Origin of the sequence: Nonomuraea corallina, from assembly GCF_027620315.1 — a bacterium.
In the GTDB taxonomy this organism is placed as follows: Bacteria; Actinomycetota; Actinomycetes; order Streptosporangiales; family Streptosporangiaceae; genus Nonomuraea; species Nonomuraea corallina.
Genome location: NZ_JAPNNL010000009.1, coordinates 1 through 54689, shown reverse-complemented (window position 1 = coordinate 54689; position 54689 = coordinate 1). Strand labels below are relative to the sequence as shown.

The 54689-nt window shown below is 71.4% G+C and carries 57 protein-coding genes (1 of these 57 running past the window's edge); 25 read left to right on the top strand and 32 right to left on the bottom strand.

The window, feature by feature from the left end; genetic code table 11:
* The 6 genes from OUY22_RS04175 to OUY22_RS04150 all read right to left on the bottom strand — a co-directional run.
* A protein-coding gene (locus tag OUY22_RS04175) for an ABC transporter ATP-binding protein (RefSeq protein ID WP_270153378.1) crosses the window boundary here: on the bottom strand, positions 1 to 213 show its beginning. It extends 774 nt beyond the left edge of the window; only the first 213 of its 987 coding nucleotides appear in the window; its start codon is at positions 211 to 213; its stop codon lies off the left edge, out of view.
* 2 nt (positions 214 to 215) lie between these two features.
* Complete coding sequence (locus OUY22_RS04170) at positions 216 to 1118, bottom strand: ABC transporter permease (RefSeq protein ID WP_270153377.1); 903 nt, start codon at positions 1116 to 1118, stop codon at positions 216 to 218.
* Positions 1115 to 2125: an ABC transporter permease gene (locus OUY22_RS04165; protein WP_270153376.1), complete on the bottom strand. Its 1011-nt coding sequence runs from the start codon at positions 2123 to 2125 to the stop codon at positions 1115 to 1117. Before OUY22_RS04165 ends, OUY22_RS04170 begins: the two co-directional genes overlap by 4 nt.
* Before the next feature lie 2 nt (positions 2126 to 2127).
* Entirely contained in the window at positions 2128 to 3951 is a 1824-nt protein-coding gene (locus OUY22_RS04160; RefSeq protein ID WP_270153375.1) for an ABC transporter substrate-binding protein, read from the bottom strand.
* A gap of 161 nt (positions 3952 to 4112) precedes the next feature.
* Positions 4113 to 5057, bottom strand: a complete 945-nt coding sequence (locus OUY22_RS04155) for a zinc-binding alcohol dehydrogenase family protein (protein ID WP_408638107.1) — start codon at positions 5055 to 5057, stop codon at positions 4113 to 4115.
* A 13-nt stretch (positions 5058 to 5070) separates the two neighbouring features.
* A complete protein-coding gene (locus tag OUY22_RS04150; protein ID WP_270153373.1) occupies positions 5071 to 6282 on the bottom strand; it encodes a M20 metallopeptidase family protein in 1212 nt (403 codons plus the stop codon).
* Positions 6283 to 6343: 61 nt separating this feature from the next.
* On the opposite strand from OUY22_RS04150, the gene OUY22_RS04145 reads away from it, so the two are divergent.
* Positions 6344 to 7138 carry an HAD-IIA family hydrolase gene (locus tag OUY22_RS04145; protein WP_270153372.1) on the top strand — a complete coding sequence of 265 codons (795 nt, stop codon included), beginning with the start codon at positions 6344 to 6346 and terminating at the stop codon, positions 7136 to 7138.
* Positions 7139 to 7164: 26 nt separating this feature from the next.
* A complete protein-coding gene (locus tag OUY22_RS04140; RefSeq protein WP_270153371.1) occupies positions 7165 to 7788 on the top strand; it encodes a hypothetical protein in 624 nt (207 codons plus the stop codon).
* On the opposite strand, the gene OUY22_RS04135 is transcribed toward OUY22_RS04140, so the two are convergent.
* On the bottom strand, positions 7751 to 8215 hold the full coding sequence (locus OUY22_RS04135; protein ID WP_270153370.1) for an NUDIX domain-containing protein: 465 nt from the start codon (positions 8213 to 8215) through the stop codon (positions 7751 to 7753). The two genes, OUY22_RS04140 and OUY22_RS04135, sit on opposite strands and share 38 nt — an antisense overlap.
* Positions 8216 to 8294: 79 nt before the next feature.
* Between OUY22_RS04135 and OUY22_RS04130 the strand changes: the two genes are divergently transcribed.
* Both OUY22_RS04130 and OUY22_RS04125 read left to right on the top strand, forming a co-directional pair.
* Positions 8295 to 9218: an acyl-ACP desaturase gene (locus OUY22_RS04130; protein ID WP_270153369.1), complete on the top strand. Its 924-nt coding sequence runs from the start codon at positions 8295 to 8297 to the stop codon at positions 9216 to 9218.
* 241 nt (positions 9219 to 9459) lie between these two features.
* Positions 9460 to 9993, top strand: a complete 534-nt coding sequence (locus tag OUY22_RS04125) for an NADPH-dependent FMN reductase (protein WP_270153368.1) — start codon at positions 9460 to 9462, stop codon at positions 9991 to 9993.
* 52 nt (positions 9994 to 10045) lie between these two features.
* On the opposite strand, the gene arfB is transcribed toward OUY22_RS04125, so the two are convergent.
* Entirely contained in the window at positions 10046 to 10453 is a 408-nt protein-coding gene (arfB, locus tag OUY22_RS04120) for an alternative ribosome rescue aminoacyl-tRNA hydrolase ArfB (RefSeq protein ID WP_270153367.1), read from the bottom strand.
* A gap of 181 nt (positions 10454 to 10634) precedes the next feature.
* Here arfB and OUY22_RS04115 point away from each other — a divergent pair, with 181 nt between their 5' ends.
* The 3 genes from OUY22_RS04115 (at position 10635) to OUY22_RS04105 (ending at position 13414) form a co-directional block, all read left to right on the top strand.
* Positions 10635 to 11447: a hypothetical protein gene (locus tag OUY22_RS04115; protein WP_270153366.1), complete on the top strand. Its 813-nt coding sequence runs from the start codon at positions 10635 to 10637 to the stop codon at positions 11445 to 11447.
* Positions 11444 to 12034, top strand: coding sequence for an HAD family hydrolase (locus tag OUY22_RS04110; RefSeq protein ID WP_270153365.1), 591 nt, complete (start codon positions 11444 to 11446; stop codon positions 12032 to 12034). Before OUY22_RS04115 ends, OUY22_RS04110 begins: the two co-directional genes overlap by 4 nt.
* A gap of 150 nt (positions 12035 to 12184) precedes the next feature.
* Positions 12185 to 13414 carry a cytochrome P450 gene (locus tag OUY22_RS04105; protein WP_270153364.1) on the top strand — a complete coding sequence of 410 codons (1230 nt, stop codon included), beginning with the start codon at positions 12185 to 12187 and terminating at the stop codon, positions 13412 to 13414.
* Here OUY22_RS04105 and OUY22_RS04100 read toward each other — a convergent pair.
* Together OUY22_RS04100 and OUY22_RS04095 are read right to left on the bottom strand one after the other, a co-directional pair.
* Positions 13396 to 14817 carry an MFS transporter gene (locus tag OUY22_RS04100; RefSeq protein ID WP_270153363.1) on the bottom strand — a complete coding sequence of 474 codons (1422 nt, stop codon included), beginning with the start codon at positions 14815 to 14817 and terminating at the stop codon, positions 13396 to 13398. The genes OUY22_RS04105 and OUY22_RS04100 overlap by 19 nt on opposite strands.
* Positions 14818 to 14940: 123 nt before the next feature.
* Entirely contained in the window at positions 14941 to 15633 is a 693-nt protein-coding gene (locus tag OUY22_RS04095) for an MBL fold metallo-hydrolase (protein ID WP_270153362.1), read from the bottom strand.
* Between the two features lie 101 nt (positions 15634 to 15734).
* Here OUY22_RS04095 and OUY22_RS04090 point away from each other — a divergent pair, with 101 nt between their 5' ends.
* Together OUY22_RS04090 and OUY22_RS04085 are read left to right on the top strand one after the other, a co-directional pair.
* Positions 15735 to 16136 (top strand): helix-turn-helix domain-containing protein, encoded by a 402-nt coding sequence (locus tag OUY22_RS04090; RefSeq protein WP_270153361.1) that lies wholly within the window; start codon positions 15735 to 15737, stop codon positions 16134 to 16136.
* Between the two features lie 150 nt (positions 16137 to 16286).
* Positions 16287 to 16703, top strand: a complete 417-nt coding sequence (locus tag OUY22_RS04085) for a DUF4180 domain-containing protein (RefSeq protein ID WP_270153360.1) — start codon at positions 16287 to 16289, stop codon at positions 16701 to 16703.
* 273 nt (positions 16704 to 16976) lie between these two features.
* Here the strand turns inward: OUY22_RS04085 and OUY22_RS04080 are convergent, their stop codons facing one another.
* The 4 genes from OUY22_RS04080 to OUY22_RS04065 all read right to left on the bottom strand — a co-directional run bounded on the left by OUY22_RS04080 (position 16977) and on the right by OUY22_RS04065 (position 21212).
* Positions 16977 to 17729 (bottom strand): alpha/beta hydrolase, encoded by a 753-nt coding sequence (locus tag OUY22_RS04080; RefSeq protein WP_270153359.1) that lies wholly within the window; start codon positions 17727 to 17729, stop codon positions 16977 to 16979.
* 166 nt (positions 17730 to 17895) lie between these two features.
* Positions 17896 to 19254, bottom strand: a complete 1359-nt coding sequence (locus OUY22_RS04075; protein WP_270153358.1) for a phenylacetate--CoA ligase family protein — start codon at positions 19252 to 19254, stop codon at positions 17896 to 17898.
* A gap of 54 nt (positions 19255 to 19308) precedes the next feature.
* A complete protein-coding gene (locus OUY22_RS04070) occupies positions 19309 to 19965 on the bottom strand; it encodes a response regulator (RefSeq protein WP_270153357.1) in 657 nt (218 codons plus the stop codon).
* Entirely contained in the window at positions 19962 to 21212 is a 1251-nt protein-coding gene (locus OUY22_RS04065; RefSeq protein ID WP_270153356.1) for a sensor histidine kinase, read from the bottom strand. The genes OUY22_RS04070 and OUY22_RS04065 overlap by 4 nt, the downstream gene beginning before the upstream one ends.
* A 174-nt stretch (positions 21213 to 21386) precedes the next feature.
* Here OUY22_RS04065 and lon point away from each other — a divergent pair, with 174 nt between their 5' ends.
* A complete protein-coding gene (lon, locus tag OUY22_RS04060) occupies positions 21387 to 23747 on the top strand; it encodes an endopeptidase La (protein WP_270153355.1) in 2361 nt (786 codons plus the stop codon).
* A 64-nt stretch (positions 23748 to 23811) separates the two neighbouring features.
* Here the strand turns inward: lon and OUY22_RS04055 are convergent, their stop codons facing one another.
* Positions 23812 to 24693 carry an alpha/beta fold hydrolase gene (locus OUY22_RS04055; protein ID WP_270153354.1) on the bottom strand — a complete coding sequence of 294 codons (882 nt, stop codon included), beginning with the start codon at positions 24691 to 24693 and terminating at the stop codon, positions 23812 to 23814.
* A gap of 51 nt (positions 24694 to 24744) precedes the next feature.
* On the opposite strand from OUY22_RS04055, the gene OUY22_RS04050 reads away from it, so the two are divergent.
* The 8 genes from OUY22_RS04050 to OUY22_RS04015 all read left to right on the top strand — a co-directional run bounded on the left by OUY22_RS04050 (position 24745) and on the right by OUY22_RS04015 (position 32866).
* On the top strand, positions 24745 to 25335 hold the full coding sequence (locus tag OUY22_RS04050; protein WP_270153353.1) for a TetR/AcrR family transcriptional regulator: 591 nt from the start codon (positions 24745 to 24747) through the stop codon (positions 25333 to 25335).
* Positions 25332 to 26504: a Fic family protein gene (locus tag OUY22_RS04045; protein WP_270153352.1), complete on the top strand. Its 1173-nt coding sequence runs from the start codon at positions 25332 to 25334 to the stop codon at positions 26502 to 26504. Before OUY22_RS04050 ends, OUY22_RS04045 begins: the two co-directional genes overlap by 4 nt.
* A gap of 287 nt (positions 26505 to 26791) precedes the next feature.
* Positions 26792 to 27742: a methionine ABC transporter ATP-binding protein gene (locus tag OUY22_RS04040; protein WP_270153351.1), complete on the top strand. Its 951-nt coding sequence runs from the start codon at positions 26792 to 26794 to the stop codon at positions 27740 to 27742.
* Positions 27739 to 28395 (top strand): methionine ABC transporter permease, encoded by a 657-nt coding sequence (locus OUY22_RS04035; RefSeq protein ID WP_270153350.1) that lies wholly within the window; start codon positions 27739 to 27741, stop codon positions 28393 to 28395. The genes OUY22_RS04040 and OUY22_RS04035 overlap by 4 nt, the downstream gene beginning before the upstream one ends.
* A gap of 9 nt (positions 28396 to 28404) precedes the next feature.
* On the top strand, positions 28405 to 29217 hold the full coding sequence (locus OUY22_RS04030; protein WP_270153349.1) for a MetQ/NlpA family ABC transporter substrate-binding protein: 813 nt from the start codon (positions 28405 to 28407) through the stop codon (positions 29215 to 29217).
* 103 nt (positions 29218 to 29320) lie between these two features.
* Positions 29321 to 29899: a hypothetical protein gene (locus tag OUY22_RS04025; protein WP_270153348.1), complete on the top strand. Its 579-nt coding sequence runs from the start codon at positions 29321 to 29323 to the stop codon at positions 29897 to 29899.
* Between the two features lie 93 nt (positions 29900 to 29992).
* Entirely contained in the window at positions 29993 to 31519 is a 1527-nt protein-coding gene (locus OUY22_RS04020; protein WP_270153347.1) for an AMP-binding protein, read from the top strand.
* Positions 31520 to 31645: 126 nt separating this feature from the next.
* Entirely contained in the window at positions 31646 to 32866 is a 1221-nt protein-coding gene (locus tag OUY22_RS04015; protein WP_270153346.1) for a S1C family serine protease, read from the top strand.
* A gap of 73 nt (positions 32867 to 32939) precedes the next feature.
* Here OUY22_RS04015 and OUY22_RS04010 read toward each other — a convergent pair whose 3' ends face one another.
* From OUY22_RS04010 to OUY22_RS03975, 8 genes are all read right to left on the bottom strand, one after another.
* Positions 32940 to 33680: an ABC transporter permease gene (locus OUY22_RS04010; RefSeq protein WP_270153345.1), complete on the bottom strand. Its 741-nt coding sequence runs from the start codon at positions 33678 to 33680 to the stop codon at positions 32940 to 32942.
* Positions 33673 to 34566 (bottom strand): ABC transporter ATP-binding protein, encoded by an 894-nt coding sequence (locus OUY22_RS04005; protein ID WP_270153344.1) that lies wholly within the window; start codon positions 34564 to 34566, stop codon positions 33673 to 33675. Before OUY22_RS04005 ends, OUY22_RS04010 begins: the two co-directional genes overlap by 8 nt.
* Positions 34563 to 34886: a winged helix-turn-helix domain-containing protein gene (locus tag OUY22_RS04000; RefSeq protein WP_270153343.1), complete on the bottom strand. Its 324-nt coding sequence runs from the start codon at positions 34884 to 34886 to the stop codon at positions 34563 to 34565. The genes OUY22_RS04005 and OUY22_RS04000 overlap by 4 nt, the downstream gene beginning before the upstream one ends.
* Positions 34883 to 35506, bottom strand: coding sequence for a hypothetical protein (locus OUY22_RS03995; RefSeq protein ID WP_270153342.1), 624 nt, complete (start codon positions 35504 to 35506; stop codon positions 34883 to 34885). Before OUY22_RS03995 ends, OUY22_RS04000 begins: the two co-directional genes overlap by 4 nt.
* An 85-nt stretch (positions 35507 to 35591) precedes the next feature.
* Positions 35592 to 37259 (bottom strand): thiol reductant ABC exporter subunit CydC, encoded by a 1668-nt coding sequence (cydC, locus tag OUY22_RS03990; protein ID WP_270153341.1) that lies wholly within the window; start codon positions 37257 to 37259, stop codon positions 35592 to 35594.
* A gap of 8 nt (positions 37260 to 37267) precedes the next feature.
* Complete coding sequence (gene cydD / locus OUY22_RS03985; protein WP_270153340.1) at positions 37268 to 39010, bottom strand: thiol reductant ABC exporter subunit CydD; 1743 nt, start codon at positions 39008 to 39010, stop codon at positions 37268 to 37270.
* A 7-nt stretch (positions 39011 to 39017) separates the two neighbouring features.
* Positions 39018 to 39782, bottom strand: a complete 765-nt coding sequence (locus OUY22_RS03980) for a cytochrome d ubiquinol oxidase subunit II (RefSeq protein ID WP_270153339.1) — start codon at positions 39780 to 39782, stop codon at positions 39018 to 39020.
* 10 nt (positions 39783 to 39792) lie between these two features.
* Positions 39793 to 40959, bottom strand: a complete 1167-nt coding sequence (locus OUY22_RS03975; RefSeq protein WP_270153338.1) for a cytochrome ubiquinol oxidase subunit I — start codon at positions 40957 to 40959, stop codon at positions 39793 to 39795.
* A gap of 76 nt (positions 40960 to 41035) precedes the next feature.
* Here OUY22_RS03975 and OUY22_RS03970 point away from each other — a divergent pair, with 76 nt between their 5' ends.
* On the top strand, positions 41036 to 41377 hold the full coding sequence (locus tag OUY22_RS03970; RefSeq protein WP_270153337.1) for a PadR family transcriptional regulator: 342 nt from the start codon (positions 41036 to 41038) through the stop codon (positions 41375 to 41377).
* Here OUY22_RS03970 and OUY22_RS03965 read toward each other — a convergent pair.
* On the bottom strand, positions 41328 to 42014 hold the full coding sequence (locus OUY22_RS03965) for a permease prefix domain 1-containing protein (RefSeq protein ID WP_270153336.1): 687 nt from the start codon (positions 42012 to 42014) through the stop codon (positions 41328 to 41330). The genes OUY22_RS03970 and OUY22_RS03965 overlap by 50 nt on opposite strands.
* A 93-nt stretch (positions 42015 to 42107) precedes the next feature.
* Here OUY22_RS03965 and OUY22_RS03960 point away from each other — a divergent pair, with 93 nt between their 5' ends.
* The 3 genes from OUY22_RS03960 to OUY22_RS03950 are packed head-to-tail and all read left to right on the top strand — an operon-like array spanning position 42108 to position 43205.
* Entirely contained in the window at positions 42108 to 42461 is a 354-nt protein-coding gene (locus OUY22_RS03960; RefSeq protein WP_270153335.1) for a VOC family protein, read from the top strand.
* A complete protein-coding gene (locus tag OUY22_RS03955) occupies positions 42458 to 42784 on the top strand; it encodes an ArsR/SmtB family transcription factor (protein WP_270153334.1) in 327 nt (108 codons plus the stop codon). The genes OUY22_RS03960 and OUY22_RS03955 overlap by 4 nt, the downstream gene beginning before the upstream one ends.
* Positions 42777 to 43205 (top strand): SRPBCC family protein, encoded by a 429-nt coding sequence (locus tag OUY22_RS03950; protein WP_270153333.1) that lies wholly within the window; start codon positions 42777 to 42779, stop codon positions 43203 to 43205. Before OUY22_RS03955 ends, OUY22_RS03950 begins: the two co-directional genes overlap by 8 nt.
* On the opposite strand, the gene OUY22_RS03945 is transcribed toward OUY22_RS03950, so the two are convergent.
* Entirely contained in the window at positions 43197 to 44339 is a 1143-nt protein-coding gene (locus OUY22_RS03945; RefSeq protein ID WP_270153332.1) for a pentapeptide repeat-containing protein, read from the bottom strand. The genes OUY22_RS03950 and OUY22_RS03945 overlap by 9 nt on opposite strands.
* A 106-nt stretch (positions 44340 to 44445) precedes the next feature.
* Between OUY22_RS03945 and OUY22_RS03940 the strand changes: the two genes are divergently transcribed.
* A complete protein-coding gene (locus tag OUY22_RS03940; RefSeq protein WP_270153331.1) occupies positions 44446 to 46137 on the top strand; it encodes an ExeM/NucH family extracellular endonuclease in 1692 nt (563 codons plus the stop codon).
* 118 nt (positions 46138 to 46255) lie between these two features.
* Positions 46256 to 46630 (top strand): thioredoxin, encoded by a 375-nt coding sequence (gene trxA, locus OUY22_RS03935; protein WP_270153330.1) that lies wholly within the window; start codon positions 46256 to 46258, stop codon positions 46628 to 46630.
* Between the two features lie 70 nt (positions 46631 to 46700).
* Here the strand turns inward: trxA and OUY22_RS03930 are convergent, their stop codons facing one another.
* A complete protein-coding gene (locus OUY22_RS03930; protein ID WP_270153329.1) occupies positions 46701 to 47468 on the bottom strand; it encodes an SAM-dependent methyltransferase in 768 nt (255 codons plus the stop codon).
* 91 nt (positions 47469 to 47559) lie between these two features.
* The gene (locus OUY22_RS03925; RefSeq protein ID WP_456299845.1) at positions 47560 to 48903 is read right to left on the bottom strand and encodes a class II 3-deoxy-7-phosphoheptulonate synthase; all 1344 of its coding nucleotides are present in this window, start codon (positions 48901 to 48903) and stop codon (positions 47560 to 47562) included.
* A gap of 171 nt (positions 48904 to 49074) precedes the next feature.
* On the opposite strand from OUY22_RS03925, the gene OUY22_RS03920 reads away from it, so the two are divergent.
* Entirely contained in the window at positions 49075 to 49446 is a 372-nt protein-coding gene (locus OUY22_RS03920; protein ID WP_333486593.1) for a M64 family metallopeptidase, read from the top strand.
* On the opposite strand, the gene OUY22_RS03915 is transcribed toward OUY22_RS03920, so the two are convergent.
* Genes OUY22_RS03915 through OUY22_RS03895 form a run of 5 tightly spaced genes read right to left on the bottom strand, consistent with a single transcriptional unit; the run spans position 49390 to position 54644 of the window.
* Complete coding sequence (locus tag OUY22_RS03915; protein WP_270153328.1) at positions 49390 to 50418, bottom strand: phosphotransferase family protein; 1029 nt, start codon at positions 50416 to 50418, stop codon at positions 49390 to 49392. The two genes, OUY22_RS03920 and OUY22_RS03915, sit on opposite strands and share 57 nt — an antisense overlap.
* A 39-nt stretch (positions 50419 to 50457) precedes the next feature.
* Positions 50458 to 51456: a LacI family DNA-binding transcriptional regulator gene (locus tag OUY22_RS03910; RefSeq protein ID WP_270153327.1), complete on the bottom strand. Its 999-nt coding sequence runs from the start codon at positions 51454 to 51456 to the stop codon at positions 50458 to 50460.
* A complete protein-coding gene (locus tag OUY22_RS03905; RefSeq protein ID WP_270153326.1) occupies positions 51437 to 52846 on the bottom strand; it encodes a GH1 family beta-glucosidase in 1410 nt (469 codons plus the stop codon). The genes OUY22_RS03910 and OUY22_RS03905 overlap by 20 nt, the downstream gene beginning before the upstream one ends.
* On the bottom strand, positions 52843 to 53691 hold the full coding sequence (locus OUY22_RS03900; RefSeq protein WP_270153325.1) for a carbohydrate ABC transporter permease: 849 nt from the start codon (positions 53689 to 53691) through the stop codon (positions 52843 to 52845). Before OUY22_RS03900 ends, OUY22_RS03905 begins: the two co-directional genes overlap by 4 nt.
* On the bottom strand, positions 53688 to 54644 hold the full coding sequence (locus OUY22_RS03895) for a carbohydrate ABC transporter permease (protein ID WP_270153324.1): 957 nt from the start codon (positions 54642 to 54644) through the stop codon (positions 53688 to 53690). Before OUY22_RS03895 ends, OUY22_RS03900 begins: the two co-directional genes overlap by 4 nt.
* Between the last annotated feature and the right edge of the window lie 45 nt (positions 54645 to 54689).

The window sequence follows — 54689 nt, the reverse complement described above, 5'->3', positions numbered from 1 at the left end:
GCTGCCCGCCGCGATGCGGCCGGGCGGCTGCACCGCGTTGAGCAGCGACAGCGCGAGCGTCGACTTGCCGGAGCCGGACTCGCCGACGATGCCGGTGATCGTGCCGGGCTCCAGCCTCAGGCTGACGTCGCGTACGGCGGGCAGCTCGCCCGCCGGCGTCTTGTAGACGACGGTCAGACCGTCGATGCGCACTCCCGGCGCTTGTCCTGGCACTCCTACTCCTCACGCAGCCGGGGGTTGAAGATCTCGTCCATGGCGTCCACCACGAGCACGATGCCGAGCGTCAGCAGCAGGATCGCCAGCAGCGGCGCCAGCATGTACGGCAGCGCGGCGGTCGTCGTGAGCGCCCCTCCGCCGAACACGGACAGGTTGAGCATGACGCCCCAGTTGTCCGCCTCGTACGGGAGCACGCCCAGGAAGAACAGGCCCACCTGCGCGTACACGGCGCCGGTGACCGCGATGAGCATGTTCATCGCGATGTACGGGGCCATGCTGGGCAGCAGCTCCTTGCCCACGATGTGGGTGGTGGACAGGCCGAGCCCGCGCGCCGCCTCGATGAAGCCGCGCTCGCGCAGCGACAGCGTCTGCGAGCGCACCGCCCGCGCCACGCCGCCCCAGCCGAGCAGCCCCAGCAGCAGCCCCATCTCGATCGCGCTGCCGAACGACCACACGGTGGACAGCACGAGCAGCAGCGGCAGCCCGGGGATGGTCAGCTTCATGTCGGTGAGCCGCATCAGCACGGTGTCCCAGCGGCCCCGCTTGAAGCCGGAGAACAGCCCGATCGCGGTGCCGAGCACCACCGTGATCACGGCGGTGACCAGGGCGCTCAGCAGCACGTACCGGGAGCCGGTGATGACCTGGGCGAGCACGTCGCGGCCCTGCCCGTCGGTGCCGAACCAGTGCTCGGCGCTCATCGGCGCGTACAGCCGGCTCGTGTCGCGCGGCAGCACGTCGGGGTAGAACATCGGCCCGAACACGCCCATGAACGCGAAGCCGAGCACGATGACGGCGCCGACCAGGCGGCTGGGCTTGCGCTTCATCACGCGCCACACGCCGCGCCAGAAGTTGCGGCGCATGGTCGCCGCCGTGCTGGTGGTCTCCAGGATCGCGCTGCTCACGCCGACGCCTCCTCACCGGAGCGGACCCGGGGGTCGATGACCGTGTAGAACAGGTCGGCCAGGATGTTGGCCACGATGATCGCCGCCGTGATGAGCAGGAACGCGCCGCCCATCAGCGCGTAGTCGCGGTTGACGACGCTGTCGATGAGCAGGAACCCGAGCCCGGGATAGTTGAAGATCTTCTCGATGAAGATCGCGCCGCCGAACAGCAGGCCCAGCGAGAGCGCCAGGATCGTGAACAGCGGCAGGATCGCGTTGCGCGCGACGTACCTGAAGATGATCGTCCGCTTCATCCCGCGCAGCTCGGCCGCGAGGATGAAGTCGTCGCCGAGCACGGTGACGACGCTCGACTTCATGGCCAGGATCCAGCCGCCGTAGCTGGCCAGCGCGTACGTGACGACCGGCAGCGTGGCGTGCTCGATCAGCGAGCCGATGTAGCCGGCGTTGAACCCCGGCTCGAACAGGATGTCGGCGGTGCCGCCCTGCGGCAGGACCGGGATGAGCGTGGTGAAGATCGCGCCCATCAGCAGCGCCAGCACGTACTGCGGCACGCCGTGCAGCAGCGAGCCGGAGATGGCCAGGAAGTCGCCGAGCTTGCCGGAGCGCTTGATGGCCGCGTACACGCCCATGATCACGCCCACCAGGAAGCTCAGCAGCGTCCCTGCCAGCACCGGTAGAACGGTCCACTTGGCCGCCTCGCCCAGCACCGACGTCACGGGGGAGCCGGGGTGGGTGACGGAGACGCCGAGGTCGAACCGGAACAGGCCCGTCATGTAGTCGGCGTACTGCTCCCACAGCGTGCCCTTGGGCAGGAACCCGTACATCACCGCTGTGGCCCGCTCGGCGGCCTCGGGCGACATGCCCTGCTCCAGCAGCTTCTGGTACCGCGCCGCGACGGGGTCGCCGGGGATGTTGCGGACGATGAAGAAGCTGATCGTGGCGACGACGAGAACCATGACGATCCCGCGGGCCAGGTGGCCCGCGAGACGCCGTGCGATGACCGTCATGCTTACGAGGACTTCTTGACCATGCCGAGCTGGATCCAGACTCCCGCGGGCAGGCGCAGCAGGTCGGAGTCCTGCTCGGGGAAGCCGGTGAACCGGCTGGTGTTGGTGAACTGGGTGTTCACGTAGTCCCAGAGCTGGATGACCGGCAGGTCCTGGTTGGCGGCCTTGGCCAGCTGGAGCATGATCGGCTTGGCCTCCTCGGCGCTGACCGAGTTCAGCTTGCCGGTGAGCTCACCCGGGTTGATCTCGGTGCCGTCGACCTCGACCTTCTCGGCGCCGCCCATCCAGTTGCCGCTCTTGCCGGGCGCGGCGTGCTTGATCTTGCCGGCCACGTTGGTCCAGCCGTTGGAGGCGCCGTAGAGCCGCTGGTAGATGTCGTACGGCGCGGGGCCGAGGGCGATCAGCCAGAAGCCGACGTCGTACTTGCCGGCCGCGATCTCCTCCAGGTACAGCGGGTAGTCGGCGACCGTGACGACCTCGGCGTCCACGCCGGCCTCGACGAGCTGGCCCTTGATGTTCTCCTGCGCGGAGATCCAGTCGGAGAAGCCGGACGGGGCGGTCATGGTGACCTTCCACGGGCTGCCGTCGGCCAGCGCCCACTTGCCGTCCTTCTTCTGCAGCCCGGCAGCCTTGAACTCCTCCTCGGCCTTGGCCGGGTCGGCGTTGTACGGCTCCAGGTTGTTCAGCTCGGCGCCGAGCCACTCCTGGGCGGCCTTCTGGTGGATGCCGGAGGTGGTCACCGCGGGGGTGCCGCCCTCGGGCGAGGCGACCTTGGTGACCTCGGCGCGGTCGATCAGGTAGGCCAGGCCGCGGCGCACGTGCACGTTGTCGTACGGCTTCTTGGTCTGGTTGAACGCCATGCCGACGGCGACCGGCGAGTAGCCCTTGATGATGTTGGTGCCGGGAGCCTGCTTGATCCGGTTCATCACGTCGGCCGGGGCGGCGGTGAAGCCCGCGTGGTCCAGCTTGCCGGAGATCAGGTAGTTCCAGATCTGCTCGTTGCCGGTGTAGTTGAGGAACTTCACCTGGTCCGGGGCGACGCTGGCGGCGTTGTAGAAGTTCTTGTTCTTGACCAGCAGCGCCTCGCCGGGGTTGGCCCGCTCGAGGATGAAGGGGCCGGCGGAGACGTCCTTCTCGGGGGCGAAGGTGATGATCTTCTCGCCCAGGGCGGTGATCTCCTCGCGGGCCTTCTCGGCGTCCGCGCCCTCACCGCGCGAGGCCTTCAGCTTGTCCCAGAAGTCGGTCGGCAGCACGCTGCCCCAGATGTGCGCGGGGGCCACGAAGGTGTCGAGCACGCCGCGGGCGAACTTGCTGCTGGGGTTGGTCATGTCCTGCGTGACCTTGACCGTCTTGTCGTCGACGACCTCGACCTCGGCCGCCGCGCCCGCCGCGCCGGGGGTGAGCGCGAAGGCGGTGCTGCCCTGCGTGTAGGCGATGCCGATGGACAGCTTGACGTCCTCGGCCGTCACCGGCTTGCCGTCGGACCACTTGTTGTTCGGCTGCAGCTTGATGGTGATCGCGGAGTTGTCGGGGGCGAGTTCCCAGCTCTCGGCGATGCCCGGGTAGAACTGGTTCGGGTCGGTCAGGTGGTTCTTGACCCAGGCGAGCTTCATCGCGTTGTACCCGAGGAAGGAGTTGCCCTTCGGGTTGTACGGGTTCGCTGGGGCGCTGGCGTCGATGCCCGGCCTGTTCACGTCGATCGTGGTGAAGAGCCCGCCGCCGCCGCCACCGCCGCCCGAAGAAGACTGATTGGTGGTGCCGCCGCCACTGCACGCTGTGACGGCGGTCAGGCCCAGCAACGTCACTACCGCTGCTAGTCGCTTCATGTACCGCTCCGGGGAAAGTTCGGACCTGATGAGGATCTGTGGGATTGACCGGACCCTACGGTCACCCGGAAGGTGCGTCAATAATCTCCAGCGACTGTGAGGCTAATGTAACTTTCCTTCATCGTGGGTCGCCGTGACGCTCGCCTTCACCGGGGCGGCTCTCAGCCTACGAGAATGACGGCGGCGCCCTTGACCTGGTCGCTTTCGATGTCGGCCAGCGCCCTGCCCGCGTCCTCGAACGCGTACGCGACGCTGCTGACCCTCGGCGGGTGCTCGCGCGTCAGCTCCAGGTACGCACGGCCGTCGGCCCGCGTGTTGGCCGTGACGCTGCGCAGCGTCCGCTCCTGGAACAGATGGCGGTCGTAGTTCAGCGACGGGATGTCGCTCAGGTGGATGCCGGCGACGGCGAGCGTGCCGCCCCGGTCCAGCGCCCCCAGGGCGGGCGGCACCAGGTCGCCGACCGGCGCGAACAGGATGGCCGCGTCGAGCGGCTCCGGCGGCAGGTCGCCCGCCGAGGCCGCGCCCAGCTCCAGCGCCAGCTCCCGGTGCCGGGCCGCGCGGGTCACCACGTGCACGGTCGCCCCCATGGCGATCGCCGCCTGCGCGGTCAGGTGGGCCGAGGCGCCGAAACCGTAGACGCCCAGCCGCCCGCCTTCGGGCAGGTCGCAGCGGAGCAGCGCGCGGTAGCCGACGATGCCCGCGCACAGCAGCGGCGCCAGCCGCTCGGCCGGCACGCCCTCGGGCAGCGGGTAGACGTAGTCGTGCCGCGCCGTCAGGTAGTCGGCGAACCCGCCGTTCGCGTCCCAGCCGGTGTACGTGGACCGGGGGCACAGGTTCTCCATGCCGCGCACGCAGTAGCGGCAGCGCCCGCAGGTCGAGCGCAGCCACGCCACCCCGACCCGCTCGCCGTCGCCCCCGTCGGGCAGCACCACCCGGCCGACCACCTGGTGGCCGGGCGTGGTCAGCGGGGCGCGCGGCGGCAGGTCGCCCTCGGCCAGGTGCAGGTCGGTGCGGCAGGCGCCGCACGCCTCCACCCGCACCAGCACCTCGCCGGGGCCGGGCTCGGGCACCGCCCGCTCCACCATGACCAGCGGCCGGGACGCCATCGGCCCCGGCCGGTCAACCGCCCAGGCCCGCATCCGCCGCGGCCAGCCGCTCGTGCGCCAGCGACGCGTACAGCGCGGCCCCGTCGGGCAGCACCGCGTCGTCGAAGACCGCCTCGGGGGAGTGGTTGTAGGGCGCGGTCGCCGGGTCGCGATCGGGCGGGCACGCGCCCAGGAACACGAACGCCCCCGGCACCCGCTCCAGCACGTACGAGAAGTCCTCCGACCCCATGACGGGCCGCGGCGAGACGACGAAACGGCCGGGACCGAACAGGCCGTCGGCCGTGGCGCCGGCGAACGCCGCCTCGGCGGAGTCGTTGACCGTCACCGGATAGCCCATGCCGAACGACGCCTCCACCTTCAGGTCGTGCGCCGCCGCGATGGCCTCCACCACCTCGACCAGGCGCCGCTTCACCAGGGTCCGGTTGGCCACGCTGAACGTCCGGACCGTCGCCTCGAATTGTGCCTCGCCGGGGATGACGTTGTCCGTCGACCCGCCGTGGAAGCTGCCGACGGTCACCACCACCGGGTCGAAGACGTCGAACGTCCGGGTGACCATGGTCTGCATCGCGGTCACCATCTCGCACCCGGCCTGGATCGGGTCGCGGGACAGGTGCGGGGTGGAGCCGTGCCCGCCGCGCCCCTTCACCTTCACCGCGAACACGTCCGCCGCCGCCATGATGGGCCCGGGCCGCGAGGCGAACAGGCCCGGCGGCAGGACCGACGACACCACGTGCATCCCGTACGCGGCCACCGGCGGGTCGCCGGCCGCGTCCAGCACGCCCTCGTCGATCATGTACCGGGCGCCCTCGCAGCCCTCCTCGCCCGGCTGGAACATGAAGATCACGTCACCGGCCAGCTCCTCGCGCCGGGCGCTGAGCAGGTGCGCCGCGCCCGCCAGCATGGCCGTGTGCAGGTCGTGCCCGCACGCGTGCATCCGGCCCTCGATCCGCGAGGCGTACGGCAGCTCGGTGCGCTCGGTGACGGGCAGCGCGTCCATGTCGCCGCGCAGCAGCACGGCCGGGCCGGGGCGGCCGCCCCGCAGCACCGCCGTCACCGAGCTGAGCGCCGTGCCCAGGGTGATCTCCAGCGGCAGCCCGTCGAGGGCCGTCAGCACCTTCTCCTGCGTCTTCGGCAGGTTCAGCCCGATCTCCGGCGTGGTGTGCAGGGAGTGGCGCAGCCGGACGAGTTCGTCCCGCATGTCCTGAGCGGCTTCGGTGAACGACATGAACGACATTCTTCATGTCCCGGTTGAGAAGTCGATATGACGGGCTCGCTAGGATGATCCGGTGACCGAGCGTAAGCGGATCGACTTCTGGCTGTCCGACATGGACGGGGTCCTCGTCCACGAAGGGCGGCCGGTGCCCGGCGCCGACGCCTTCGTCAAGCGGCTCGGCGAGTCGGGCAAGCCGTTCCGGGTGCTGACCAACAACTCCATCTACACCCAGCGCGACCTGTCGGTCCGGCTGGCCGCGGCCGGCCTCGACGTGCCCGCCGAGTCGATCTACACCTCCGCCCTGGCCACCGCCCAGTTCCTGGAGGACCAGCGGCCCGGCGGCTCGGCGTTCGTCATCGGCGAGGCGGGGCTGACCACCGCCCTGCACGCCGCCGGCTACGTGCTCACCGACCTCGGCCCCGACTACGTCGTGCTGGGCGAGACCCGCACCTACAGCTTCACCCAGATCACCCGGGCCATCCGGCTCATCGAGGGCGGCGCCCGGTTCATCGCCACCAACCCCGACCCGGTCGGCCCGTCCACCGAGGGCTCGCTGCCCGCCTGCGGCGCCGTAGCCGCGATGATCACCCGCGCCACCGGGGTCCACCCCTACTTCGTCGGCAAGCCCAACCCGCGCATGATGCGCAGCGCGCTCAACGAGATCGGCGGCCACAGCGAGACCACCGCCATGATCGGCGACCGGATGGACACCGACATCGTGTGCGGCATGGAGGCCGGCCTGTTCACCATCCTCGTCCTGACCGGCGTCACCCAGCGTCACGAGGTCGACCGTTTCCCCTACCGCCCGTCGCTCATCGTCGACTCCGTGGCCGACCTCGCCGACCTGATCGAACCTGCCGGAGACTGACAGGTATGGGTGGCAGGCTTGCCGCCATGACCCGCATCTACCTGGAGCGAGGCCCGAAGAGAGTCTTCGCCTGCTCGCTCGACTGGCCCGGCTGGTGTCGCGTCGCCAAGGGCGAGGAGGCCGCGATCGACCTGCTGGTGCGGTACGCCCCGCGCTACCGGGTGATCGCCGAGCGGGCCGGGCTCGCGTTCGACCCCGGCGATCCCGAGGTGGTCGCCGTGGTGCCCGGCGGCGCGACGACCGACTTCGGCGCCCCCGGGGCCATCCCCGAACAGGACCTGGAGCCGGTCGGCGAGGACGTCGCCCGGCGCGAGGTGGGCCTCATCAGGGCCGCCTGGCAGCTCTTCGACGAGGTCGCGGGCGAGTCGCCGGAGGAGCTGGCCAAGGGCCCCCGCGGCGGCGGGCGCGACCTGACCAAGATGGTCAACCACGTCCAGGACTCCGAGCGCGGCTACGCCCGGCAGGTCGGGGTCCGGCACAAGCCCTACACCTCACGCGCCGACGTGGACGCGATGCGCGCCGAACTGGCCGAGGTGCTCGCCCGGCCGTGGCGGCCGCCGCCGGAGACCGCCTGGCCGCCCGCCTACGCCCGCCGCCGCGTCGCCTGGCACGTCATCGACCACCTGTGGGAGATCGAGGACCGGCGATGAGCCTCGGCAGCGCGGTGATGTGGCCCGACAGGTAGCCCGCCACCGCCTCCGGCACCACATGGCGCGAGGTGATCTGCTCCCTCTCCAGCGGCACCCGTTCGACCTCGTAGATCCCTCGCGCGGGGTCGTCCACCTCGGGCCCGTGCCGCAGCGCCGGGTCCATCGCCACCAGGCGGCACCCGTACACGTGCTGCGTCTTGACCCCGCCCTCCCACGGGTAGCTGACCGTGGTCAGCGGGGTCACGGCCGAGACCGTCGCGCCCAGTTCCTCCAGCAGTTCGCGGCGGAGGGTGTGTTCGAGCGTGGCGTCGCCGGGCTCGACGTGCCCGCCGGGCACCGACCAGTAGACGGGACGGCCCGGGACCGTACGGCGGAAGATCAGCAGGCGCTCGTCGTCGAGGACGAGACCCCGGACGCTGGGTCGCATCGGCCCAGCCTACGTTGATCCGGGCGCCTCTGGGGTACCCTAACCTACGGTGCCGTAACTTTCAGGAGAGGATCTCTATATGGCGATGACCCAGACGCAGCTGCTCCATGAGCTGGAGCCGGTCGTGGCCGGTGAGCTCGACCGCCACGAGAAGATGGCGAAGGAGTGGTTCCCCCACGAGTACGTCCCGTGGAGCGAAGGGCGCGACTTCGACGGCCCCTACGGCGGGGAGGCCTGGAAGGAGAGCGACTCCAAGCTGCCCGAGCCGGCGCGCGTGTCGCTCATCGTCAACCTGCTGACCGAGGACAACCTGCCCAGTTACCACCACGAGATCGCCACCACCTTCGGCCGCGACGGCGCCTGGGGCACCTGGGTGCACCGCTGGACGGCCGAGGAGGATCGCCACGGCACCGCGATCCGCGACTACCTGACCGTGACCCGCGCGGTCGACCCGGTCAAGCTGGAGCGCGCCCGCATGGCCCACATGCAGAGCGGCTTCATCACCGACTACGGCACGATGCTGCAGCAGCTCGCCTACGTCTCCTTCCAGGAGCTGGCGACCCGCATCGCGCACCGCAACACCGGCACGGCCTCCGGCGACGAGGGCTGCGAGCGGCTGCTCGCCCGCATCGCCGCCGACGAGAACCTGCACATGCTCTTCTACCGCAACCTGCTCAAGTCGGCCTTCGAGCTGGACCCCGACCAGACCATGCGGGCCGTCACCGACGTGGTGACCACCTTCCAGATGCCCGGCTCCAACATCGCGGGCTTCACCCGCATGGCGATGACCATCGCCCACGAGGGGATCTACGACCTGCGCCTCCACCTCGACGACGTGCTCATGCCGGTGCTGCGGCAGTGGTCCGTGTTCGACAAGACGGGCCTCGGGCCCGAGGGCGAGCAGGCCCGGGAGGAGCTGGCGGCGTTCCTGAAGAGGACCGAGGAGACCGCCGCCCGGTTCGTCGCCCGCAGGGAGGAGCGCAGGGCGCGCGCCCGGGGGTGACCGTCAAGGGCCGGGGCGTGGCTCGGGCCGCTGCTGCCGACCCGGCGTGACCTGCTGCCGCCCGAGTTCGTCGAAGGGCTGGGGCGGCGGCAGGACCGGGGGCGAGGTGTCCGCTTCGGCGACCGCGGGACGCCACGCCGAAACGTGCGCCCTCTTGACTGAAGGATGGTCTTGGGCATCCACGGCATCGGGCAGATTTTCTGAGCAGGAGCCGTAGACGACACCTTTCCGGGAGTAGCGGGTGAAAATCATCGGGATCGCCGCCAGCCTCCACGGGGGTTCGTACATCAACCGGCTCCTGGACGCCATCCGGGGCGAACTGCCGCCGGGCGCCGCCTTCGAGACCTGGTCCCGCCTGGGCGAGATCCCGCCGTACGCCCCGGGACCCGCCCCGCAGGTGGTCCGCGAGCTGCTCGCGCTGGTGGACGGGGCCGACGCGCTCGTGCTCACCGCCCCTGAGCACAGCCTGCTGCCGACCGAGCTGGAGTACGCGCTGGACTGGATGGGGCGGGCCGGCACGCTCGACGGCAAGCACGTGGCGGTCATGTGCGCCAGCGCCCGCGCCTGCGGCGCCATGTGGGCGCAGGCCGAACTGTACAAGGAGCTGTTGGGAGCGGGGGCGGTGGCGGTCGGCTCGGAGCTGGTGATCTCGCCGGTCTGCCCCCACTTCGACGACAACGGCCGGCTCTGGGCCCGTGACCTGCGCGGCCAGGTCCGCGAGATGGTCGCGCAGCTGTGCCAGGCCCATCTGCGCGAGCCGATGCTGTCGGCCTGAGACTCGCTCAGAGCTCCCGGCCTCAGAGCTCCCGGCCTCAGAGCTCCCGGCCTCAGAGCTCCCGGCGCAGCCGCTTCACCTCGGAACGCTGCTTCTTGCCCGCCAGCCGCCGCTCCACCGAGCCGCGGCTCGGCTTGGTCGGCCGCCTGCGCTTGGGCGGCGGCGCGATCGCCTCGCGGATCCGCTGGGCCAGCCGCCGCTGCGCGGCCTCCCGGTTGCGGAGCTGGGAGCGGTGCTCGGAGGCGGCGATGGTGATCGTCGGCGAGCCGAGCCGCGCCAGGGCGCGGGCCTTCAGCGCGGGGGAGAGCGCCGTCGAGGCCGCCACGTCGAAGATCAGCTCCACCCGGCTGTCGGTGGTGTTGACCCCCTGCCCGCCCGGGCCTGAGGACCGGGAGAAACGCCAGACGAGCTCGGCGTCGGGGATGACGACCGAGTCGCTGACGACCAGGGCGGCGAGCATGACGGTCCTTCCTCTCGCTACGGCACGGTCAACGTACAGATCGGCGGGCACGCCGGGCAACGACATTTCCCGCCACACCCCTAACACTCCCCGATACGGAGACGATTCCACCTGCGGCCGTTGACGGCGGCCCGCAAGCGGCGTATGCCACTATCGCGTATCCACGGATGGGGGAGTTGTCATGACCGCGGGCATCGTCGGCGTGCACGGCATCGGCAAGTACGACTACTACGTCAAGGCGGGCGGATCGGCTGCCGGGGCCGCCACCGCCATGCGGCTGAAGTGGGACCGCTACCTCAACGCCTCGCTCGGCGGTCCCGCCAGGGCGTACATCAGCGAGGTCGCGTACTTCTCCCACCTGCTGCGCGACCCCGCTCCGGCGGCGAGGGCGGCCGCCCTGGAGGCCGCCCGCCACGAGGTGCTGGCCGGCTGGGCCAGGAACCTCGGCTTCGGCGAGCACCTCACCGGCGCGCTCAGGTCGTTCACCGCCTGGGTGCTGTCGCGGCTCGACAGCCGGTCGGCCGCCTTCGCCGAGCTGTTCGCCCCCGAGGTCGCCGCCTACCTGACCGACCCCGGCAGGCGCGCGCGCGTGCGGGGGGTGGTCGCCGACACCATCCGCCGCAACCGCCCCAAGGTGGTCATCGCCCACTCTCTCGGCAGCGTCATCACGTACGAGACCTTCTGGGCGCATCCCGACCTGGAGGCCGACCTGCTCATCACGCTGGGCAGCCCGCTCGGCATGCGCGACGTCGTCTTCGAACGCCTGCTGCCCGCCCCGATCAACGGCCGCGGCGAGCGGCCCAAGGGCGTGCGGCGCTGGGTGAACATCGCCGACGCGCACGACATCGCCGCCATCCCGCCCGCGCTGGCCGGCTGTTTCACCGGCGTCGACGCCGAAGAGCTGGTCAACCTCGACTGGATCGACTTCCACACCGCCGAGAAGTATCTCGGCTGCCCGGCGCTGGGCTCGCATCTGCGACCATTTGTCCGGTGAGATGGATTCTCTTCGACTACGGCAACGTCCTGTCTCTCGCCCAGCCGGCCGCCGAGGCCGAGGCCATGGCCCGGGCCGTCGGCGCCGACCCGGCCGCCTTCCTGCGCGGCTACTGGGAGCACCGGCTGGAGTTCGACCGGGGCTCGCTCACCCCGGCCGAATACTGGGCCGGGGCCGCCGGACGGCCGGTGTCCGGCGCCGACCTCGACCGGCTGATCGCCATGGACGTGGCGAGCTGGTCGCACCCCGACGAGGGCTCCCTGGCGATCCTGCGCGAGCTGCTGGAGCAGGGCCGTGACGTCGCCCTGCTGTCGAACGCGCCCGCCTGCGTCGCCGACGGCCTGGACAAGCTGCCCTGGGTGGCCGCCATCCCGCGCCGCTACTACAGCGCCCGGCTCGGGCTGGTCAAACCCGACCCGCGGATCTACGCGCACGTCGCCGCGGAGCTGGCCGCCGACCCCGCCGACGTGCTCTTCGTCGACGACCGCGCGGACAACGTGGCGGGCGCCCGGGACGCCGGCATGCGGGCGGTCCAGTACACCGACGCCGCGGCCCTGCGCGCCTTCCTGGAGTCCGGCGGCGGCTGAGCAAGAGGTCGTCCCGCGTACGTCCTGGTCGCCGACGACGCCGAGCCCGGCGGCGCGCCGCGCAGGCCGGGGCGCAACCTTCACCCATCGGTGATGCCCCCGCGATCCGAACCGGGATGCGAGGTCGCGGGGACGTGCCAGGATGGGCGGGTGGACATCGACCTCGCTGATCTTGATTTCTGGCGCAGGCCGCTCAAGGAGCGGCACGAGGCGTTCGCCCGGCTCCGGCAACTGGAGCAGCCGGTGTTCTTCCCCGAGAAGAAGGTGCCGTTCCTGCGCTCCGGCGCCGGTTTCTACGCGCTGGTACGCCACGCCGACGTGGTCGAGGCCAGCCGCAACGCCAAGGTCTTCTCCAGCGAGCCGGCCGTCACCAACCCCGAGCCGCCCGGCTGGGTCAAGCAGGTGTTCGGCGAGTCGATGGTCAACATGGACGACCCGCGGCACGCCCGGCTGCGCCGCATCGTGACCCGTTCGTTCAGTCCCAGGATGCTCGCCGGGCTGCAGTCCGACATCGAGTCCGCCTGCACGCGCATCGTCGACGACCTCGTCGCCGCAGGGCCCCACGACTTCGTCGGACAGGTCGCCGCCCGGCTGCCGATTCACGTCATCTGCGACATGCTCGACATCCCGCAGGAGTGGCGCGAACGGGTTCACAAGCACGTCGACATCTCCACCGCCTACACCGGCGTCCGGCCCAGCCTGGCCCGCACGGTCCAGCTCGCGGGGCAGAACATGCTGGCCCTGCTCGCCCTCCAGCGCATGGTGATCAAGCTGGGTCACGCACGCGCCGCCGACCCCAAGGGCGACCTGGTCTCGCTCCTGGTCACCGCCAACCCCGACGGCGAGAAGCTCACCTACCGCGAGCTCGGCTCGTTCTTCGCGCTGCTGCTGGTCGCCGGCAACGAGACCGCGCGCAACACCATGGCCCACGGGCTCAAGCTGCTCACCGACAACCCCGCCCAGCGCGAGCTGCTCATGAGCGACTTCGACGCCCACATCGGCAACGCCATCGAGGAGATGGTCCGCCTCGCCTCGCCGATCATGCAGTTCCGGCGCACCGTCACGCAGGACTACTCGCTGCGCGGGCTGGAGCTGAAGCCGGGCGACAAGGTCGTGCTCTTCTACGGCTCCGCCAACCGCGACGAGTCCGTCTTCCCCGACCCCGACCGGTTCGACATCACCCGCGACACCAAGCCGCACGTCGGCTTCGGCGGCCCCGGCCCCCACTTCTGCCTCGGCGCCAACCTGGCCAGGCAGGAGCTGCGCGCCATGTACCGCGAGCTGCTGACCCGGCTGCCCGACGTCCGCACCATCGGCGAGCCCGAGCTGCTGGTGTCCAACTTCGACAACAGCGTGCGGCGTCAGGCCTTCACCTTCTGAGGGTCGAGCACGTTCCCCCGGATGGTGGCGGCCGTGACCAGCGCCGACACCGCCATCATCGCCGCGCTCGCCAGCATCGCCACCCTGAACCCCGCGTCGAACACCACAGGATCCCTGAACGCGTCGCCGACCAGCCCCACCAGCGGCGGCACCGCGGCCACCGCCAGCAGCCCGCCCGTGCGCGCCACCGCGTTGTTCACCCCGCTCGCCGTGCCCGCGTAGCGGTCCTCGACGGTCGCCAGCACCGTCGCGGTCAGCGGCGCCACGGCCGCCGACAGCCCCAGCCCGAACACGGTGACCGCCGGCAGCACCTGCAGCCCGTACGACGCATCAGGTCCGATCGAGCTCATGAGCACGAAACCCGCGCCCGCCAGCGCGATCCCGCCCGTCATCGGCCAGCGCGGCCCGTGACGCCTGGCCAGCTCACCGGCGAGCGGCGACAGCAGCAGCATCAGCGCCGTCACCGGCAGCATCGCCGACGCCGCCGCCACCGGCGAGAACCCCGACACCACCTGCAACTGCACCGCCAGCAGGAAGAACACCACGCCCATCGCCCCGTACATCACGAGCGTCACCACGTTCACCGACGTGAACACCCGGTCGGCGAACAGCCCGACCGGCACCAGCGCGCCCGGCGACCGGCGCCGCTCCAGCACCACGAACGCCGCCCCCAGCAGCACGCCCACCACCAGCGGCACCGGAGCGTCCAGCTCGATCAGCCCGTACGTGATCCCGGCCAGCGACAGCGCGGCCAGCACCGACCCCAGCACGTCGAAACGGCCCGCCGCCTGCTCGTCCCGGCTCTCCGGCACGTGCCGGGCCGCCACCAGCAGCACCAGCGCCGCGAACGGCAGGTTGATCAGGAACGCCCACCGCCAGCCGATCGTCTGCACCATCGCCCCGCCCAGCAGCGGCCCCACCGCGCTCGCCACCCCGCCCAGCCCGGACCAGGCGCCGATGGCGCGCGGCCGGTCGGCCTTGGCGAACGACGCCTGGATGATCGCCAGAGAGCCCGGCGTGAGCAGCGCCCCGCCCACCCCCTGCAGCGCGCGGGCCACGACGAGGAACTCGATCGTCGGCGCCGCCGCGCACAGCGCCGACGCCAGCGCGAACCACACCGTGCCGATCAGGAACACCCGCCGCCTGCCGAACCGGTCGCCCAGCGAGCCGCCCAGCAGGATCAGACCCGCGAGGGTGAGCGTGTAGGCGTTCACCGTCCACTGCAGGCCCGACATGCCGGCGTCCAGCTCGGTGCCGAGAAAGGGCAGCGCCACGTTCACGACCGTGCTGTCGAGCAGCGCGAGCCCCGACCCCAGCACGGTCGCCGCCAGCACCCACCGGCCACGCGCCGATCGGAGCTCGATGTGCCCGTCGTCCATGCCCACCTCCCCAGGCAGCAGCACAGCCGGCAGCCTCTGGCATTCCCCGCAGCTCAGCGCCGCCCACCAGGCATCCTGCCCAGCAGCCCTGCCGCAGCTCGCGTCGCGCTCACGCCTGAACGCAGGAGCGGCACTCGCGTTCACCGCTCAGAGCTGGGCCGCCACCTCGCGCAGGCGGGTGGTGGCCTCGCCGGTGACCGGGTCGCCGTGGCCGACGCAGACCAGGCCCAGATCCAGGTCGGCCAGCCTGCGGAAGGACGCGACGGCGCCGGCCCGGTCGGCGTTGAACACGCCCAGGATGACCTGCCCGTTCAGGGTCGCCACGGTGTCGCCGGCGAACAGCAGCCGATGCGCGGGCAGATACAACGCGACGCTCCCGTCGGTGTGTCCCGGGATGGGGATCACCTCGGCCCCGCCCCCGAAGTCGATCACCTCGCCGCCCTCCAGCTCCCGATCCACCCGGGCCGAGGGGACGGGAGGCATCGGCGGCAGGCTGTCGTAGATCTCCCGCTCCCACTCGGGCATGTCCGCCCGGTCCGGCGTCTGCTGCGCGGCCTCCCCGCGCACCACAGGCGCGTCGGCCCGGTGGACCATGACGGTGGCCTCCGTCGTGATCTCCGCCAGCGCCCCGTGATGGTCGTCGTGGCCGTGCGTCACGATCACGTGCCGCAGGTCGGCGAGGGTGAAGCCGAGGGAGCGGACGGCGCCTTCGACGTCCTTCCCCGACCCGGCCACCCCGGTGTCGATCAGGGACGGCGCGTCACGTTCGTGCCACAGGTAGGCGTTGCCGACGGGAAAGCGGAGCAGGTGCAGATGGGGTCTCAGCTCGATCAGGTCCATGCGGGCACGGTACGCCCAGGCCCGGAGCCCCTTGAGCGGACCTTCGCTCACGGCGGGAACTTCCCTGAAACTCCCTTGGTTAGGGTAGTTTAGGGAACGAAATGGAACACTACACCGTCGAGCAGGCGGCGAACCTGCTCGGTCTGCACGTCAAGACCGTCCGCGCGTACGTGCGCGACGGCCGGTTGAAGGCCGCCAGGATCGGCAAGCAGTATCGGATAGCCCGAGCGGACCTGGAGGAGTTCACCGGCCTGTCCCTCACGCCGTCCGCGACGCCTCGCCAGGCCGAGGCGTCGGCCGTCGTCCACGTCGACGGCGTCGACCGGGGCACGATGGACCGGGTCAGCACCATGGTCCTGTCGTCACTGGGCGGCCGGCCCACCGGGGCTCACACGCAGTTCGTCTACGACGAGGAACACGGCCGGCTGAAGGTCGTGATCCTGGGCGACCTGGAAACCACCGCCCGGGTGCTCCGGCTCATCGACGCCCTCATCGACCAGTGACGCGCACAACCCCCGCCGATGCCCGAGCCGCACTGTCCCGAGGGCCGGTCCACGCCCGCCTGCGGGCGTCCGGGCCGCCCTGTCCCGCCATCCGGCCCATGCCCGGCCTGCGGGCGTCCGGGCCGCCTCTTCTCACCCTGGAGACTTCACATGCCTGAGCACCACCCGCCTGACGAGTCCGCGCCTGACACCCCCGCCCCGATGCCCGGCGTCCTGCTGTGCGAGGCGGGCGGACCGCCGGTGCGAACCGAGCGCGATGCCCTCGACCTGATCGGCGACGCCTGGTATCACCGCGCCCACCTGGTGGCCATCCCCGCCGAGAGACTGCATGAGGACTTCTGGCGCCTCAGCACCCGCGTCGCCGGCGAGATCATCCAGAAGTTCGCCAACTACCGGATCAAGGTCGCCGTCATCGGTGACATCTCCCGGCACGTCTCCTCCAGCACGGCGTTGCGGGATTGGGTGCGCGAAGCCAACCGCGGGGACGAGCTCTGGTTTCTCCCCAGCCTGGAAGCCCTCCGCGAACGACTTCCGGACCAGCGTGGCGCTGCGGCCCCACCAGCCTGACCGACCCGCGGAGGAGCAGGACGGCGCCTGGCGGACCGGCCAGGGGTACGAGAGCAGACCGGCCACCAGAGTGCCGGGGCCTTCCGGATACGCAGAATCAGGTATCGACGTCACCGCCTCCGCCGAGTGCTGTATCACGGACCACCCATCTGCGTGCTTGATCGTTCCCAGTACCTTCCCGCAAGCCCCGGCTCGTTGCTCGACGTGACCCTACGCCTCTGATCAGGGACACGAGGAGCGCTTCTTGCTCATCTGACTCCTGCGACGGCAGCGTCAGGCCGCCCGCTGCGGAGCAAGAGGGGTGACCTGGTCAGGGAGGCCTAAGGCGATCCGCGTGAGGTTGCGCAGGGACGTGGAGCCGGGGCGGAAGTAGTCGCTGTGGCCGCCCGCGCCGGCCTCGAACAGCCGGGCGCCGAAGCCGGGGTCCATCGGGTCCCGGCCGAAGCCCAGGGGGCCCAGCCTGGTCTTGGGGACGAACCTCATCCAGTCGTTGGAGCCCAGCCCGGCCCACACCCGGGCGGTGGTGAACGTGGCGGAGCGGAACTCCAGGCCGGGGCTGGCGACGAGGGCGAGGTCGGAGACCGGCAGGCCGCCGGCGGCGGCCTTGGCGCAGACCACCGAGCCGTAGCTGTGGCACAGGAGCGCGATGGGGGCCGCGGTCCGGCGGCGGAGGTCGGTGACCGTGCGGCGGAGGGCTCGCGCTCCTTCGTCGGCCGCGGAGTCGGTCATCACGTCCAGGCTCCAGGTCGGCGGCGACTCGTAGCCCAGCCAGGCCACGACCGCCAGGCGGGTGCCGGGGGACTGGTCGGCCGCCTCGGCCAGGAGGGCGCGGGCCGAGCCGCCTGGGCGGTGGCTGCCGGTGTCGAAGGTGTCCACGGTGACATCGGCGCCCGGCACGATGACCGCCACCCGGTCGGCCGTGGCCACCTCACCGTGGACCCGGACGAGCCGGCCGCTCGACTGGGCGGGTGGGACGAGCAGCGCCCCGAGGGCGAGCATGCCGAGGACTCCGTGCCTGAATCGCATGGCGTCGAAGCTACGGATCCGGCCCCTGGTTCCGCGTCACCGTACGGGCTGATCTCGCACGTAGTACCGGAGTGGGATCACGACGCCGGAAGGATGACCGGCCCACCCCCGGAGCCGCAGTGGGGCAGGCCACCCCCGAGCGCACGCCCGGCATCCCAGGCGCGGCTCAGCGGGTGTAGCGGTGCTTTGCTCCCGGGGGGAAGTACTCCGGGTCGCCTGTCTCGCGGAGCCGGATCACCGGCGCCTGGCGCGCCTGCGGCACGTAGTGCGCGAACTCGCTGTTGAGCCGCCGCAGCTGGGCCAGGATCGACGCGCCGACCGCCTTCGCCGTGCCGTCCGACGGTTTCTCGCCGGGCGCCAGCTCCACCGTCACCGTCAGGTGCCGGTCGCGCCGCTCGTCCTCCGCCGCCTCCATCACGAACTTGCCGGTCACCAGCCCCGCCACCTCGGGCTGCTCCAGCCCCACGGAGATGTTCTCCGGGTACACGTTCGCCCCGTAGTAGGACACGGTGAACCGGCTCCGCCCGAAAACGTACGCGAAGGGCCGTGCGGGGCCGGGCGCCGACGGCTGCAGGCCGTGGTCGCGGGCGAAGGCCAGCATGCGCTCGTACGGGATCAGCCCGCCGTCGTCGGCGATGTGGTAGCGGATCAGCGGGATGCCGTTGTCGCCGGAGAACAGCAGGGTCCCCTCGTGCTCCTCGAAGAAGCGCACCTCGGGGTCGTACTGGACCAGCGTGGGCAGCCGCGACTCGCCGAACAGCTCCCGCGCGGCCGGCGGGCGTTCGGCCAGGAAGCGGCGGATCTCCACCGACAGCGGCGTCTCGTTGCCCAGCACCCCGGCGTCCGCGGTGCCGTACAGGGAGGCGATGCCGCGTACCGGGTCGGCGATGCCCGCGCGGGACGCCACGAGGGTGCGCCACTCCTCGCTGAAGACCTCACCGGCGGTGACCAGCTTGACGTTCCAGCGGGACCAGGGCAGCCCGGCGTCGATCACGTCCTTGAGGAAGGGCGGGTAGCCGAGCAGCACCACCTGGTCGAAGTGCGGCGCCAGTTCCGGCACCACCCGCAGGATCTCCCGCTTGTCGCTGCCGGGCGCCACCACCGTCACCGGGTAGCCGAGCTCGGCCAGTCGGCGGCAGCAGGCCAGTGTGAACAGCCCGCCCACCCAGGTGCCCAGAGCGAAGCAGACCACGGCGAGCGTGCGCCGCTCGCGGGCGGCGAAGGAGTCGCGGAACACCTCCTCGAAGCGGGCCGCGATGACGTGCTCGTCGGCGGCGGTCCGCGGCCAGAACGCGGGCTCCCCGGTCGACCCGGACGACACGGCGACGAGGTCGCCGATGACCCCGTGACGGCACAGGTCGGGGAGGGGGTGGCGTCGGGTGTACGTGTCCTTGCTCGTCATCGGCAAGGCCACGAAATCCTGAAATGTCTGGATCTGGGCGGGGTCGATGGCGTGCTCCGCCAGGAACGCCCGGTACGCGGGCACCGTCTTCACCACGTCGTGGAACAGCTTGACCAGGTCCATCAGCCGACTGTACGGCCGGGACCGCCCGCCGTCACCCGCCCCGTCACCCGCCCGTCACTCGCCCGGCCGCACCAGACCGGTCTCGTAGGCGTACACGATCGCCTGGGCCCGGTCGCGCAAGCCCAGCTTCATCAGCACCCGCCCGACGTGGGTCTTGACCGTCTGCTCGGCCAGCACGAGCTTGCGCGCGATCTCCTGGTTGGACAGGGCCTGGGCGACCAGCGCCAGCACCTCGCTCTCGCGCTCGGTCAGCTCGCTCAGCCGGGCGGCCGCGGGAGCCGGGCGTGGCCCCAGCCGGGCGAACTCGCGGATGAGCCGTCTGGTCACGCCCGGGGAGATCAGCGCGTCGCCGGCCGCCACCACCCGGACGGCCTCCGCGAGCTGGAGTGCGGAGGCGTCCTTGAGCAGGAACCCGCTGGCGCCGGCCCGCAGCGCCTCGTAGACGTAGTCGTCGAGGTCGAACGTGGTCAGGATGAGCACCTTGGACTTCGAGCCGGACGACAGCAGCCGCCGGGTGGCCTCCAGCCCGTCCATCACCGGCATCCGCACGTCCATCAGCACCACGTCGGGCGTCAGCTCGGCGGCCCGCTGGAGCGCTTCGCGCCCGTCGGCCGCCTCGCCCACGACCACGATGTCGGGCTGGGCGCTCAGGAACACGGTGAACCCCGTGCGCACCATGCCCTGGTCGTCGGCTATGAGAACCCGGATCACGAGGGCCCCCGTCCGGTCGGCAGCACCGCGGTCACCTGGAAGCCTCCCACGGGGACCGGCCCCGCCTCCAGCGTGCCGCCCAGCAGCGCCGCCCGCTCGCGCATGCCGACCAGCCCGTGGCCGGCGCCGGGCGAGCGGGCGGGGGAGGTGCCGGGGCCGTTGGTCACGTGGAGCCGCACGCCGTGCTCGTCGCGGCGGATGTCGAGCATGACGGTCGCGCCCGGGGCGTGGCGCATGGCGTTGCTCAGCGACTCCTGCACGATGCGGTAGGCGGACATGCCCACCGCCTGCGGCACCCCCTCCAGCGACTCGGGCAGCTTGACCAGCACGGACAGCCCGGCCGCCCGCGCGTTGGCGACGAGGTCGTCGACCTGGGCCAGGCCGGGCTGCGGGGCGGTGTCGGTGCGGCCATCCTCGTCGCGCAGCACGCCGAGCACCTGCCGGAGCTCGGCGATCGCCTCCAGCGACAGGGCGCGGATGCCGGCGAGCCCCGCCTCCAGCTGGGCCGGGTCGCCCGCCGCCTTGAGCGGCACCGCCTCCGCCTGGATCGCGATCACCGACATGTGGTGGGCCACCACGTCGTGCAGCTCGCGGGCGATGCGCGCGCGCTCCTCCAGCACGGTCTGCGCCCCCATCGCCTCCTGGCTGCGTCGCTCCTCCACGGCGAGCCGTTCGGTGGCGCCGCGGCGCAGCCGCACGTTGTGGCCGAGGAGCATGGCGGCGCCCACCATGACCGACCCGAGCGGCACGCCGTTGGGGAAGGCGATCCACATCACCACCACGCTGATCACCCAGGCCGCGCCGGTGATCCGCCGGTCGCAGCGCACCGCCACCGAGTAGGCCACGAGCAGGTAGGAGATCACCATCTCCGCGCTGTAGGGGTTGCTCTCGTAGAAGACGCCCAGCTTGAACGAGACCCAGAGCCCGGCAGGGAGCAGGGCCAGCGAGGCGCGCCAGGCCGCCAGCGGCCTCCGGTCGCGCAGCAGCAGTGGGATCGCGACCCCCAGCGCGGCCACGTAGGCGGGGGCCGCCCACCCGCCGCGCTGGACGACCCGGGCGTAGGTGCTCAGGAACAGGATGAGGGCCAGCAGGACGTCGAACACCTGGACGAGGTCGAGCGTGCGGAACGGCAGCAGCCCGAGCCAGCGCGGCATGGGCATGGCCCGCCAGCGGGACCGGGGGGAGGGCGGGTCGGCCGCACCCTGGAAGGGCGCCAGGAGGAGGGGGCGCAGCACTGCCGAGAACACACTCAAAGCCTACGAGCACGCCGCTCGCCACGCGTCGGACCAAGGTCTGATCCCCCCTCGCTCTCAGGTATGTCTTACATGATTACGCTCGCTCTGAGCGAACATCGGAAAGTAAGGGAACATCAGGCCGCTCTGATGACTTGAGTCGGTATAACTCAACCCTATGGAGTTCGCATGAGTGAGAGCTTGATCCTGCCGGTGCTGCCGCTGGACGACGCCGTCGTGCTGCCCGGCATGGTGGTTCCGCTGGACCTGTCCGACTCCGAGGTGCGCGCCGCCATCGACGCCGCACAGGCATCCGGTGGCAACAAGCCGCAGGTGCTTCTCGTTCCCCGCGTCGACGGCCGCTACGGCGCCGTGGGCGTGCGGGCCGTCGTCGAGCAGGTCGGGCGGCTGCCCGGCGGCGAGCCCGCCGCCGTGGTCCGCGGCGTCGACCGGGTGCGCGTGGGCGCCGGCACCACCGGCCCCGGGGCCGCGCTGTGGGTGGAGGCCGTGACCGTCGACGCGGTCGCCGCGGGCGAGCGCGCCCACGAGCTGGCCAAGGAGTACAAGGCCCTGGCCACCACGATCCTGCAGAAGCGCGGCGCCTGGCAGGTGGTCGACCAGGTCAACCAGATCGACGACCCCGCCGTGCTGGCCGACAGCTCCGGCTACACGCCGTGGCTGTCCACCGCCCAGAAGGTCGAGCTGCTGGAGTCCCCCGACCCCGCCGACCGGCTGGGCAAGCTGATCGAGTGGTCCCGCGACCACCTGGCCGAGCTGGACGTCGCCGAGACGATCCGCAAGGACGTCCAGGAGGGCATGGAGAAGCAGCAGCGCGAGTTCCTGCTGCGCCAGCAGCTCGCCGCCATCCGCAAGGAGCTGAAGGAGCTCGACGGCGGATCGGCCGAGACCGAGGAGGAGGACTACCGCGCCCGCGTCGAGGCGGCCGACCTGCCTGAGAAGGTGCGCGAGGCCGCGCTCAAGGAGGTCGACAAGCTGGAGCGGACCTCCGAGCAGTCCCCCGAGGGCGGCTGGATCCGCACGTGGCTCGACACGGTCCTCGACATGCCGTGGAACGTGCGTACCGACGACAACTACGACATCGACGGCGCCCGCGAGGTGCTGGACGCCGACCACACGGGCCTGTCCGACGTGAAGGACCGCATCATCGAGCACCTGGCCGTGCGCAAGCGCCGCCAGGAGAAGGGGCTCGGCGTGGTGGGCGGCCGCCGCGGCGGCGCCGTGCTCGCCCTGGTCGGTCCTCCCGGCGTGGGCAAGACGTCGCTCGGCGAGTCCGTCGCCCGCGCCATGGGCCGCGAGTTCGTCCGCGTCGCGCTCGGCGGCGTACGCGACGAGGCGGAGATCCGCGGCCACCGGCGCACCTACGTGGGCGCGCTGCCCGGCCGGATCGTCCGCGCCATCCGCGAGGCCGGTTCGATGAACCCGGTCGTGCTGCTCGACGAGGTCGACAAGGTCGGCGCCGACTACCGGGGCGACCCGACGGCCGCGCTGCTGGAGGTGCTCGACCCGGCGCAGAACCACACCTTCCGCGACCACTACCTGGAGGTCGAGCTCGACCTGAGCGACGTGCTCTTCCTGGCCACGGCCAACGTCCTGGAGGCCATCCCCGGCCCTCTGCTGGACCGGATGGAGGTCGTCACGCTCGACGGCTACACCGAGGACGAGAAGGTCGCCATCGCCCGCGACCACCTGCTGCCCCGCCAGCTCGGGCTGGCCGGCCTGACGGCCGAGGAGGTCACCGTCGAGGACGCGGCGCTGCGCCGGCTGGCCACCGAGTACACCCGCGAGGCCGGCGTCCGCTCGCTGGAGCGGTCGGTCGCCCGCGTCCTGCGCAAGATCGCGGCCGGTGACGAGCTCCCGGTCACGGTCGGCGCGGACGATCTGACGGCCTACCTGGGCAGGCCCAGGTTCGTGCCGGAGTCGTCGCTGCCGGAGAACGCCCAGCGCACCTCGGTGCCCGGCGTGGCCACCGGCCTGGCGGTCACCGGGGCGGGCGGCGACGTGCTGTACGTGGAGGCGTCGCTGGCCGACCCGGAGACCGGCGAGACCGGCCTGACCCTGACCGGGCAGCTCGGCGACGTGATGAAGGAGTCGGCCAGGATCGCCCTGTCCTACCTCCGCTCCCACGGCGCGGAGCTGGAGCTGCCGGTCACCGCGCTGAAGGACCGCTCGGTGCACGTCCACTTCCCGGCGGGCGCCGTGCCCAAGGACGGCCCCTCGGCGGGCGTGACGCTGACGACCGCGCTGGCCTCGCTGCTGTCGGGCCGCCAGGTCCGCGGCGACGTGGCGATGACCGGCGAGATCTCGCTCACCGGGCGGGTGCTGCCGATCGGCGGCGTCAAGCAGAAGCTGCTGGCGGCGCACCGGGCGGGCATCTCCACGGTGCTCATCCCGGCCCGCAACGAGCCGGACCTGGACGACGTGCCCCAGGAGGTCCGCGACGAGCTGACCATCCACACGGTCAGCGACGTGCGCGAGGTCCTGGACATCGCGCTCACCCCGGCCCAGGTGGCGGACGGCGTCGCCGCCTGACCCGTACCGGGAAGCCCCGCCGCGGCGGGGCTTCCCGCGTGTACGGCGGTGTTCCGTACGGGCGCTACTGGAGTGAGGCGGTGAACTTCAGCACCCGCTCGTTCACCTCGGGGGCGAACTGACCGGCGATCGAGTGGGTCGCCTCCGGCCACAGTTCGGCCCGCACCCCGGGGATGAGCCGCTCCGCCCGCCGCACCGCCTCGCCCGGGTCGTGGATGACGCTGCGCCCGGCGACGACGACCAGGGCCGGGACCGTGATCGAGCGCAGTTGCTCGTCGGTGAAGCGGGTGGGCGGCGGGAGCGCGGGCCGGTAGTCGCGCATCGTCGCGGAGATGAGCCGGGCCACCGGGTCGTCCGCGGAGATGTCGGCGCTGGTGCCGTCGATCCACGCCATGAAACGCGGCCTCGCCCAGCGCGAGACGAACGGCAGCATGACCGGGATCGTCCGCAGGATCAGGCCGAGCGGCATCGGCGCGAGCGCCCCCGCCGGGTCGAGCAGGGTGATCGAGGCCACGTGGCGCGGCTGCCTTACGGCCTGGTTGCACGCCAGCCAGCCGCCCATCGACATGCCCACCAGGTGCGCCGTGCCGAGGCCGAGCCCGGCGAGCGCGGCCGACAGCCAGGCGGCCTGGTCGGCGGCGTCCCTGATGGGCGCGGTCTGCTCGCTCCGCCCGCCCTCGCCGAGCAGGTCGAGCGCGTACACGGGGCGTGCGGCGGCCAGGCCGGGAAGGTTGGGCAGCCACATGACACTCGTCGCCGACTTGCCGTGCAGCAGCACCAGCGGCGTGCCGCCGGACGGGCCGAACCGGTAGGCGCGCACCCGCCCGAACGGCGTCGGCACGTCACGCGTCTCGGCCGGCGGCGGTAACGCCGCCATCGCCTGGTCGTAGGTCCGCTCGTACTCCGCTCGCGCCTCCGGCGTGACGAAGCGACCGATCTTCGGCATCGCGCCTCCTTTGCCATACGATCATATGGCGATAACTTGGAGGGCGGGCGGATGCCGAAGAAGGTCGATCACGAACAGCGGCGGACGCGGATCGCCGAGGCGCTGTGGGGCATCGCGGCCTCGCGCGGCCTGGAGGCGGTCAGCATGCGGGAGGTCGCGACGGCGGCGGGCATGTCCATCGGGCTCGTCCAGCACTACTTCGCGAGCAAGGACGAGATGCTCCTGTACGCGACGGTCCTGCTGCGTGACCGGCTGTCGGAGCGCCTGCGGCACGGCCTGGCCGGGATGGAATCCGCCGCGCCTCGCGACGTGCTGCGAGCCCTGCTCGTGACGCTGCTGCCGCTGGACGCCGAGGCCCGGACGGAGACGCTGGTGGGCGTCGCGGTCTTCATCCGCGCGCTCAACGACGAGACCCTCGCCGCCCGCTACCGGGAAGGCCAGACCCGGCTCGCCGCCGCCGTGGCCGGGTGCCTGCAAGGGCTCACCACCGACCCGGGTACGGCGGCGGACACTCTGCTCGCGCTGGTCGACGGGCTGGCCTCCGGCCTGCTCCTCGGTCATCACACCCCGGAACACGCCATAAGCATCCTCGATCGGCAAATATCTCAAATGACCGAATCATCCGTACGTTTGACTGAATGATTCTGGCATGCTTCCATGGCTTCATGCTGTACGGGACCCCTGAGCTGGAGCCGGACGACAAGGCCGTGCTGGCGGAGATCGAGGACATGCGCCGCGATCTCAAGTACCGCCTGGCCGAGACCCACCGCTGGGACGGCCAGCTGCGCAGGCAGCTTCAGGCACGGGCCATCCAGGGCTCCAACTCGATCGAGGGCTACCACGCCAGTGTCGAGGACATCGAGTCGATCATGTCCGGCGAGGAGCCACTGGAGACGTCGGGCCAGGTGGCGCGGGAGATCGCGGGTTACCAGCAGGCGCTCACCTACATTCAGCTGCTGTCGAGGACTGCCGCGTTCCGCTATGACACCGGCCTGCTCAACGCGTTGAACTTCATGATGATCGGCCACCACCGTGACATAACCCCTGGAGTCGTTCGGCCTGGCGGCATTTACGTCCGCGATGCGGCGACGGGCGAGGTCGTCTACGAAGGGCCGGACGTCGAGCAGGTGCCCGGCCTGCTGGACGAGCTGATCACCTGGCTCAACGCCGGGGACCTCGACGCGCCCAGCTATGTCCGGGCCGCGATGGCGCACTTCAATCTCGTGGCCATTCATCCCTGGCGTGATGGCAACGGCCGGATGTCACGAGCCCTGCAAACCCTGGTGCTCGGTCGCGACCAGATCCTCACCCCTGAGTTCTCGTCCATCGAGGAGTGGCTCGGGACAGGCGAGAACACCATCGATTACTACCGCGCGCTCCGGGGGGTGCAGCACGGATCGTGGAAGCCGCACGGGGAGACCCTTTCCTGGGTCCGGTTCTGTCTGCGCGCACACCACCTGCAGGCCCAGCGGGTGCGGCAGCGGCTGGTCCAGGCCGGGGAGATCTGGATGCTGCTCGAAGAGCGGGTCGACGCCGACGGGCTCAACACCCGGTCCGTGTCCGCCCTCTACGAGGTGTTCGTCAACCGCAGGCTGCGCCGCAGCCGCTACCAGGCCGACGAGGGGCTCAGCCAGGGCCAGGCGGTCCGTGACCTGCGCGAGCTGGCCGCCAAGGGCTGGCTCCAGCCGTACGGGGAGACCAAGGGGCGCTTCTACGCGCCGGGGCCGCTCATGCGGCAGATCAAGGCGGACTTCGCGGCGCGGGCCGAGCCGTTGCGCGACCCTTACAGGGTGAGCGAGGTCACCGTCTGAGGCGGGAATAGCCGCCGCGACGTGCGTCGTTGGCATGAGCATGACCGAGGGACCCGCGCACCACCGATCCGGCCGGTGTTGTCGACCGAGCACGGGGCGGGCGACCGCCCGCCAGGCCCGCTGACCGCCGTCTCCCTCGAAGGCCCCCTATGATCACGCCCCATTTCGTGCTGCGCAGGCTGAGTCACCTGCCGTTCCATCCCGGCTCCCGATAGGACGACCGGCTCCCGTACCTGATCGTTCCAGCCCGGCGGCGGCGTGCCGCCTCTCAGCCATGGGGAAGAGTCGTGATCGAGGTTTCCGGCCTGCGCAAGGCGTACGGCCGCACCGTCGCTCTGGACGGCGTCGACCTGAGCGTGCGCGAAGGCGAGGTCTACGGGGTGGTCGGGCGCAGCGGTGCCGGCAAGAGCACGCTGCTGCGCTGCGTCAACCTGCTGGAGCGGCCCGACTCGGGCACGGTGCGGGTGGCCGGCCAGGAGCTGACCGGGCTGGGCGACCGCGACCTCAACCTCGCCCGGCGCCGCATCGGCATGATCCACCAGCATTTCGCGCTGCTCTCCTCGCGCACCGTCGCGGGCAACGTGGCCTTCCCCTTGGAGGTCATGGGGGTGCCCAGGGCGGAGCGCAGGCGCCGCGTCGGCGAGCTGCTGGAGCTGGTGGGGCTGGCCGGGCGTGAACGCGACCACCCGCATCAGCTCTCCGGCGGGCAGAAGCAGCGCGTCGGCATCGCCAGGGCGCTCGCCGGCAGACCGGCCGTGCTGCTGTCGGACGAGGCCACCTCGGCGCTCGACCCCACCACCACCCAGTCGATCCTGGACCTGCTCAGGCGGCTCAACGCCGAGCTGGGCCTGACGATCCTGCTCATCACGCACGAGATGGACGTGATCAAAAACGTCTGCGACTCGGCCGCCATCATGTCCGGCGGGCGGGTCGAGGAGGCGGGGCCGATCGCCGAGCTGATCAGGACCCCCGGCTCGCGCCTCACCCGGGAGATCTTCCCGCTGCCCGGCGCCGCGCCGGCCGGCTCGGTGACGCTCACCTTCACCGGCGACCCGCAGCGGCCGCTGGTGTCGGAGGTGGTGCGCAAGTTCGACGTGGACGTGAGCATCCTGGGCGGCGCGATCGAGGAGATCGCCGGCGGCGCGGCCGGCCGGCTGCGGATCGCGCTCACCGGGGACGAGGTCCCGGCCGCACTGGACTACCTGCGCGCCCGCGGGCTGCTGGTGGAGGTGTCATGACCTGGGAGGAGATGGCGCCGCTGCTGGCGGAGGCCACGGTGGAGACCGGCATCATGGTCGGCTGGTCGGCTCTGCTGACCGTGCTGCTCGGGCTGCCGCTGGGCGTGGCGCTGGTGGTGTTCGACCGGGGCGGGCTGCGCCCGCTGCCCGCGGTCAAGTCGGTGCTCGGGCTGGTCGTCAACGTCGGCCGGTCGCTGCCGTTCATCGTGCTGATGATCGCGATCATCCCGTTCACCCGGCTGGTCGTCGGCACCACGATCGGGACCGCCGCCGTGGTGGTGCCCCTGACCGTCGGCGCGGTGCCGTTCTTCGCCCGGCTGGTGGAGACGGCGCTGCGCGAGGTGGACCGGGACGTGATCCAGGCCGCGCGGGCGATGGGGGCGGGCCGCGCCACCGTCGTGGCGAAGGTGCTGCTGCCCGAGGCGCTGCCGGGGATCGTCGCCGGGGTGACCGTGACGGTGGTCGCGCTCATCGGCTACACGGCCATGGCCGGGACCATCGGCGGGGGCGGGCTGGGCGACCTGGCCATCCGGTACGGCTACCAGCGGTTCGAGACCGGCGTGATGGTGGCGACCGTCGTGCTGCTGGTCGTGATCGTGCAAATCATGCAGAGCCTGGGCGACTACGCAGCCCGGCGTCTATCACACAAATAAAGGAAGATCATGAAATTTCGTCGCATAGTGGGTGCTGCTGCGCTGGCTCTGTCGCTCGCCGCATGCGGTACGTCGCAGTCCGCCACCAGCGAGCCCGACGGCGCCCTGAAGATCGGCGTCAGCCCGGTGCCGCACGGGGAGATCGTCAAGTACGTCGACGAGAACCTCGCCGAGGCCGCCGGCCTGGACCTGGAGATCGTCGAGTTCACCGACTACGTGCAGCCCAACGTCCAGCTGAGCGAGGGCAAGCTGGACGCCAACTTCTTCCAGCACCGCCCGTACCTGGACGACTTCAACTCCTCCAAGGGCACCGACCTGGCCTTCGTCGCACCGGTCCACCTGGAGCCGCTCGGCCTGTACTCCAAGAAGGCGACCGAGCTCGGCGGCCTGCCCGACGGCGGCACCGTGGCCGTGCCGAACGACGCCACCAACCTGGGCCGGGCGCTCAAGCTGCTCGCCGACAACGGCGTGATCACCCTCAAGGAGGGCGCGGGCACCGCCGCCACCGAGCGCGACGTCACCGGCAACCCGAAGAACCTGCGGTTCGAGCCGCTGGAGGCCGCGCAGCTCCCGCGCTCGCTGGAGGACGTGGACGCGGCCGTGATCAACGGCAACTACGCGATCGAGGCCGGGCTCAAGCCCGCGTCCGAGGCGCTGGTGCTGGAGAAGACCGAGGCGAACCCGTACGTGAACGGCCTGGTCGTGGCCGCCGGCAAGGAGCAGGACCCGGACGTCGTCACCCTGGCCAAGCTGCTGCAGGACCAGAAGGTGAAGGACTTCATCGCGCAGAAGTACGCGGGCTCGGTGATCGCCGCCGGATAAGTCTGGATAAGGCAGGGTTAAAGCGGGTTGCAAGCAACGGGCAATCGGTTCCGCTTATCAATAGTCCGACAGCAGAACCAACCTCTTCCCGAGGAGCCCTCACATGCGATTCGCTACCCGAATCCTGATCGGCGTGGCCGCCGCCGCCGCGGTGACCGTCGCCGCCCCCGTGGCCGCGGGCGCGACGACGACCGGCGCCGCGACCCCGTCCGGCACGTACTCCGACAGCTGGGGCCCGTACCACTCCAGCGACCACAAGGCCAAGGCCAAGGGCCACGTGGAGGTCGAGAAGAAGACCTACAAGCACTGGCACTGGAAGACCGTCATCGTCCCGAAGAAGGTCTGCAAGTGGCACGACGGCGAGAAGAAGTGCTGGTGGGTGAAGAAGGAAGTCAAGAAGCGCGTCTGGGAGTGGAAGCACGTCTTCCGGTTCGACGTGCACGGCAAGCTCTACAACGACAAGTGGTGGGGCAAGAACAAGTGCGCGTGGACGACCTTCAAGGTCGTCACCACCGACGGCGACACCTCCTACGAGCGCTTCAAGAACTGCTGGAAGCACCCCAAGCACTTCTCGTTCTCCGGTGAGAACGCCGCTCACATCTACGTGAACGTGAGCCGCGGCAACCACTGGAACCCGAAGGGCTGGCACTCCGGCTGGCAGGACGTCTACCACGCCGTCTGATCCCCACAGCGAGCCGCGGTCTCACGACGAGGCCGCGGCTTCGCCCTGTCCGGGGTCTGGCTTTTCCCGCCGCGAACAGAATACTGTTCGGTCATGTACCCGGGAGCCATCGCAGCAGTCACCCCCGACAAGCCCGCTGTGATCATGGCGGGCTCCGGTCAGGTCGTCACCTACCGCCGGCTCGACGAGGAGTCGAACCGGCTGGCCCACCTCTTCCGCGCCGCGGGCCTGCGGCCGGGCGACCACGTCGCCTTCATGTTGCCCAACCATCCGCTCTTCCTGGCCGTCGCCTGGGCGGCGCACCGGTCCGGTCTCTACTACACGGCGATCAGCTCACGCCTGCAACGCGACGAACTGGCCTACATCGTCGACAACTGCGGCGCCCGGGTGTTCGTCTCCAGCGCCGCCCTCGCCGACGTCGCCACCTCCATCACCGCCGACACGCCGCGCGTGGAGCTGCGGCTGATGCTCGACGGCACCGCCGAGGGCTTCCAGTCGTACGAGGAAGCCGTCGCGGCGCACCCGGTCACCCCGATCGAGGACGAGGTGCAGGGCGCCGACATGCTCTACTCGTCCGGCACCACCGGCAGGCCCAAGGGCGTCAAGCCGACCCTGGCGCTGGAGCCGCTGACCGAGCCGGGCCCGCTGTTCAAGCTCATCTCGTTCCTGTTCGCGCCGTCGGCCGACAGCGTCTACCTGTCGCCCGCCCCGCTCTACCACGCGGCCCCGCTGCGCTACTGCATGACGTTCCAGCGCCTCGGCGCCACCCTGGTGATCATGGAGCGCTTCGACCCCGAGGAGTATCTGCGGCTGGTCGAGAAATACCAGGTGACGCACTCGCAACTGGTGCCGACCATGTTCATCAAGATGCTCAAGCTGCCCGAGGAGACCCGGGCCAGGTACGACCTGTCGTCGCTGCGGGCCGCCATCCACGCGGCCGCGCCCTGCCCGATCCCGGTCAAGGAGCAGATGATCGAGTGGTGGGGCCCGATCATCCACGAGTACTACGCCGGCACCGAGGGCAACGGCTTCCTGTACGTCAGCTCCGCCGACTGGCTGGAGCACAAGGGCACGGTCGGCCGGTCACTGCTGGGCCCCGTGCACGTGTGCGACGAGGAGGGCAACGAGCTGCCGCCGGGCGAGCACGGCACGATCTACTTCGAGAGCGCCGCCGTCTTCGAGTATCACGGCGACCCCGACAAGACCCGTTCGGTGCAGGACCCGCAGGGCCGCGGCTGGACCACCCTCGGCGACATCGGCTACCTGGACGCCGACGGGTTCCTCTACCTCACCGACCGCCGCTCGTACATGATCATCTCTGGCGGGGTGAACATCTACCCGCAGGAGGCCGAGAACGTCCTGTGCGTGCACCCCAAGGTCGCCGACGTGGCCGTGCTGGGCGTCCCGGACGAGGAGATGGGCGAGCAGGTCAAGGCCGTGGTGCAGCCGGTGTCGATGGACGAGGCCGGGCCGGCGCTGGAGAAGGAGCTGATCGAGTACTGCCGCTCCCAGCTGGCCCACTACAAGTGCCCGAAGTCGGTGGACTTCCGGGCCGAACTGCCCCGGCATCCCACGGGCAAGCTCTACAAGCGGCTGCTCAAGGATGAATACTGGACGTGACCCGGGTCGGGGAGCAGGGCTGATAAAGCCGTCGTTCAACCTTTCGGCCGCCGTGGATCACCGGCTTAACCAGCTCTTACGCGGGCTTTGGCACCCTGGAGTCAGAGGAACTCGAGGGAGATGACAATGAACGCGAACGAGCCTCGCGAGCAGGGCGTCGGCGGCTGGAGCCAGTTCGGTGACACGCCGCCCACCGCCGGGGGGTTCCCCAGGCGGGACACCATGGTCATGGGTCAGCCGGTGCCTCCGCCTCCGCCCCCGCCCAGGAGGCCGGGCCTCGGGCGGAAGGCGGTCGCCGGGCTGGCTCTGGCCGCCATGGCCGTCGGCGGCGGCGTCGTGGGCGCCACCGTCGCCACCGCGTTCCAGGATCCCGTCGTGACGACCGTCAGCGCGCCGAACCCGACGTTCAGCCAGACCTCGACCGCGCTCACCGTGGCGCAGGTCGCGGAGAAGGTGCAGCCCTCCGTGGTGATGATCCAGGGGGCGACGGGCGAGGGCTCCGGCGTCGTCCTCACCGAGGACGGGCTGATCCTCACCAACAACCACGTGGCGGTGGGCGCCGGTCAGGGCGGCAGGATGAGCGTGAAGTTCAGCGACGGCAAGACCGCCACCGCCTCCGTGGTCGGCACCGACCCGGCCACCGACCTGGCCGTGATCAGGGCCGAGGGCGTGTCCGGGCTGACCCCCGCCACGCTCGGCGACAGCGACCAGCTCAAGGTGGGCGATTCGGTGCTGGCCCTCGGCAGCCCGCTCGGCCTCGACGGGTCGGTCACCCTGGGCATCGTCAGCGCGCTCGACCGCACGCTCAACGTGGGCGGCGAGCAGCAGCAGACCCCGCCCGGCTGGCCGCAGCGGGGCGGCGGCGACGTGACCACGATCGGCGGCGCCATCCAGACCGACGCCGCGATCAACCCGGGCAACTCGGGCGGCGCGCTGGTCAACGCCGCCGGGCAGGTGGTGGGCATCAACACCGCGATCGCGACGGCGGGCAGCAACGGCAGCATCGGCCTCGGCTTCGCCATCCCGATCAACACCGCCAAGCACGTGTCCGAGCAGCTCATCAGCACCGGCAAGGTGACCCACGCCTTCCTCGGCGTGAGCGTCACCGACGCCACCGGCGACGTGCCCGGCGCGCTGGTCCGCCAGATCACGGCGGGCAGCCCCGCCGAGAAGGCCGGGCTGCGGCCCGCCGACCTCATCACCAAGATCGACGGAAAGATCCTCGACAGCGGCGATGACGTCGTCGGACAGATCAGAGGTTTCAAACCGGGCCAACAGGTTCAGATCACATATATGAGGGACGGCAAGGAGAACACCGTCACCGCCACCCTCGCTGAGATGCAATAACCCAGGACCCCCACACGGACGGGTGTGCCGTTGAGATCGCTGCGGACTCGGCGGCACACCCCCCTCCGGGACGTCAGGAGAACCGGCGTCCCTCGTCGCGCCGGTAGGCCCAGGCGGCGGCCACCCCCGCGACCACGGTCCAGCAGGCCAGCACCACCAGCGGCAGGGCCGCGGGCGCCGCTCCGCCGGCCGCCCACCACACCAGCTCGCCGCCGCCCCGGCTGGGCACGTACGGGGAGATCACGTTCAGGAACCCGGGCATCACCTGCGGCGGCAGCATCAGCCCGCCCACGATCGCGAACGGGAAGAACAGGATCTGCGACACCGCGATCGCCGCCTTCGACGGCAGCATCAGCCCGAGGAAGAGCCCGATCAGCATGAACGGCACCGAGCCCGCCAGCACCGCGCCGATCATTCCGGCCAGCCGCACCGGTGACAGGTCGGCCTCCGTGAAGATCGCCGCCACCAGCGTCACCGGGATCGTCGAGACCACCATGAGCGCCATCGCGGTGAGCAGCCGCCCGGCGAAGTGGGGGAGGGGCCCGGCGGGGAGCGTGCGCAGGTAGGGGTTCCACGGCTGCTCGCGATCCTGCGCCACCGAGATCGACAGCGCGATGAGCGCCGCCGACATGCCGCCGATCAGCATCATCGAGCCCATCGACAGCGTCGAGGCGGCCGGGTCGTCGCCGACGAACGGCGCCGCGAACGCCAGCATCGAGATGGCCGGGAACAGCCCGCCGGCCAGCAGCCCGATCGGCACCCGGATCTGTTCGAGCGCCTGGTAGCGGGCGTGCGCCAGGATGAGGCTAGACATGGGCGTGCTCCTTCGCGGCGGTGATGGTCAGGAAGGCCTCCTCCAGGGAGGTGGGCCTGATCTCCAGACCCGAGAACGGGGCGCCGCTGCGCACCAGCTCGACCACGAGCCGGTCGGGGTCGGTGGTCATCAGGTGGACCCGGCCGCCCTCGCGCTCCACGGCGGCCACGCCGGGCAGCTCGGGCAGCTCGGGCAGCTCGCCGGCGTCGAGCGAGACCCGCCGCACGCCGACCACGTCGCGCACCGCCCGCATGGTGTCGTCGGCCAGCACCCGGCCGTGGCCGACGACCACCACCCGCTCCGCCAGCGCCTCGATCTCCTCCAGGTAGTGGCTGGTCAGCAGGACGGTGCCGCCGTCCTCGTGGAAGGCCTTGATGCCGTCCCACAGCGCCCGCCGGGCCTCGACGTCGAGCCCGGTGGTCGGCTCGTCCAGGAACACCAGCCGGGGACGGCCGGCGAACGCGAGCGCCACGGCCAGCCGCCGCTTCTGCCCGCCGGACAGGCCGCCGATCTGCCGCTTGACCAGGTCACCGAGACCGAACCGGTCCAGCAGCTCGGCCTTGGCCGCCCGACGGGGGAAGTGGGAGGAGACGAAGTCCACGATCTCGCCCACCCGCAGCACCTCGGGCAGTCCGGTCTCCTGCGGCGTGACGCCGATGCCGCGCCGCACCGCCGGGTCGGACGGCGAGCCGCCGAGCAGCTCGACCGTGCCGGAGCTGGGCCGGCGCAGCCCCACGAACAGGTTGATCAGCGTGGACTTGCCCGCGCCGTTGGGGCCCAGCAGGCCCACCAGCTCACCGGCCCGGATGTCGACGGACACGCGATCGAGTGCTAACACGTCACCGTAGCGGCGGGTGGCCTCGACCGTTCTGGCGAGGACTGTCATGGAATGCCTCCTGCGGAGTCCAGTAGGGAACGGATGGCCTTGGTGTAGTCCTCGAGCGCGAGGCGCCCTCGCGTGGTCATCGAGACGTAGGTGACGGGGGTGCGGCCCTTGTGGGTCTTGGTGATCCGCACGTAGCCGGCCTCTTCGAGCTTGGTCAGGTGGACGGACAGATTGCCCGCGGTCATGCCGAGCAGGTCCTTGAGCGAGGGGAAGGCGATCTCGTCGCCCTCGCAGAGCGTGCTGAGGGTGACCATCACGCGCAGCCTGGCCTGGGCGTGGATGACCGGGTCGAGCTCGGGCGCGGCCTCCCCGGAGGTCATGCGCGCCGCCGCAGCAGGATGCCGGCGGCGATCTGGCCGCCGCCCAGGAGCACCGCCGACAGCAGGGCGTGCCAGCCGGCGCCCAGGATGACGCCCAGGCCGTTGACGGCGGCGACCCACACCCCCATGAAGAACATCGGCCACTGCCCGAAAAGCGCGCCGCCGGCCATGTAGAGGACCGCGACCACGAGCAGCGACACCCCGGCCCACAGCAGGCCCGCCCCGAGGGGGTCGAGCGCGGAGCTGAACCTCGCGCAGATCACCGACATCAGCACCATGCCGACGAACCAGGCGTAGCCGTACATCATGCCCTTGGCGGAACTCTCGCCCCGGACCTGGGAGCTCATCCGGACGATCCCGGTCGCCGCGAACGCGCCCGCGACCACCTGCAGCGAGAGATGGACGCCCAGGGCGGCTCCGTGGCTGATCGGCGCGTAGGGGACGCCGTCCAGCCCGTACCGCAGGAAGAGCGCGCCGAAGCCGAGCAGCCAGGCGACGCCCCACGGCGTGTAGAGGAGCAGCGGATCGCCGTGCAGCGCTCTGACCGCGGTGGCGCGCTGCGTCTCGATGAGCCGGAGCGTCTCCTCCGGGGAGGCCACCCGCTCGCCGTCGTCTGTCATCTCAACTCCTCGCAGCATCAAACTGGTTTGTACTGTAAACCAGCTTGCCATGCCAACACAACGGGCGACGGGCCCGTGGAGTTCCTCAGCGGCGGGTGAGCGCCTCCGACTCCCACAGATCCCGGTAGTAGCCGGGCCGGGAGACCAGCTCGTCGTGGGTGCCGCGCTGGGTGACGCGGCCGTCCTCCAGCACCACGATCTCGTCCACCCGCTCCAGCCCCTTGAGGCGGTGGGTGACCAGCAGCGTGGTCCGGTCGTGCGTGACGTCGAGCAGGTCGGCCATCAGCTCGTCGGCCGTCTCCTCGTCCAGCGCCTCGGCCGGCTCGTCCAGCAGCAGCACGGGCGGGTCGAACAGCAGCGCCCTGGCCAGCGCGAGCCGCTGCAGCTGGCCGCCGGACACGGTGCTGCCGTCCTCGCCCAGCTCGGCGTCCCAGCCGGTGCGCTGCACCCAGCGCTCCAGCCGCGCGTCCCGCACGGCCCTGGCCAGCCGCTCGTCGTCGGCCTCCGGGCCCGCCAGGCGCAGGTTGTCGCGGAGCGTGGTCCGGAAGACGTACGGGTCCTGCGTGAGCCCGGTCATCATGGCCCGCACGTCATCGGAGGCCAGATCGCCGATGTCCACGCCATTGATCCTGATATTTCCGGACTCGGGGTCGACGAGGCGCATGAGCGCCGCCAGAACCGTGCTCTTGCCCGCGCCGCTCGGCCCCACCAGCGCCACCCGCCTGCCCGGGGTCAGCGTGAGCGACACCCCGTTCACGGCCGGCCGCCCGCCGGGCACGTGCCGTACCACGAGGTCCTCGACCTCGACCGTCAGCGGCCCCGGCGGGGGAGCGGCCGGCGTGCCCGGCTCCGTGACCGCGGGGGAGGCCGAACGGACCTCGCGCAGGCGGCGCAGTGCCGCCGCGATGCCGGCGTACCGCTCACCGGCGGCGGCCAGCGGCAGCACCGGCTCGAACGCCACCAGGGCCGTCAGCGCGAGCACGGCCGTGCCGACGGTCCCCACGGCGCTCGCCTGGGCGATCAGCACGATCGCGACCACGGTCAGCACCTGCACCAGCGTGCCGCCGGCCAGCGCACTGGCGTGCACCCGGGCCTGACGGCGTTCCAGCCGGCCCAGCGCGTCACCCGCCTCGCGCGCGTCCTTCAGCGCCCGGTCCCCGGCTCCGTACGCGGACAGGTCGGCCGCGCCGTGCACCAGGTCGGCCACCCGGCCGGCCAGCTCGGCCCGCGCCGGAGCCATCCGCGCCGACCACCGGCGGGCCGCGGCGGCGGTGGCCGCCGGCAGCAGCACCCCGGCCAGCAGCAGCCCGGCGAGCAGGACCAGCGCCGTGGCGGGCAGGATCGTCAGCCCGATGACCACCGCGGCGAGGCCGGCGATGGCGGCCGCGGCGGCGGGCAGCAGGCAGCGCACGAGCATGTCCTGCACCGCGTCGGTGTCGTCGACCATGCGGCTCAGCAGGTCGGCGCCGCCGACCCGGGGCCGCTGCGGCGGGATCAGCGACTCATAGAGCCGCTCCCGCGTGCTCGCCTGGGCCCGCAGCGCCACGTCATGACCGGTCAGCCGCTCGGCGTAGCGGAACACGCCGCGGCCGGTGGCGAAGGCCCGGGTGGCCACGATCGCCATGCTGAGCGCCGCCAGCGGCGGCTGCTCGGCCGCCCGCGTGATCAGCCAGGCGGCGGCGGCGATCAGCCCGAGCCCGGCGAGGTCGGCCGCGGCCCCGGCCAGCACGGCGTAGACCAGCCGCGTCGTCATCCGGTTCCTCATCGTTCGGCCCGCCCGCTCGTCGTGATCTCGTCGCCGGTCCTCTCCTCGCGCCGGTCCGGGTCCCGGGGCGGAGGCGTCGTGTCCGCGACGACGCGGCCCTCGTGGACGCGGACGACGCGGTCCGCCAGCTCGATCATGGCCGGCCGGTGGGCCACGACGACGGCGGTGCGGCCCCTGCTCAGCTCGGCGGTCGCCGCCACCACGGCGGCCTCGCTCCGGCCGTCCAGCCTGGCCGTCGGCTCGTCCAGCAGCAGGACCGACGTCGCCGGGCGGCAGAAGGCGCGGGCCAGGGCGATCCGCTGGCGCTGCCCGGCGGACAGGTTGGCGCCCCGCTCGCCGACCCTGGTCCCGTAGCCGTCGGGCAGGTCGTCGACGAACTCGTCGGCGTAGGCGGCGCGGGCGGCCCGCCGCACCTCGTCCATGGAGGCCGACGGCCTGCCGAGTCTGATGTTGTCCGCCACCGACGTGGTGAACAGGTGCGCCCGCTGCGGCACGAACGCCAGCCTGGCCCTCCACGCCTCCAGGTCCAGCGTGCGCAGGTCGGCCCCGTCGACCAGCACCCGGCCCTCCGAGGGCGGCACGAAGCCGAGGAGCAGGTTGAGCAGCGTGCTCTTGCCGCTGCCGCTCTCGCCGACCAGCGCCACCCGCTCACCCGGCTCGATGGTGAGGCTGACCCCGGACAGCGCCGGGTCCTCGCGTCCGGGATAGCGCACGGTGACGTTCTCCAGCTCGATGCGCGGCTGGCCGGACGCGGGCGCGCCGGACGCGGCCGCGGGACGCCCGTCCGTGTCCGGCGCGGGCTCGTCGCCCGAGCGGTCCAGTACGGAGAAGGCCGCGTCGGCGGCGGCCACGCCCTCCATCGAGGCGTGGAACCGGGTGCCCATCGCGCGCAGCGGCAGATAGGCCTCCGGGGCCAGCAGCAGCACCAGCAGCGCCGTGTGCAGGTCCAGCGTGCCGCCGAGCAGCCGCAGCCCGATCGGCACCGCCACCAGAGCCAGCGACAGCGACGCGCACAGCTCCAGCACCAGCGACGACAGGAAGGCCACCCGGAGCGTGCGCATGGTGGCCGAGCGGTGCGCGTCGGCCACCTGGCGGATCACCGTCGCCTGGTAGCGGGCCCGGCCGAAGGCGCGCAGCGTGGGCAGGCCGCGCACCACGTCCAGGAAGTGGCCGCCGAGCCGGGTCAGCGCGCGGTACTGCCGCTCGGTGACGGCCTTGGTGGTCATGCCCACCAGCGCGCCGAAGATGGGGATCAGCGGCAGCGTGACCAGCACGATGATCGCGCTGGCCAGGTCGGCGACCAGCAGCCGGATCAGCACCGCCAGCGGCACCACCGCGGCCACCGCGATCGACGGCAGGTAGCCGGTCAGGTAGTTGTCCAGGCCGTCCAGCCCGCGCCCGGCCAGCGTCACCAGCTCGCCGGAGCGGTGGCCGGCCAGCCGGACGGGGCCGAGCTCCCTGAGCCGGGTCAGCAGGCGGTGCCGCAGCGCCGACTTCACCCCGGTGGCGGTGCGCCCGGCGAACACGCCCTGCGTCCACGCCAGCAGCGCCCGCAGCGCCACCACGCCGGCCACGACCGCGAGCGCGGCCGCGGTGAACCTGCCGGACAGCACCCCGGCCAGCACCTCCGCCTGTACGAGCACCAGCAGTCCTGCCAGCATGGCCGCCGCGAACGTGACGGTCAGGTGCCGCAGGACCGGCTGCTCTCCCCGGATCAGGCGGAGTAGATCCTTGTGCACGAGCGCCTCAGAAGAACGAAGGGTGTCGGTCAGCGTCCTTACCAGGACGGAAAGTACGCCATATCCATACTTGCGCCCCGACCATGAGGGGTGCGAACGGAAGGACCATGAGACTGAGCACATTCAGCGTAGCGGCCGGCGCGCTGTGCTCGATGAGGACGGACATCCCGCCGCCGGCCAGGGCCAGCGCCGGCAGCGCGGCCACCGCCGCCGACGCCGCCAGCGCCCGGCCGGTGCGCGCGGGCCCGGCGAAGCCCGGCAGCCGCCAGCCCAGGAAGACGCGGCCGTGCCAGGCGAACAGCAGCGTCACCGCCGCGCCCATCAGCAGCCCCAGCGGGTGCATGAGCGGCCCGGCGAAGCCGGTGGCCGCGGCGTGCATCACCAGCCCCCAGCCGAACGACAGCCAGAGCGAGCCCAGCACGATCGTCCCGTCCCAGAACGCCCGCCACCGGGAGCCGCCGGCCCTGCGCCGGAACCACAGCCCGGCGTCCCGCAGGATCCAGGCCAGCAGCATGGCCACGACCAGCGGGTAGAGCGCCGGGAGCAGTTCGCCCTCCAGCAGCGGGTAGACGCCGAACAGCGTCCCGGCGAGCGCGACCAGCCACACCTCGTTGGCGAGCACGTACGGCCCGATCGCGGCGACCATGCGGTCCCGGTCGTCCCTGGTCCTGCCGAGGACCGGAAGCAGCAGGCCGACCCCCAGGTCGAAGCCCTCCAACGCGAAGTAGCCGGCCAGCAGGACGGCGAAGACGGCGAACCAGATCAGCTCCATCGGGGCGCTCCTAGAGGCTCAGAGCGGGTGCGGGCCGCTCGGGGGCGGTGGCGCCGAGGGCGAGGTCGCGCGGGCCGCGCCGGACCATCCTGGCGATGAGCACGTAGTCGACGACGGCCAGCAGCCCCAGCACGACGGCGAACCCGGTGAAGGAGGCGGTGACCATGCCGGGGGTGAGACCCGGCGTCATGGCGTCGGCCACGGTGAGCTTCTCCCAGATCATCCACGGCTGCCGGCCCAGCTCTCTCGCCAGCCAGCCGAGGATGGCCAGCACGAAGGGCAGCGGCGTCAGGGCCATCAGCAGAGGGTGCGCCCACCGCCAGCGCGGCAGATTGTTGACCAGCGGCAGCATGAACAGCAACACGACCAGGGACAGCAGGTTGCCGCCCTCCATCATCAGCCCCAGCGGCACCGAGGCCGCCGGGTTGTCGTCGAACTTGCCCTCCTGGATGTGGCCGAACTGGGAATAGCCGAACGCCACGGTCAGCGCGATGCCGATGGCCGCCGCCACGATCCCGGTCCGCATGGAGCTGGTGAAGAACTCCCGCTCCCCGGTGCGCCGCCGCAGCTGGTAGGCGCTGGCGCCGACGAGCACCATCGCCCCGGTGAACAGCCCGGCGCCCAGGACGTGCGGCAGCGCGAACACCAGCGTGTCGTTGGTGAACAGCGCCCCGGCGTCCACCAGCGCCAGCCGGTCACCGGCGACGACCGCCCCGGCCGGGTTCTGCAGGAACGAGTTGGCGACCATGATGAAGAACGCGCTGGCGTACGCGGTCGCGGCGACCATCCAGATGCTGGCGAGGTGCGCCCACTTCGGCAGCCGTCCCCAGCCGAAGATCCACAACCCCAGGAACGTGGACTCCAGGAAGAACGCCAGCAGCGTCTCCATGGCGAGCGGCGCCCCGAACACGTCGCCCGCGTAGTGGGACAGCCCGCTCCACGACAGCCCGAACTGGAACTCCATCACCAGGCCGGTGACGATGCCCAGGGCGTAGTTGACGACGTAGATCTGCCCCCAGAAGCGGGTCATCCGCTCGTGCAGCGGCCTGCCGGTGCGCGCGAACCGCGTGTTCATGATCGCCACCAGGGGCGCCAGTCCCAGCGTGAGCACGACGAACAGGAAGTGCAGGCTTCCGGTCACGGCGAACTGTAAGCGGGCCAGGTCGAGTGCTTCCATTAGCCACTCCTTTCGATATATAGACAGGCTACATGTAGCCTACCTACATGACCGATGGATGCTTAGGATCGTGGCCATGAATCCCGACGCGCTCCGCGGCCACATGGACGCCCTGCTGCTTTCGGTGCTCGAACGGGAGCCGCTGCACGGCTACGCCATCATCGAGGCCCTGCAGGAGCGCAGCGCAGGCGCGCTCAACGTGCCGACCGGCACCGTCTATCCGGCGCTGCGCAGGCTGGAGCGGACCGGCTATCTGGTGAGCGCGTGGGACACGGTCGGCGGGCGCAGACGGCGCACCTACCGTCTCACCGACGCGGGCAGGCGGCAGCTGGAGGGGGAGCGGTCGGCCTGGCAGGCCTTCACCAGCGCTATCGGGAGCGTGCTGCGGCCGGAGGCCAAGCCTTCCGGCTCAGCATGACGCACCGGGTCGCGCAGTAGAGCTGCGTCCCGGCGAAGGCGTACGTCAGCACGTTGGCCAGGACGACGGGGGTGGAGGACAGCGTGCTCGCGGGCAGCTGCGAGGCATGCGAGATCAGCAGGCCGAGCAGGGTGTTCAGCGGCAGCAGCAACCAGACCGAGAGGCCGAGCGAGCGTGTCACCAGACGCGGCCGCGGGATCCAGCGGGCCGGCCGGCTCAGGGCGAGCAGCGCCAGCCCCCCGTAGAGGCCGAAGGCCAGCTGCACGACGTCGAGCAGCCGGGACGCCGTCGTGAACCACTCCGGCCGGTCGGCCGCCACCCACGTCTCTGCGGGCTGGAAGGACCAGATCAGGCCCCAGGCCAGCACCGTCGCCGGCACGCTGACGAACAGCAGCAGCCCCAGCCTGCGTCCCGCCGAGGCGGTCAGCTCCTCCTGGTAGCCGGGCGCCACGTCGCGGACCGGGCCGAACTCCTCGACCGCCCGCCGCTCCGCCTCCGTCCGGCGCAGGCCCTGGGCCTGGTAGGCCTCGGCGCAGTCGAGCAGGCTGTGCCGGGCCTCGACGACCAGGTCGCGCTTCGGACCATAGGGCCCGGACAGGGCACGTCTCAGCTCGGCCGCGTAGTCGTCGATGAGCATGGGCCTCAGTGTACGGAGGAGGAGGGGCCGTCCCCATAGGGGATTTCCCTGATATCTTGATATGTAGGAAAAATCCTACATATAGTGGATGGCATGCTCATCTCACACGTCGTCACCGTGACCGTGCCCGTCTCCGACCAGGACCGCGCGCTCGCCTTCTACACCGGCGCCCTCGGCTTCGAGGTCCGCTCCGACAACCCGTTCCCGATGGGTCGCTGGCTCACCGTCGCGCCCAAGGCCGCCGAGAGCTCGCTCCTGCTCGCCTCCTGGTTCCCCGGCATGGCGCCGATCGGCGGGCTGGTGCTCGCCGCCCCCGACGTCGACGCCCTGGCCGAGCGGCTGCGCGAGGACGGGGTGGAGGTCCAGGGGCCCACCGACGAGCCGTGGGGCCGCCAGCTGCTGTTCCAGGACCCGTTCGGCAACGGCTTCGTGGCGGCGGGCGGATGACCGCCGATCCCGTCTTCGCCGCGCTGGCCAGCCCCGCCCGGCGCGAGCTGCTCCGGCTGCTGCTGGAGGAGGGAGCACAGCCCGCCGGCCGGCTGGCCGACCGGTTCGACATGAGCCGGCCGAGCGTGTCGGAGCACCTCAAGGTGCTCAAGGACGCCGGCCTGGTGGCCGAGACCCGCAGGGGACGCGAGCGGCACTACCGGCTGGAGGCCGAGCCGCTGATGAGCGTGCGCGACTGGCTCGTCCCGTACGAGCGCTTCTGGCGGGGCAAGCTGGCCGGTCTGCGCGGGCTCCTGGACGAGATGGAGGACGACCATGGCTGACGACCCGACCGCCATCCGGCTGGACGAGTTCCTCGCGCACCCGCCGGCCAAGGTCTGGCGCGCGCTCACCGAGCCGGAGCTGGTGGCCCGCTGGCTCATGCCCGGCGACATCAGGCCCGAGGTGGGACACCGCTTCACCTTCACCACCGCGCCCAACGAGCGGGCCGGCTTCGCCGGGGTCGTGCACTGCCAGGTGCTGGAGGCGGAGCCGGAGAAGCTGCTCAGACTGAGCTGGAGCGACGGCCGGGTCGGCTGGACCGTCACCTGGCGGCTGGAGCCCGAAGGCCGGGGCACCCGCCTGTTCCTCGACCACGAGGGCTTCGACCCCGACGACCCGATCCAGCGGATGTCGCGCCGGATCATGGGCGGCGGCTGGCGGACCGTGCCCAGGAAGATCGCCGAGGTGGCGGCGTCACTCTAACGGCTGGGTCGCCGCGTTAGGGCGGCGGGACAAGCGGTTCGAGAAGCCGTCGCGGGAGGAGCCGTCGCGGGAGAAGCGATCGCGGGAGGAGCGATCGCGGGAGAAGCGGCTGCGGGAGAGCCAGCGCAGCATCGGCAGGCTGACGCTCACCCGCATGCCGTGCCCGGTGAGCGCGAACGTGCACTCCTCCAGCCGCACGCCCGCCGGGTGCGCCAGCCCGGCGAACCGGCAGGCCGACAGGTCGAGCCCGTGCAGGGCCAGGCTGGCCGCGTCCACCTCGCACAACGACGTCAGCGTGGACGCGCCGCGCCCGGTCACCGTCGCCGCGCCGTGCAGGACAGCGCCCTCCAGGTCGGCCTGGGAGTCGGTGAGCCGTACCGTCGTGGTCCCCGCCACCACGAGCCGGCGCAGATCCACCCCGCAGCCGCGCACGGCCAGGTCCAGGGCGCCGTCGGCGCGCGCCCGCGCGGCCGAGAACCGGCCGGTGGCCGACAGGTAGGCGTCGGCGGCGAAGCGGGCCGCGTCGAACCCCGCGCTGCCGCTCACCTTGCGGAAGGAGAGCGTGCGGCCGAACCGGGCGCCCCGGAAGCTCGCCGCCTCGCCCAGGCTGGCCCCGTCGAAGGTCGCGTACCCCTCGAACCGGGCGGACTCGCAGGACAGCCCGTGCCCGAACACCGCCTGGCTGAACAGCGCGTCTCTGCTCATCACCGCCCCGTCGAGCGAGACGTGCCCGCGCACCGGCACGCCGTGGAACGACAGCTCCCTGGCGAAGCGGACGCTCGCCAGGGACAGGTTGCCCTCGAAGCGGGCGCCGAAGAACGACGCCAGCCGCTCGAACCTGGCGCCGTCGAGCGACACGTCGCCCGCGAACGTCACCCCCGCGAGGCGCACGTCCCCGGTGAAGCGGGCCCGGTCCAGCCGGGCCCGGCCGGGCCTGCTCCGGGTGGCCTCCACGACGCGGCGCAGCAGGTCGCCGCTGAGCGTCGTGCCGCGCAGGTCCAGCAGCCTTCCTGGCTCCATCCCCGCCAGCGCGACGGTGACCTCGTCCTGGGGGAGGTGGGCGAGACAGCGGTCGTAGGGGCGGCGGGCGATCCCGGTGCAGGTCGCCGATTGCGCGCAGGTGACCCAGTCCATGCCCTGGTCATACCCGGGACGCGGCCCTGTCAAGGTCCGGCCATGGAAGCTTGTGGTCACAACTCTGTAGACACCTGTCACGGGCCCTGGGCCTAGAGTGCCGCTTATGCATGTTTTATCCCGGGCCACCTGTGCCGTGCTCACCGCGGCCGCGCTCGTCGCCGGCCTGCTGCCGGCATCCGCATCGGCGACGCCCGCCGGCCCCTGCGACACCCCGCCCGACCGGGAGATCGCCGAGGTCCAGGGCAGCGGCGCCGCCACCCCGCTCGCCGGGCGGACCGTCCGGGTCGAAGGCGTGGTCACCGCCGACTTCCAGCGCGCCGACCAGCTCAGCGGGTTCTTCCTGCAGGACCCCACGCCGGACGCCGACCCGGCGACCTCCGACGCGCTGTTCGCCTTCGCCCGCGACTCCTTCCAGGACGTGAAGGTCGGCGACCGGGTGCTCGTCACCGGCCGGGCCGTCGAGTTCAACGGGTGGACCGAGCTGTCGCCCGTCACCGCCGTGGACGTCTGCGGGACCGGCTCGGTCGCGCCGCTGCGCCACCGGCTGCCCGCCGCCGACCTGGAGCCGGTGGAGAACGTGCTGCTCACCTTCCCGCAGCGGCTCACCGTCAACGACACCTACAACCTGGGCCGCTTCGGCGAGGTGACGCTCTCCTCCGGCGGCAGGCTCTTCCAGCCGACCGACCGGCCAGGCGTGGACGCCGCCGAGAACGCCCGCCGCTCGCTGCTCGTGGACGACGGCTCCAACCAGCAGAACCCGGCCACGCTGCCGCCCATCGTGCGCGCCGGCGACAGCGCCACCGGCGTCACCGGCGTCCTCGGCTACGGCTTCGACGCCTACCGGCTGCAGCCGACCGAGCCGATCCGCTACCAGGCCACCAACCCGCGCCTGCCCCGGCCCTTCCCGGTGCTCGGCAACGTCAAGGTGGCCTCGTTCAACACGCTCAACTGGTTCACCACGATCGGGTCGCGCGGCGCGAACACCGCCGAGGAGCAGCAGCGTCAGCTCGCCAAGCTCGTCGCCGCGATCAAGGGCATCGACGCCGACGCCATCGGCCTCATGGAGGTCGAGAACAACGGACAGGTCGCCCTGGACGCCCTGGTCGACGCGGTCAACGCCGAGATGGGCGCGGGCACGTACGCGGCGCTCACCCACCCCTTCCCGGGCACCGACGCGATCCAGGTCGGCCTCATCTACAAGCCGGGCAGGCTGACCCCGGTGGGCGCGGCCCGTTCCTCGCAGGACCCGGTGTTCAGCCGGCCGCCGCTCATCCAGAGCTTCCGCCGCGCGCACGGCGGGCAGCCGTTCACCATGGTCGTCAACCACCTCAAGTCCAAGGGCTCCTGCCCCGACGGCGGGCCCGACGCCGACCAGGGCGACGGTCAGGGCTGCTGGAACCCCACCCGGGTGCGGCAGGCGCAGGCGCTGCTCGGCCTCATCGGGGACCTGCCGGCCCCGCTCGTCCTCGGCGACCTCAACGCCTACGGCGAGGAGGACCCGATCGACACGCTCGAAGCCGGCGGCCTCACCAGCCTCACCAAGCGGTACGTGCCCGCCCCGCTGCGCTACAGCTACCTGTTCGACGGGCTGGCCGGGGAGCTCGACCACATGATGGCGAGCAGGCAGCTGCTCAAGCGCGTCACCAGCGTCGCCATCTGGCACGCCAACGCCGACGAGCCCCGCGTCCGCGACTACAACACCGAGTTCAACCCGCCCGGCCTGTACCGGCCGGACGCCTTCCGCTCCTCCGACCACGACCCCCTGGTCGTCGGCCTCACCCTGCCGGGCCGCTGACCCCGGCTGGATCCACGGGGCCGGGCCGCCCGGCCCCGTGGCATGGAATGCTGGTGAGGGGTACGTGGTTGTCACGGAGGCAATCACCGGAAGCGGACCGACGTCAGAGGAGCCACTTGTGGCGACCATCGAAGTAACCGAGACGAACTTCAACGACATCGCCGACAAGGGGATCGTCCTGCTCGACTTCTGGGCGGAATGGTGCGGTCCTTGCAAGATGTTCGGCCCGATCTTCGAGAAGGCCTCGGAGCAGCACCAGGACATCACGTTCGGCAAGATCGACACTGACCAGGAGCAGGCGCTCGCCCAGGGCTTCGACATCAGGTCCATCCCGACCCTGATGGCCATCCGCGACGGCATCGTGGTCTTCGCCCAGCCCGGCGCCATCCCGGCCCCGGCCCTCGACGACCTGATCCGTCAGGTGCGCGCGCTCGACATGGACGAGATCAGGGCGGAGCTCGACAAGGAGCTCAAGAACGCCCAGCAGAACTGACCCGCCCCGGCACGCACAGGCACGGCCCCGCCCTCGGGCGGGGCCGCCGTGCCGTCCGGGGTCGCGCGGGTCACTGCTTGTGGCCGACCCCCGCGTAGCCGGGGCTGCGCCTGGAGCCCGGCGCCCGCTCCTCCTCGGGACGCCAGTCGCCCGGGTCCACCAGGCCCGGCTCCAGCAGCTCGTAGCCGTCGAAGAAGCGCAGGATCTCCTCGTGCGTACGCAGGTGGAGCGCCGCAGTCGACTGCTTGTAGACCTCCAGCGCCTGCGGGGTGAGGTCGGGCTTGTCGTCGATGGCGTGGCTCAGCACCAGATAGCTGCCGGGCGCGCTCACCTCACGCAGCCGCGCGATCAGCCCGTACGCCTCCTCGTCCGACAGGAAGTGGAGGATCGCCAGCATCATGAACGTGACCGGCCGGTCGAAGTCGATCAGAGGCTGGAGCTGGTCGAGCAGTTCGTCGGGCTTGCGCGCGTCACCGTGCAGGAAGTCGACCTTCGCGCCGCGCGCCAGCAGCGCCCGGCCGTGGGTGCAGACCACCGGGTCGTTGTCGACGTAGACCACCCGCGAGCCCACCGCGATCTCGTGGGTGTTGCCCTGGGTCGGCAGCCCGGCCCCCAGGTCCACGATCTGGTCCACGCCGTTGTCGGTCACCAGCCGGACGGCCCTGCGCAGGAAGCCGCGGTTCTCCCGGGCGTGCTGCTTGGTGTCCGGGAACAGCTGCAAAATGCGCTCGGCCGCCTCCCGGTCCGACGCGAAGTTGTCCTTGCCGTCGAGGTAGTAGTCGTACATCCTCGCGACATTGGGCATGTTCGGATCGACGCCGTCCGGAGCTCTGTCCACCACATCTCCCATGATTACCGGGCATTTGCCGCTGATCATAAGTGATGTTCCGGGCCATCGTGCGACGATGACCCGGAAACGTGAGGATCTTTCAGCCGCGGTACAGCTCGGCCACCCGGAAGGCCAGATCGAGCGACTGGCCCCGGTTGAGCCGCGGGTCGCAGGCCGTCTCGTAGCGGGTCGCCAGGTCGCCCTCGGCGATCTCGTGGCCGCCGCCGACGCACTCGGTCACGTCGTCGCCGGTGAACTCGATGTGGATGCCGCCCGGGTGGGTGCCGAGCGCGCGGTGGACCTCGAAGAACCCGGCCACCTCGTCGAGCACGTTGTCGAAGCGGCGGGTCTTGTGGCCGCTCGGCGCCTCGAACGTGTTGCCGTGCATCGGGTCGCACACCCAGGCCACCTGCGCGCCCGCGGCCGTGACCTCCTTGACCAGCGGAGGCAGGTGCTCACGGATCTTGGAGGCGCCCATCCGGGTGACGAACGTGAGCCTGCCCGGCACGTTGTCCGGGTTGAGCTTCTCGACCAGCGCCAGCGCCTCCTCGGGGGAGGTGGACGGGCCCAGCTTGACGCCGATCGGGTTGCGGATCCGGGAGAAGAACTCCACGTGCGCGCCGTCGAGCTGACGGGTGCGCTCGCCGATCCAGACCATGTGCGCCGACACGTCGTACGGCAGCCCCGTGCGCGAGTCGATGCGGGTGAGCGCCTGGTCGTAGTCGAGGATCAGCGCCTCGTGCGAGGAGTAGAACTCCACCGAGTGGAACTCCTCCGGCTCGGCCCCGCACGCCCGCATGAACGCCAGCGCCTGGTCGATCTCGCGGGCCAGCCGCTCGTAGCGCCGGCCGGCCGGCGACTCGGCCACGAAGTCCTGGTTCCACGCGTGCACCTGGCGCAGGTCGGCGTAGCCGCCCTTGGTGAAGGCGCGGGCGAGGTTGAGCGTGACCGCCGAGGAGTGGTAGGCCTTGAGCAGCCGCCACGGGTCGGGCCTGCGCGCCTCCGGGGTGAAGTCGAACCCGTTGACCATGTCGCCCCGGTAGGCGGGCAGCTCGACGCCCTCGCGCACCTCCGTGCCCTTGGACCGCGGCTTGGCGAACTGGCCGGCCAGACGGCCGATCTTGACCACCGGCACCTTGCCGGCGTAGGTGAGCACGATCGCCATCTGCAGCAGGGTCTTGAGCTTGTTGCGCACGTTGTCGGCGGTCGCGCCGGCGAACGTCTCCGCGCAGTCGCCGCCCTGCAGGACGAACGCCTCGCCCCGGGTGACGGCCGCCAGGTCCTCCTTGAGCTGGTCACACTCTCCCGCGAACACCAGCGGGGGCAGGCCGCCGAGCTCGGCGACGACCTTGTCGAGCTCCGCGCGGTCAGGCCAGTCGGGCTGCTGGGCCGCGGGCAGGGCTCGCCAGGAATCGAGATTCAGCGAATTGCTCAATGCGCTCACGACATACGAGGGTATTCCACCGGGTCCACCAGGCCGACCGCGATGTCCACGTAGTGAGAAGGCCGTTCCAGATCCGGCGGCGTCCGCGCTCCCGGCCGGACCGCCGCCCGGGACACCCGGATAGTCCGAATTGTGACCTCAAGGGGGAAGACGGGCCGCCGCCGGTGACGGATAACCGGCACATCCTCCGCCAACCGCCGGATCCTCGCCCTGGCCAACAGCGGCACGTACGGGGGAGCGGGCGGCGCCTACGCGACCGCCTCCGGCAGCAACGCCATATCCGCCCTGATCAGCCCGCACGAGCTGGGCCACTCGCGGGGCGGCCTGCAGGACGAGTACGACCACTACCAGCGGGGCGTCCCCGGCGGCGCCCGCGAGCTGACCGCCTCGCTCGGCGGCGACACCCGCGCCTGGACGATCGACGCCACCCCGCCCACCACCGGCTACGAACTGTCGGAGCCGCTGGCCCGTGAGCTGGGCCGTGAGCTAGGCGACGGTCCCCGTGGAGAGAGGTACGAGGCGGTCCAGCACCTCGGCGAGTGAGGCCGTGGACCGATCGCGCACGCGGGCGTACTCGGCCTCCGGATACTGCCGGGGGCCGTTCTCCACCAGCAGGATCAGGTAGAGGTACGCGCGGTACAGGTCGAGCCGTACGTGCGCGGCGGGGGTCAGCTCGAACGGGGTGACCTCGCGGTAGCCCACCACGAGCGGGTCGTCCTCGCGCAGCCCGGCGAAGATCGTCGGGGTGATGAACTCGGCCAGCGGGTCGCCCCAGAAGGCCCGCTCGTGGTCGATGATCGCCTGGATCCGGGGACGAGGCCCCGACAGGTCCAGGAACACGTTGCCCGGCCAGATGTCGAAGTGGACCAGCCGGGGCGTGGTCACCTCGTCGAGCGCGGGCGCGGCGGCGGCCAGCAGCTCGCGGATGCGCGGCACCGGCGCCGGCAGCGGCGTCGGGTAGCGCGCCGTGTCGCCGAGCAGCGCGTCCACCATGGCGAGGTACGCCTCGCGCCACGTCGAGCCGGTGATCCCGGCGTGCGGGTAGCCGAACACCGGGCCCGTCACGGCGTTCAGCCGCGCCAGGTGCCCGCCCAGCTCCCTGCGGAGCCGGGCCTCGTCCTCGGGCGTGACCCCCCGCCGGACGGCGCGGTCGCGGGGGACGTGGTTCCACGAGACGCCGTCGAGGGCGGCCAGCATCAGGTAGTCGCCGCCCAGTACCGGATCGTCGAACCCGGCCCGCAGCAGCGTCGCCACCGGCACGCCCGCCGCCGCGGCCAGCTCGTAGACCGCCGCCTCCGTCCGCAGCAGGTGGCGTTCGTAGCTCAGCTGGTCGAGGCCGGGCGGCGGGGACAGCTTGCAGACCACGTCGCGGCCGTCGTCCAGGCGCAGCCGCCACACCGCGTTCGCGAAGCCGTCGGTCAGCTCGGCGTGCTCGGCCACGCCCGCGCCGAGCGCCCGCCTGGCCAGCGCGTCGAGCTCGTGGCCGGATAACCGGCGCTTGGTCCTGCTGTCCACCCCGCCCTCCTCAGGCCGTGGCCCCCGCGGGCCCGGCCGCTAAGCCGACGCCCGCCGCACCAGGTGGGTGTCGAGGATCACCACCGGCTGGCGCAGCTCCTCGCCGTGGATGCGGGCCACCAGCAGCAGCGCCATCTGGCGGCCCATCGCCTCCGTCGGCTGGTGGACGGTCGTCAGCGGCGGGTCGGCGTGCAGGGCCGCCTTCGAGTCGTCGAACCCGATCACCGCCACGTCGTCCGGAACGGCCCGGCCGGCCGACTTCAGCACCCGCAGCGCGCCGAGCGCCATCGGGTCGGAGGCGGCGAACACGGCGTCGAGACCGGGATGGGTGGCCAGCAGCTCGGCCATCGCCACCTCCCCGCTCTCCTCGGAGAAGTCGCCGAACGCGACCAGCTCCGGCAGGCCGGAGGGCAGCAGCGCGTCGCGGTAGCCCGCGAGCCGGTCGACGCCCACGCCCATGTCCTGCGAACCGGCGATGGCGGCGATGCGGGTGCGGCCGAGGCTCAGCAGGTGCTTGACCGCCTGCCTGGCCCCCGCCCGGTTGTCCATGTCGACGTAGCTGTAGGGCGCCAGGCCGACGGGGCGGCCGCCCAGCACGGTCGGCACCCCCATCGCCTCCAGCCTGCCCGGCAGCGGGTCGTCGCCGTGCAGCGACAGGAGCAGCACGCCGTCGACGTGCTGCCCCGTCAAATAGTGTTGCAATCGGGCGTGCTCCTCGGGGGTGCGCGCCATGGCCAGCAGAAGTTGCAGGCCGGTCTCCGACAACGCCGAACCGATGCCGCGGATGGTGCCCGCGAAGTAGGGCTCGTCGAAGAGCCGGCCCTCCGACTCGGACACGACCAGCGCGACCGTGTCGGTGCGGCGGGTCACCAGGGTCCGGGCCGCCCTGTTGGGGACGTAACCCAGCTCCTGGATCGCCGCCTGCACCGCGTCGCGCGCCCGCTGGCTCACATTGGGGGAGCCGTTGATGACTCTCGACACCGTGCCTCGGCCGACCCCGGCCCTGGCGGCGACTGCCTCAAGAGTCGGTCGGTTCATGGTTCCTATTCTGCCGGATGATCTCGGCGTACCACGTCGCGCTGTCCTTCGGCAGCCGCTCCAGCGTCTCGTAGTCGACCCGGACGATGCCGAAGCGCTTTCCGTAGCCCCAGGCCCACTCGAAGTTGTCCATGAGCGACCAGGCGAAATAGCCCTCCAGCGGCACTCCGGCGTCGATCGCCTCGCGGCAGGCGCGCAGGTGGGCCTCGACGTAGGCCCGCCTGTCGTCGTCGCGCACCCGGCCGTTCTCCAGGACGTCGTCGAACGCGGCGCCGTTCTCCGAGACGACCAGCGGGGTGCGCGGGTAGTCGCGCGCCACCCGGGTGAGCACCTCGACCAGGCCGTCCTCGTCGATCTCCCAGCCCATCGCGGTGACCGGGCGGCCGCCGTTCACGAACGAGACGTGCTCGCTGCCCACCCAGGGCGAGGCCGTGTCGGTGGGCGCCGCGGCCGCCGAGGCCCGGCCGCCCGGCGCCCCGGACACCGTGAACCGGCTGTAGTAGTTGACCAGCAGCAGGTCGATCGGCGCGTTGATGGTCTTGAGGTCGCCGTCCTCGATGAAGGACAGGTCCATGCCCAGGTCGTCGAGGACGTCCTGGGGGTAGCGGCCGGTCAGCAGCGCGTCGAGGAAGAACCGGTTCTGCAGCCCGTCGATGCGGCGGGCGGCGTCCAGGTCGGCCTCCGAGGCCGTGGCGGGGGTGATCGCGTACAGGTTGACGCAGCCCCCCACCCGGCGCGCGCCCATGGACTGGACGGACAGCCCGTGGGCGAGGTTCAAGTGGTGCGCGGCCCGGATGGCGTTCTCGGGCTCGCGGCGTCCCGGAGCATGCTCGCCCGAGGCGTATCCGAGGAAGGCCGCGCACCACGGCTCATTGACGGTGCTCCACGTGTGCACCCTGTCGCGCAGCGCCTCGTGCACGACCGCCGCGTAGTCGGCGAAGCGCAGCGCCGTGTCCCTGACCGGCCAGCCGCCTCTGTCCTCCAGGGCCTGCGGCAGGTCCCAGTGGTAGAGCGTCAGCCACGGGTCGATCCCGTGCGACAGCAGCTCGTCGAGCAGGCGCTTGTAGAAGTCGAGTCCCTTGTGGTTGACGGCGCCGGATCCGGTGGGCTGCACCCGGGGCCAGGAGACCGAGAAGCGGTACGCGCTCAGCCCCAGATCGGCCATGATCCGTACGTCGTCGCGGTAACGGTTGTAGTGGTCGATGGCGACGTCCGCGTGCTCGCCGCCCACCACCCGGCCCGGCGTCTTGGTGAAGGTGTCCCAGATCGAGGTGCCGCGGCCGTCGGCCGTCACCGCACCCTCGATCTGGTAGGCCGAGGTGGCCGCACCCCACGCGAATCCTGTAGGGAATCGCAGCTCGGAGCGGGTCTGTTCCTCCTGAGTCGTCACGCCTTGACCGCACCTTCCATCAGGCCGCCGACGATCTGACGGCCGAACAGCACGAAAACAACGAAGAGAGGAAGCACTGACGCCGCGGTGCCGGTGAACAGCATCACGTAGTCGGTGCCGTGGGCCTGGTTGAGCGCCGCGATCGAGGTCTGCACGACCGGGTTCTCCGGCAGCAGCACGATGAGCGGCCACATGAACTCGTTCCACGTCTGCATGAACACCAGCAGGGCGAGCACCGCCATGCCCGGCCGGAGCGCGGGCAGGATGACCCTGCGGTAGATGCCCAGCGTGGACGCCCCGTCGACCCTGGCGGCCTCGACCAGCTCGTCCGGCACCGCCTGCGAGGCGTACTGGGTCATCATGAACACGCCGAACCCGTTGACCAGGAACGGCAGGATCACCGCCTGGAGCTGGCCGGTCCAGCCGAGCGTCACCATGAGCTCGTACAGCGGCACGATGCCCATCTGCTGCAGCGGCACCATCATGGTGATGAGGATCAGCCCGAGCAGGATCTTCGAGCCGCGGAAGCGCAGCTTGGCGAAGGCGAAGCCGGCCAGGGTGGAGATGAACACCACCGACACCGTCACGGTCGTGGCCACGATCGCCGAGTTGATCAGGCCCGTCATGAAGTAGGCGTCCTCGGTGCTCAGCAGCCGCTCGACGTTCTCGCCCAGGTGGCCGCCCGGCAGGAAGGGCGGCGGGTTGTCGAGCGCGTCGTCGTTCGTCCGCGTCGCCATGATGAACATGTAGTAGATGGGATAGGCCGACAGCAGCAGCGCGAGGGCGAGCACGACCTTGGTGAGAGCCCCCGCGTCCCACAGCCGGTTGACCGATTGCCTGGTCATCGTGCACCCCCGATGCGGCGCGTGAACCAATAGTTGATCATGGTGCCGATGAGGATCAGCAGGAACAGCAGCCAGGCCGCGGCCGAGGCGTAGCCGATCTCGAAGCCGCCGCGGAAGGCCTGTTCGACGATGAACATCGCCACCGTCTGGTACTGGCCGGTGGTGCCGCCGGTCATCATCTGCTCGCCCTCGAACATCACCGGCTCGGTGAACAGCGTCAGGCCGCCGATAGTGGAGATGAAGACGACGAACACGATGGTCGGCCGGAGCATCGGCAGCGTGATCTGCCAGAACTGCCGGCGCGCGGAGGCGCCGTCGATGGCCGCGGCCTCGTACAGGTCCTTGGGGATCGTCTGCATGGCGGCCAGCAGGATGATCGCGTTGTAGCCGGTCCAGCGCCAGTCGACCATCGTGGCGATGGCGATCCAGGCGGACCACTTCTCGTTCTGCCAGGCGATCGGCTCGATCCCGGCGAGTCCGAGTATCCAGTTGAACAGGCCGTAGTCGCGGCTGTAGAGCTGGCTGAAGACGACCGCCACCGCGACCACCGAGGTGATCATCGGCAGCAGCACGCCCAGGCGCAGCACCAGCCGGCCGCGCAGGCGCTTGTTGAGCGCGTTGGCGAGCAGCAGCGCCAGGATCAGCTGCGGCACGGTGGCCAGCACGAACATGCCGACCGTGTTGAAGACCGCGTTCCAGAACTCGGCGTCGGCGATCAGCTCGGCGTAGTTCGCCAGGCCCGCGAACTCCCGTTCGCCGGCCAGCTCCGCGTCGTGCAGCGAGAGCCAGAAGGTGTAGAGCAGGGGGAAGACGCCGAAGATGGCGAAGAGCAGGAAGTAGGGCGAGACCAGGAGATAGGGCATCCCCTTGAGGTCGAAACGCCCGATCCGTCTGCTCGGCCTGGCCCGCCGGGGCGACGCGTGCCGGGGCGGCGGCGCGAGTTGGAGTGTCATGGAAGCCTTTCGAGCCAGATCGGGAGTGGCGCCCGCCCGGAGCGG

Bases quoted from the DNA above. Each gene is read 5' to 3' on its own strand.
- OUY22_RS04165 (WP_270153376.1), bottom strand. From the start codon at position 2,125: ATGACGGTCATCGCACGGCGTCTCGCGGGCCACCTGGCCCGCGGGATC.
- OUY22_RS04010 (WP_270153345.1), bottom strand. From the start codon at position 33,680: ATGTCTAGCCTCATCCTGGCGCACGCCCGCTACCAGGCGCTCGAACAG.
- OUY22_RS03995 (WP_270153342.1), bottom strand. From the start codon at position 35,506: ATGACAGACGACGGCGAGCGGGTGGCCTCCCCGGAGGAGACGCTCCGG.
- OUY22_RS04000 (WP_270153343.1), bottom strand. From the start codon at position 34,886: ATGACCTCCGGGGAGGCCGCGCCCGAGCTCGACCCGGTCATCCACGCC.
- OUY22_RS03910 (WP_270153327.1), bottom strand. From the start codon at position 51,456: ATGAACCGACCGACTCTTGAGGCAGTCGCCGCCAGGGCCGGGGTCGGC.
- OUY22_RS04005 (WP_270153344.1), bottom strand. From the start codon at position 34,566: ATGACAGTCCTCGCCAGAACGGTCGAGGCCACCCGCCGCTACGGTGAC.
- OUY22_RS04080 (WP_270153359.1), bottom strand. From the start codon at position 17,729: ATGCGATTCAGGCACGGAGTCCTCGGCATGCTCGCCCTCGGGGCGCTG.
- OUY22_RS04115 (WP_270153366.1), top strand. From the start codon at position 10,635: ATGACCGCGGGCATCGTCGGCGTGCACGGCATCGGCAAGTACGACTAC.
- OUY22_RS04140 (WP_270153371.1), top strand. From the start codon at position 7,165: ATGACCCGCATCTACCTGGAGCGAGGCCCGAAGAGAGTCTTCGCCTGC.
- OUY22_RS04045 (WP_270153352.1), top strand. From the start codon at position 25,332: ATGATTCTGGCATGCTTCCATGGCTTCATGCTGTACGGGACCCCTGAG.
- OUY22_RS04035 (WP_270153350.1), top strand. From the start codon at position 27,739: ATGACCTGGGAGGAGATGGCGCCGCTGCTGGCGGAGGCCACGGTGGAG.
- OUY22_RS04085 (WP_270153360.1), top strand. From the start codon at position 16,287: ATGCCTGAGCACCACCCGCCTGACGAGTCCGCGCCTGACACCCCCGCC.
- OUY22_RS04015 (WP_270153346.1), top strand. From the start codon at position 31,646: ATGAACGCGAACGAGCCTCGCGAGCAGGGCGTCGGCGGCTGGAGCCAG.
- OUY22_RS03965 (WP_270153336.1), bottom strand. From the start codon at position 42,014: ATGCTCATCGACGACTACGCGGCCGAGCTGAGACGTGCCCTGTCCGGG.
- OUY22_RS04155 (WP_408638107.1), bottom strand. From the start codon at position 5,057: ATGGCGTCCCGGCCGCTGGTCATGGTGGAGCGGGCGGTGCCCGAGCCC.
- OUY22_RS04020 (WP_270153347.1), top strand. From the start codon at position 29,993: ATGTACCCGGGAGCCATCGCAGCAGTCACCCCCGACAAGCCCGCTGTG.
- cydC (WP_270153341.1), bottom strand. From the start codon at position 37,259: ATGACGACGCGGCTGGTCTACGCCGTGCTGGCCGGGGCCGCGGCCGAC.
- OUY22_RS03955 (WP_270153334.1), top strand. From the start codon at position 42,458: ATGACCGCCGATCCCGTCTTCGCCGCGCTGGCCAGCCCCGCCCGGCGC.
- OUY22_RS04135 (WP_270153370.1), bottom strand. From the start codon at position 8,215: ATGCGACCCAGCGTCCGGGGTCTCGTCCTCGACGACGAGCGCCTGCTG.
- OUY22_RS03980 (WP_270153339.1), bottom strand. From the start codon at position 39,782: ATGGAGCTGATCTGGTTCGCCGTCTTCGCCGTCCTGCTGGCCGGCTAC.
- OUY22_RS03900 (WP_270153325.1), bottom strand. From the start codon at position 53,691: ATGACCAGGCAATCGGTCAACCGGCTGTGGGACGCGGGGGCTCTCACC.
- OUY22_RS04030 (WP_270153349.1), top strand. From the start codon at position 28,405: ATGAAATTTCGTCGCATAGTGGGTGCTGCTGCGCTGGCTCTGTCGCTC.
- OUY22_RS04050 (WP_270153353.1), top strand. From the start codon at position 24,745: ATGCCGAAGAAGGTCGATCACGAACAGCGGCGGACGCGGATCGCCGAG.
- OUY22_RS03950 (WP_270153333.1), top strand. From the start codon at position 42,777: ATGGCTGACGACCCGACCGCCATCCGGCTGGACGAGTTCCTCGCGCAC.
- OUY22_RS04160 (WP_270153375.1), bottom strand. From the start codon at position 3,951: ATGAAGCGACTAGCAGCGGTAGTGACGTTGCTGGGCCTGACCGCCGTC.
- OUY22_RS03960 (WP_270153335.1), top strand. From the start codon at position 42,108: ATGCTCATCTCACACGTCGTCACCGTGACCGTGCCCGTCTCCGACCAG.
- OUY22_RS04130 (WP_270153369.1), top strand. From the start codon at position 8,295: ATGGCGATGACCCAGACGCAGCTGCTCCATGAGCTGGAGCCGGTCGTG.
- OUY22_RS03895 (WP_270153324.1), bottom strand. From the start codon at position 54,644: ATGACACTCCAACTCGCGCCGCCGCCCCGGCACGCGTCGCCCCGGCGG.
- lon (WP_270153355.1), top strand. From the start codon at position 21,387: ATGAGTGAGAGCTTGATCCTGCCGGTGCTGCCGCTGGACGACGCCGTC.
- OUY22_RS04090 (WP_270153361.1), top strand. From the start codon at position 15,735: ATGGAACACTACACCGTCGAGCAGGCGGCGAACCTGCTCGGTCTGCAC.
- OUY22_RS04150 (WP_270153373.1), bottom strand. From the start codon at position 6,282: ATGTCGTTCACCGAAGCCGCTCAGGACATGCGGGACGAACTCGTCCGG.
- OUY22_RS03940 (WP_270153331.1), top strand. From the start codon at position 44,446: ATGCATGTTTTATCCCGGGCCACCTGTGCCGTGCTCACCGCGGCCGCG.
- arfB (WP_270153367.1), bottom strand. From the start codon at position 10,453: ATGCTCGCCGCCCTGGTCGTCAGCGACTCGGTCGTCATCCCCGACGCC.
- OUY22_RS03970 (WP_270153337.1), top strand. From the start codon at position 41,036: ATGAATCCCGACGCGCTCCGCGGCCACATGGACGCCCTGCTGCTTTCG.
- OUY22_RS04055 (WP_270153354.1), bottom strand. From the start codon at position 24,693: ATGCCGAAGATCGGTCGCTTCGTCACGCCGGAGGCGCGAGCGGAGTAC.
- OUY22_RS04075 (WP_270153358.1), bottom strand. From the start codon at position 19,254: ATGGACCTGGTCAAGCTGTTCCACGACGTGGTGAAGACGGTGCCCGCG.
- OUY22_RS03945 (WP_270153332.1), bottom strand. From the start codon at position 44,339: ATGGACTGGGTCACCTGCGCGCAATCGGCGACCTGCACCGGGATCGCC.
- OUY22_RS04095 (WP_270153362.1), bottom strand. From the start codon at position 15,633: ATGGACCTGATCGAGCTGAGACCCCATCTGCACCTGCTCCGCTTTCCC.
- OUY22_RS03975 (WP_270153338.1), bottom strand. From the start codon at position 40,959: ATGGAAGCACTCGACCTGGCCCGCTTACAGTTCGCCGTGACCGGAAGC.
- OUY22_RS04025 (WP_270153348.1), top strand. From the start codon at position 29,321: ATGCGATTCGCTACCCGAATCCTGATCGGCGTGGCCGCCGCCGCCGCG.